Origin of the sequence: Halomonas sp. PR-M31 (assembly GCF_001039575.1) — a bacterium.
Classification (GTDB): Bacteria; Pseudomonadota; Gammaproteobacteria; order Pseudomonadales; family Halomonadaceae; genus Modicisalibacter.
Genome location: NZ_JIBT01000063.1, coordinates 1 through 56,434, shown reverse-complemented (window position 1 = coordinate 56,434; position 56,434 = coordinate 1). Strand labels below are relative to the sequence as shown.

Genomic DNA, 56,434 nt, shown 5'->3' with positions numbered 1-56,434 from the left:
AGGCGTTGTGGATGCCGACTCATAATGGCCTCGCCTCCCTTAGTACCTGCTCTCGAAAGGCATCTGGCAATGCATTTGGTGTTAAGACATCGACACTCACACCCAAGGCTTTGCGAAGTTCGGCACGTATTGCCCCGATGTCCATCAAGGTTGTCTCTTCCGTAGGATCAACCAGCAAGTCCAGATCGCTATCGCGATGATCGGTTCCCTCTAGCACGGAGCCGAAAATTCGCACATTACGAACGCGATGACGAGCAGCGACTCTTGCGATCAGATCGCGGTGAATGTCGAGTGCCAGAGAAGGTTTCATTGGAATCTCCTATTCGGTAACCGCTTAGCATAGGTTGCCAATTGCAGTGATGCACAAATGCATCAATTAATGCAACAACGAATCACTTTATTGGGTAAACGATGCAGTAATGCATCACAAAGCCGCAAAACTTCTTCAATTTCAGCCTATTAAAATTTGGCACGTTTCATGCAGCGCATGCAGTAGCTTTACACACAATAGCGGTGTCAAGCCGCCTCGAGGGAGAAATGTGACATGAGCGACAAGCCGACTTTCAATCAGCCACTCGGTGGCAACGAGATGCCCCGCTTCGGTGGCTTGGCCAGCATGATGCGTCTACCGACTCAGGAGGGGGCTGCCGGTCTGGACGCGGCCTTCATCGGCATCCCTATGGACATCGGCACCTCCAATCGCCCCGGCACGCGGTTGGGGCCACGCCAGATTCGCGATGAGTCGCGCATGCTGCGCCCCTACAACATGGCGACCAAGGCCGCGCCCTTCGACAGCCTGCAGGTGGCGGATATCGGCGATGTGCCGATCAATACCTTCAACCTGCCCAAGAATCTCGACATCATTACCGATTTCTACAACGACGTACTCGCTCAGGACTGCGTGCCGCTGACCTTGGGAGGCGATCACACCCTGACCTGGCCGCTGTTGCGCGCCATCGCCAAGAAACACGGGCCGGTGGGGTTGATTCACGTCGATGCCCACGCGGATGTCAACGAGCACATGTTCGGCGAAAAAGTCGCCCATGGCTGCCCGTTTCGTCGCGCCCAGGAAGAAGGATTGCTGGACAGCAAGCGGGTGGTGCAGATCGGCCTGCGCGGTACCGGCTATGCCGCGGACGATTTCGACTGGTGTCGTGAGCAGGGCTTTCGCGTAGTGCAGGCCGAGGAGTGCTGGTACAAGTCCCTGGCACCCTTGATGGAAGAAGTGCGTGAACAGATGGGGGACAGGCCAGTTTATATCTCGTTTGATATCGACGGCCTGGACCCCTCCGTGGCGCCGGGCACCGGCACCGTCGAGATGGGGGGCCTTACCGCTCAGCAGGGCCTTGAGATCGTGCGCGGCGCCTGGGGGCTGAACGTGGTCGGCGGCGATCTGGTGGAGGTCTCTCCGCCTTATGATCAGAGCGGCAACACCGCGCTGATGGGGGCAACGCTACTCTATGAAATGCTGTGTGTGCTGCCGGGTGTTCAACGCCGCTGATCGATTTCTGCGGTGCCCGTATAACAACAATGGAGTACGTATATGGCTTCTCCGTCGGAAACGACCACCGGCCCCTACAACACCAATGGCGGCAAGCTCAGCCGTCGCGGGCTGCTCAAGTTCCTGATCCCGTCGCTGATCGGTATCGGCATGTTTCTGGTGCCCTTCACCGCCGGCGATGGCATCAACATCGGCATGGGCTATCTTGCTGATGGCTTGAAAGCCCTGCTTGGCGACGCCCTGCCGCCGCTGGCCGCGCTGATCCTGTGTCTTTCCGCTGCGCTGACTATTATCGTCAAGCTGGCCCAGCCGGCCTGGCTCGATCGGGGTCCGCTTAAGGAACTGTTCGACGTGGAGTGGCTGTGGCTGGCCCTGCGCCTGCTGGGCGCTCTTTTTGCGGTCATGACGCTGTTTCAGATCGGTCCGGGCTTCGTTATTGCCGCCAGCACCGGTGGCGTGATGCTCAACGACCTGGCGCCGGTGCTGCTGACGTTTTTCTTCTTCGCCGCCTTGCTGCTGCCGTTTCTGGTGGATTTCGGCTTCATGGAGTTCATCGGCAGTCTGGTGCGCAAACCGTTTCGTCTGATCTTCGGCCTGCCCGGGCGCAGCGCCATCGACGCCACCGCCTCCTGGATGGGCTCCGGCACCGTGGGCGTACTGATCACCACCCAGCAGTACGAGCAGGGCTACTACAACCAGCGCGAAGCCGCCGCCATCGCCACCAACTTCTCCATCGTCTCCATCGCCTTTGCCCTGCTGGTGGCGTCGTTCATCAAGATCAATCATCTGTTCATCGAGTTCTACCTCACGGTGCTGGTATCGGGGCTGATCGCCGCGGTGATCGTGCCCCGGTTGCCGCCGCTGTCGCGTAAGTCGAACCGCTATTACGAACCGGTCGGATGTCAGATTGCCGAGGAGAGCACCGGCGGTATGGGCATTGTGCGCTTCAGCTTGGGCCAGGCCGTGGCCCGCGCTGAAACCGCGCCGGGGCCGGGGCAACTAGTGCGGATTGCCCTGTTCAACGTTGCCGATATCTTCTTCGGCCTGCTGCCCCTGGTGGTGGCCATCGGCACCGTGGCGCTGGTGCTGGCGGAGTACACGCCGCTATTCACTTGGCTCTCCTACCCCATGGTGCCGGTACTCGAGTGGCTGCGGATTCCCGAGGCCGAGGCCGCGGCGCCGGCAACTCTGGTAGGCTTTGCCGACATGTTCCTGCCGGCGGTGCTGGCCTCCAACATCGAGAGCGAACTGACCCGCTTCGTGATCGCCTGCCTGTCCCTGACGCAATTGATCTACATGTCGGAGATCGGCGCCCTACTGCTCAAGTCGAAGATTCCGATCAAGCTCTGGGAGCTGGTGGTGGTTTTCCTGCTGCGTACCGCCATCACCCTGCCCATCATCGCTTTGATCGCTCATGTGTTCGTGTTTTGAAAACGCAAAAACCCCCGCTTGATCGAGCGGGGGCTTGCATTACAGATTTTCTGTTTAGGGCGTTTTTCAAGCCGAGGTTTTCAGCAGTTGCACCATCGCTTTGTAGAGTCGCGGTCCGGCGGCCATCAGGTTGCCTTCGACGCTCACGCTGGGGACGCCGTCCGGGCCACCCATCAAGGCGCCTGCTTCCTTGAGCAGCAGCGTTCCCACCTGGCTATCCTGCTCTTCGAGCCCAAGCACCACCACCGCATCGGCACGGCCGGCAGTCATCTCGGCGATATCCAATAGCGGACAGCCCGTGGCAGTCAACGTATCGACCTGCGGGCCAAGACGCTGCACCAGATGCAAGTAGGTGGGTAGATGACGCTGGCGCAGTTCGCTATCCGGCAGGCCCATGGCTATGCGGATATTGCTCACCTGGTTTGCCTTGCTCACGCGAATACGCTTGCCATTGTGCTGAGCGCCACGGCCTCGGCTAGCCAGATATTCGTCGTCGCTGAAAGGGCAAATGATGATCGCATGTTCAGGCCGACCCTTAACCAGGCATACCAGGGACAAGGCGAAGTCTCTGCCTGCCACGCCAAGATTGGAATAGCCGTGGAAAGGCTCGATCTTCCAGAGAATGTCGCGGCCTTCGCCCTCGCCGTCGCGATGAGGGGTGAAGCGACCCACGACGCCATGTTGCGGATAGCCCCGGGCGAGCTGACGAACGATCAATGTCTCGGCATTGCGCCCGGTATCTTCGAGCAAGCCTTGAATATTGTAATCTTCGTGAGCGCCTTCGATACGCTCACGAACACGCAGGAATTGTTCGGCGGCACTGCGTGCAGCACGCAGCGCGAATTGGACCATCGGATGCATGATCGGGCCTTGAGGAGTCGATGACTGTTGAGGACTGTTAAAGAACGCCTGCATCCTAGCAAAAAGTCGTATTTTGAGCCATGAGAATCCGTCGGCATCGTCACCCAGTGCCGCCGTGATAAACTTCGCGGAATTCGCTTCGACTTCCCAATGGCCCCACAATGCTCGATCACCCCTTCTCTCTTGCCCAACTGCGCGTCGTCCTCATCGGTACCAGCCATCCCGGCAATATTGGAGGCGTGGCTCGGGCGATGAAGAACATGGGGCTCACGGATCTAGCTTTGGTCGCACCCCGCTGCGAGGTACGCACCAGCGAAGCTATTTCTCGTGCCTCGGGTGCAGACGCGCTAGTTGCCGCCGCTCCCATTCATACGTCACTCGATGACGCGGTGGCAGATGCCACCCTGGTCGTGGGCGCCAGCGCCCGTTCACGCACTCTGCCCTGGCCAATGCTCACGCCACGACAGTTGAGCGATACCCTGACAAGCGAGCTGTCGTCCCAGGAAGCGAGAGTGGCGCTGGTCTTCGGTCGCGAAGACAGCGGCCTGACCAACGAAGAACTTCAGCGCTGCCATCGTCACGTGAACATCCCCGCCAACCCGGACTTCAGCTCCCTGAACTTGGCCGCAGCGGTGCAGGTGCTGGCCTATGAGTGTCGTCAGGCCTGGCTTCAAGAGTCGCCATCAGACACTGGTGAAGTGCCTACTTCCTTCGGCGTCGAATGGGACAGCCCCTTGGCTAGCCATGCGGATATGGAGCGCTTTTTCACTCATTTGGAGCGCGCCCTGATCGCCGTCGAGTTTCACGATCCGGCCAAGCCTCGACAATTAATGGCCCGCTTGCGACGCCTGTATCTACGCGCCAGGCCGGATCAAATGGAAATCAGCATCCTGCGCGGCATCCTCACCGCCATGGAGAAAAAGGCCAATAACGCGCGCTGACACCCTCGCATCGATGCCGACTATCTCTTGCAGGGCTGTCAGCACACCCCAATAATGAAATGCTCAGGCATCGCGACAGCCCAATGCCGACTAGGCCCAAACAAGGATTGCTCATGTTCAGCCGTCTGCGAGAAGACATCAACAGCGTGTTCGCACGGGACCCGGCAGCCCGCAATGTGTTCGAAGTGCTGACCAACTACCCTGGGCTTCATGCGCTGCTTGCTCATCGTTTGAGCCATTGGCTGTGGCAGAAAAACCTAAAATGGTTGGCGCGCACCCTGTCGACGCTGTTTCGCTGGCTGACCGGTATCGAGATCCACCCAGGGGCGACCATTGGTCGACGCTTCTTCATCGATCATGGCCTGGGGGTGGTCATCGGTGAAACCGCCGAGGTCGGCAACGATGTCACTTTGTATCAAGGAGTTACCCTTGGTGGCACCAGCTGGAACAAGGGCAAACGTCACCCCACACTTGGAGACGGCGTGATCGTGGGAGCCGGCGCCAAAATTCTCGGTCCGTTCACCGTGGGTGCCGGCGCCAAGATAGGCTCCAACGCGGTGGTCACCAAGGCGGTGCCCGCAGGCGCCACGGTCGTCGGCATTCCGGGCAAGATCGTCAAGCGAGCCAAGCCGGACGTGGAGGAAGAACCTGTCTTTGATCCGGAACGTCGCGAAGCGATACGCCAAAAATTCGGCTTCGACGCTTACGGGGTGAGTCAGGACATGCCGGACCCGGTGGCCCATTCCATGCAGGCCATGCTCGATCACATGCACGCGGTGGACCAACGCATCGAAGTCATGTGCGCCACCTTGCGCAAGCTCGATGCCAGCTATCGCTCGGGACAGCTTCCTGAGCTGCGAAACGAGGATTTTGCCGGGGTTCTCGAGGAGGTCGACAGCGCCTGCCCGCCTATTCAGAAAAACGCTTCAAGGCAACAAACGTCGTCTGCGGATGAGAATGATGTTTCCGAATCCCAACGTTCTTCTACGACGCCCAACTCCTCATCAACCGTTCCTCGTCAGACCGAAAGTGGCCGCTGAGCAGCAAGACGGGAATTGTTGACCATTCTACTGGGTTTTCTCATAATGAGAGCCAACATAACGTCGAGGGGCATGTAACAGTGCTTTTTCGGCTGAATATTCTGACCGTTCACGGTCACTCATTTGATCGATTTTCGCGTCTGACACTTTATGCGCTTGACTACGAAAGGACGCTACGCCGTCACCGCCATGCTCGATCTGGCCCTGCATGCCGGCCAGCGCCCAGTCAGTCTGGCGGACATTTCCAGACGCCAGGATATTTCGCTGTCCTATCTCGAGCAGCTCTTTGCCCGGCTGCGTCGCGCAGCGCTCGTTACCAGCGTGCGCGGTCCCGGCGGCGGCTATCGATTGGCCGTGGCACCGGCCCAGGTCTCCGTGGCTCGGGTCATTGATGCAGTCGATGAATCCGTGGATGCGACCCGCTGTCAGGGGTTGGCGGATTGCCAGGCAGGCCATACCTGCCTGACCCATCATCTATGGTGCGAACTCTCCGACGAGATTCATGGTTTTCTCGACGGCGTGTCTCTGGCGGATTTGATCGATCGTCATGAAGTGCGCAGCATTGCCGCCCGACAGCGGCAACGACTCACGAGTGATACGATCGTCATCGACACACTTTAATTGTTCCAGGACGACGAATACCTTCATGGCCACTACTGCCTCCATCTATCTTGATTATGCCGCCACAACCCCGGTGGATCCTCGGGTCGCTGACATCATGGCGCGGCATCTGACCCTGGACGGTATCTTCGCCAACCCGGCTTCCCGCAGCCACATGCTGGGCTGGCAGGCAGAGCAGATCGTAGAGGGTGCGCGTCGTCAGGTGGCGGATCTTGTCAACGCCGATCCTCGAGAAATCGTTTGGACCTCCGGAGCCACGGAGGCGGACAACCTGGCTCTGATCGGGTTCATGCGCGCCAATCGTGGCCGTGGTCGTCATCTGGTGACGTCTGTCATCGAACACAAAGCGGTCATCGATACCGCAAGCGCCCTGGAAGCGGAAGGTTTCGACGTTACCTGGCTGACCCCAGAACCGGACGGGCGCATTTCGCCCACCAAGCTTGCCCAGGCAATGCGAAACGATACGGTGCTGGTGTCGCTGATGGCAGTCAACAACGAGCTTGGCACCATCAATGATCTGGCGGCGCTTGCTGAAATCGCTCACGCCCGCGGGGCCGCCTTCCATGTGGATGCGGCCCAGGCGGCAGGTCGTATCGAGCTGGATGTAGCGCGCCTGGGCATCGATCTGATGTCCTTGTCAGGGCACAAGGCCTATGGCCCCAAGGGTATCGGTGCGCTCTACGTGCGCCGCAGTCCGGAGATTCGCGTCGAGGCATTGATTCATGGCGGCGGTCATGAGCGCGGCATGCGCTCCGGCACGCTGCCGACTCATCAGATCGCTGGCATGGGCGAGGCTTTTGCCCTGGCCAAGAGTGAAGGAGAGGCGGATCAGGCTCGTATCGCCGATCTCGCCACCCGTTTTCTCGACGGTCTTGAAGATCTGGGCAACGTTCATCGCAATACCCAGGTCGATGTCTCCGTGCCCAATATCGTCAATCTTGCCTTTGAAGGTATCGATGGGGAGTCGTTGTTGATGGCCTTGAGAGGCATTGCGGTTTCTACCGGCTCGGCCTGCAACTCTGCAAGCGTCGAGCCGTCCTATGTATTGAAAGGTATCGGTGTGCCGCGAGCGCGGGCGCTGACGTCGCTGCGCTTCAGCTTCGGGCGCTTCACCACTGAAGCCGATATCGATGCCGCGCTGGTAGAGCTGCGGCACGCGCTGAGCGCAACGACCCATCATTAAGGAGGCTTTATGGCACAATTTTCGATTACACCCGCCGCCGCCCAACAGATCCGTCAGGCGCTGGATGAGCGCGGCCATGGCCTTGGCCTACGAGTGACCGTGAAGCCCAGCGGCTGCTCAGGCTATAGCTACGTTCTTGACTTCGCCGACCAGGAAGCGAGCAACGATGTCGCTTTTGAAGAACATGGGGCCAGGGTGTTCGTCGCGCCGGAAGCATTGACCATGCTCGACGGTAGTGAAGTCGACTATGTCTCGGAAGGACTTAACCGCTTCTTTCGCTTCAACAACCCCAACGTCAAGGATCAGTGCGGCTGTGGTGAGAGCTTTACCGTATAGGGCTGCCAGCATACAGCCACAGGCATTGATGTCTTGATGCGTTGTTGGCAGCAAGTCGCTATAATGGCGCGATTTTTCGATGATGAATATACTTTCATACATTGAATCATGTCCTTTGCGCGCCGCTCCTGCGGCGCGCAGCCGTCTCACACCTCGTTCACTTAATGGAGTTATCCGAAATGGCTGATCAACGCACTCTGTCCATCATCAAGCCCGACGCCGTCGCAAAGAATGTGATCGGTGAGATTTACAGCCGTTTCGAGAAGGCCGGTCTCAAGATCGTCGCCGCCAAGATGCAGCATCTTTCCCGAGAGCAGGCTGAGGGCTTTTATGCAGAGCACAAGGAGCGCGGATTCTTCAACGACCTGGTGGGCTTCATGACCTCCGGTCCGGTGATGATCCAGGTACTCGAGGGCGACGACGCCATCGCCAAAAACCGCGACCTGATGGGGGCTACTAATCCCAAGGAAGCCGCACCGGGCACCATTCGCGCCGATTTCGCCGAATCCATTGACGCCAATGCCGCCCATGGCTCCGACTCACCTGAATCCGCCGAGCGTGAAGTGTCCTACTTCTTCGGCAATGACGAGATCTGCCCGCGCGGGTGATCCGACGCCGCGGGGGCACGCTGCCCCCGCTCTCTGCTTCAAGACGTTTTCCACGACGTATCGATACCCTCATGACCGCACTCGCCTCCGCTTCTTCAAGCCCTACTCGCACCAACCTGCTCGGCCTTTCCCGAGAGCAGATGGAAGCTTTCTTTGTGTCCATCGGAGAGAAGAAGTTTCGCGCAACCCAGGTGATGAAATGGATTCACCATGAGGCTGCGACAGCTTTGACGCCATGACCAACCTGTCCAAGTCCCTGCGCACGCGCTTGGCTGAAGTGGCGCAGATACAAGGACCAAGCGTGGTCTACGAAGGCGCTTCGAAAGACGGCACGCGCAAATGGGTACTGGAGGTCGAAGGGGGCAGCTATGTGGAAACGGTGCTGATCCCATCGGAAAACGGCAATCGCCGCACGCTGTGCGTCTCTTCCCAGGTGGGCTGTACCCTGGATTGCAGCTTCTGTTCCACCGGCAAGCAGGGGTTTCAGCGCAATCTGAGCGCTGCCGAGATCATCGGCCAGGTGTGGGTGGCCTCGCGCAGCGCCGGGCCGCGCCAGGACAGTATCAGTCGTCCGGTGACCAATGTGGTGATGATGGGCATGGGCGAGCCCTTGCTCAATTACGATAACGTCGTGCCGGCGATGAAACTGATGCTCGACGACACTGCTTATGGGCTTTCCAAGCGTCGGGTTACCCTATCGACTTCAGGCGTCGTGCCCATGATCGACAAGCTCGGGGACGAGCTGGACGTGAGCCTGGCCATTTCCTTGCACGCGGCCAACGACGAATTGCGCAACGAGCTGGTGCCGCTCAACCGCAAGTACAATATTCGCGCCCTGCTGGATGCCTGTCAGCGCTATTTGGCGAAAGGCGCCGATCGACGCATGGTGACCATCGAGTACACCCTGATCAAGGACGTCAACGATCAGCGCCAGCACGCCGAGCAGCTTGCCGCGCTACTCAAGGAATTACCCTGCAAGATCAATCTGATTCCTTTCAACCCCTTCCCTCACTCCGGTTACGAGAAACCCTCGCGTAACCAGGCCATGCGCTTTCAGCAATGGCTGTATGAACTGGGCTATACGGCCCCGATCCGCATGACCCGGGGCGATGATATCGACGCGGCCTGTGGTCAATTGGTCGGGCGAGTCAAGGATAAAACCCGGCGTCATGAGCGCTATATTCAATCGATACAGATCGACGCCGATTAACCAAAATAAGGCAACCTTGACTTCAGGCGCTTACAACGCTTTGATGAGTACGTTTTATCTAATACTAACGTTAACCAACCTAGTCATTTTTCGGCGCTTGATGCAGCCTGGTCAGAGCCTGCTCATAGAGGGTCCCATGAGCCTATTTCGCTATCTTCCGATGCTCGGCAGGCCATGCGCCGTACTGTTCGCCTTGATATGGCTGTCGGGCTGCGCCGTGGAAACCGGGCCTGGCCTGAACAATGCGGCAACGGATGCCAAGCAGGCCCTCGAACTCAATACCACCATGGCCGTCGAGTACATGGAGCAGGGCAATCTGCCCCGCGCCCAGGCCAAGCTCGATCGGGCCCTCGAGATCGACTCCGACTCTCCTCGAGCACTGCAGGTCCAGGCAATGCTCTATCAACGCCAAGGTGAAAGCGCCATGGCGGATCGCTTTTTTCGTCGAGCACTGGCCATCGAACCCGGGTTCACTCAAGGGCGTAACAACTACGCAGCCTTTCTATATTCCCAGGGCCGCATTGAAGAGTCCTGCAGCCAGCTCGAACGCGCATCACAGGATATCAAGTACACCAACCGTGCCCAGCTACTCACCAATCTGGGCCTATGTCAGTGGGAGCTGGGTGACGCTACTGCCTCACGCACGAGCCTGACCCGTGCCCAGGCAGTGGATCCCCGCAGCGCCCGCAGCTACTTGGTGCTTGCGCGCATCGACTATGCCCAAGGCAATGACCAGCGGGCCTGGGAGCAGCTGCAATCCTTCATTCGTTTGGCCGGCACCACACCGGAAAGCCTCAAACTGGCACAGCAGCTCGCTATAGCTCGAGGCGACAGTGCCTCCGCTGCTTTCTATTCGCGCCAGCTCGATGCCCGAGACGACCCTTGACCCCCGAATCGAAGAGGAAGGCTCACTCATGAGCGACATACAAGAACGACAGCAAACCAGTTTCGAGCCAGCGCATTCCGGATCCGCCGGCAAGCTTTTAAAAAGCGAGCGTGAGCGTCAAGGACTCAGCCTCGAGGAAGTGGCCATACAGCTCAATCTGCGCCCGGCGGTTGTCGCCGGGCTGGAGGCGGACCGCTACGACGAAGTGCCCATTGCCGCTTATCGACGCGGTTATCTGCGCGCCTACGCCCGTCTGATGGGAATCGATGAGCGGGAAGTCGTGGATATCTACAACAGCCAGCACGGCCACAGCGACCATGAACGCAAGGTCACGCCGGTGCACAATGCCAAGCCGGCTTCCCGGGTCGGCCCTTGGGTCTTCAAGCTGGTAACGGTGCTCGTCGTTCTCGGTCTGATCGCCCTGACGCTGCTGTGGTGGCAAAGCCGTAACGGCAACGACATCTTCGACGGGCTAGGACTCGGGGAATCTGCCGAAATGGAGACCTTGAACGAAAACCCGGCGAGCGACGTTGATGGCGCAACCCCCGACAACGCCGCGGCTTCTGCTTCCAGCGAAAATGATACCGATCTTCCGCCACTACCGGCGGAAGACGAGGTACTGGGACTGGTTGACGAAAGCGCCACCACCGATGAAACCGTCGATACGCAAGAAGCATCCAACGATGACTCCGTAGCCGATGCTGATGCTGATGCTGATGCTGATGCCAGCATGATCGAGCCGGCCACCGCACCGGACATGTCCGATGACGACAATGATGTTCCAAACGGGCAGCCCGAAGAGCAAACCACCAACGACGTCACCAGCACCAGCGAAGAAAACACCGAAACACCACCGGCCACAGCACCTGACAGTCAACGTCTGGTTTTCGTGTTCAACGAAGAATCCTGGACCGAGGTTTTCGATGCGACCGAGCAGCGTATCCTGGTCGGTCTACAATCAGCAGGTACCGAGGCCACCGCAGAGGGTGAACCGCCCTTTCGTTTGACGATAGGCAATGCCAGCGGCGTCGAACTGCGGTATCGTGGCGAGGAAGTAGATCTCGGCACCCGGGCCGCCGGTACCAATGTCGCCCGTTTCACTTTGGGAGAATGAACCAGCCTTATGCACGCTCAATCTCCGATCAAGCGTCGCAAGTCGCGTCAAATTCATGTCGGCTCTGTCCCGGTAGGGGGCGATGCTCCTATCTCCGTGCAGAGCATGACCAATACCGACACCCTGGATGTGGACGCCACCGTGGCGCAGATCGAGCGCCTCGAAACTGCCGGCGCCGATATCGTCCGTGTCTCGGTACCCACCATGGACGCGGCCGAGACCTTCGGCCGCATCAAGCGTCGAGTCAACGTACCCCTGGTGGCGGATATTCATTTCGACTACAAGATCGCCCTGCGGGTTGCCGAACTCGGGGTGGATTGCCTGCGCATCAATCCGGGTAACATCGGCCGCGAGGATCGCGTACGTGCCGTCGTCAGCGCGGCTCGAGACAACGGCATCCCGATTCGTATCGGCGTGAATGCAGGCTCCTTGGAAAAAGACCTGCAAAAGAAGTATGGCGAACCGACACCGGCGGCACTGGTGGAGTCCGCTCTACGCCATATCGATCATCTCGAACGCCTCGATTTCCCGGACTTCAAGGTCAGCGTCAAGGCATCAGATGTATTCATGGCGGTGGCCGCCTATCGCGAATTGGCCGCAAGGATCGAACAACCTTTGCATCTGGGCATCACCGAAGCCGGCGGCCTGCGCTCCGGTACCGTCAAGTCCTCCATCGGTTTGGGCATGCTGCTGATGGATGGCATCGGCGACACCATTCGCGTGTCTCTTGCTGCGGACCCGGTAGAGGAGATCAAGGTCGGCTTCGACATGCTCAAGAGCTTGAAGCTGCGCGCCAAGGGCATCAACTTTATCGCCTGCCCCAGCTGTTCGCGCCAGAACTTCGACGTCATCGGCACCATGAATGAGCTCGAGTCGCGTCTCGAAGACGTCATGACGCCGCTGAACGTCTCGGTCATCGGCTGTGTGGTCAACGGTCCAGGTGAAGCCAAGGAAACCGATATCGGCCTAACCGGTGGCGATCCAGCCAACCTGGTCTATATCGACGGCAAGCCCGCGTCCAAGCTGCGTAACGATCATCTGGTCGACGATCTCGAGCGCCTGATCCGCGACAAGGTGCGCGAAAAAGAGGCGGCTCAAGAGGACGTGATTGCTCGTCAGGGCTAACGCACCGTTTCGGCGCGGCGCTGTAGCGGGTAAGATGGCCGACCGATCGATATGTTAGAGCCTGTTCCCAGGAGTATCCCTTGAGCAAAAACATCCAGGCCATTCGGGGCATGAACGACCTGTTGCCAGAACAATCGCCACTCTGGCAGTACTTCGAGGAACAGATCCGATCGTTGATGCGCCGCTATGGCTATCTCGAGATTCGCACCCCCATTCTGGAGCAGACCGCCCTGTTCGCTCGTTCCATCGGCGAGGTCACCGATATCGTCGAAAAGGAGATGTACACCTTCGAGGATCGTAACGGCGACAGCCTGACTCTGCGTCCGGAAGGCACTGCCAGTTGCGTGCGGGCCGCCATTGAAAACGGTCTGCTGCACAACCAGACTCAGCGTCTGTGGTATCAAGGGCCGATGTTTCGTCACGAACGCCCTCAGAAAGGGCGCTATCGTCAGTTTCACCAGGTCGGGGTCGAGACCTTCGGCATGGAAGGCCCGAACATCGATGCGGAGATCATCCTGCTCTCGGCACGGCTGTGGAAAGCAATCGGGCTGTTCGACCATGTGACCCTGGAGCTCAATTCTCTGGGCTCCCTGGCGGCCCGTCGCATCTATCGCGAGGCATTGACGGCCTATTTCGAGTCACACTTCGATCTTCTCGATGAGGATTCCCGCCGACGTCTTTCGAGCAACCCCCTGCGCATCCTCGACTCCAAGAATCCTGCCATGGCGGAGATGCTTGCTCAGGCGCCGCAGCTGCTCGAGTATCTTGACGATGAGTCCCGCGCGCATTTTGCAGCCCTCACGGATCTGCTCGATGCAGCAGGTATTGCCTATGTCATCAACCCTCGCCTGGTGCGCGGGCTCGACTATTATTCGCGCACCGTGTTCGAGTGGACCACCACGGCCCTTGGCAGCCAAGGCACCGTGTGTGCCGGCGGGCGCTACGACGGCCTGGTCGAACAGCTCGGCGGCAAGCCGACCCCGGCGGTGGGGTTTGCCATGGGCATCGAGCGCCTGATTCTGCTGCTCGAAACCCTGGATCTAGTTCCCGCAGAAAGTCAGCGCGGGCCGAACGCCTATCTGCTGGCCATGGGTGAGCGTGCCGAGCGCGAGGCACTGCTGCTAGGCGAAACGCTTCGCAATGCTCTCCCCCACCTGACGCTCCAGGTGCACTGCGGCGGCGGCAGTTTCAAGAGCCAGATCAAGAAAGCCGACAAGAGCGGCGCGCAATTGGCCCTGATACTGGGTGACGACGAACTCGATCAGGGCACCTTGGGTCTCAAGTTCCTGCGCGACGGGCGCGATCAGGAAACCCTGCCCCGAGATGCCATGATCGAACGCTTGAAAGAGTTGTTACGCTGAGCGAGTGATCCACACTCACCAAGGCTTTGAACGTAAAGGAGACCGCCCGTGGCGGAGCTACAAACCGAAGAAGAGCAGCTTGACGCCCTCAAGCGCTGGTGGAAGAACAATGGCACGTCATTGATCGCAGGCGTCGTGATCGCCATCGCCGGCGTGCTGGGCTGGGAGGCCTGGCAGAACTACCAGGCGAATCAGGCCGAGGCAGCTTCGCTGCGTTATCAGGAACTGTTGTCTCTTGCGAGTCAGGACGATCTGCCCGATGACGCTCAGAGCCGAGCTCAGGAGCTGGTTGGCGAGATCATCGACCATCATGACGGCACGGTTTATGCGGATCTTGCCGCGCTGCTGCGGGCACGCATGGCAGTCTCGAAGGATGACTACGAGTCGGGTAGTACCACCCTCGAAGCGCTGATCGCTTCTACCGATCGCGATTACCTCAAGGGATTGGCGCGACTGCGCCTGGCGCGGCTTCAACTTGCTCAGGGCGAGGCAGAGAAGGCGCTTGCCACTCTTGAATCCGGAGTGCCCGACTCTCTGAATGCACAACGTGCCGATACCCGAGGCGACATTCTCATCGCCCTGGATCGCGAAGACCAGGCCCGAGACGCTTATCAACAAGCGCTGCAACTCTCCCAAGAAGCCGGCCAGCCGGTCTATGGTGTACAGCTCAAACTCGACGACTTGGGGGCGAAGGACATTACGCTATGAAACTGACTCATTTGCTCGTACCTACCGTACTGGTCACTCTACTAGCCGGCTGTGCCGGCAAGGTCGAGCCGAAATACCCACCCAAGGAGCTTGAGTCCTTTGACTCCCGGGTCGAACTGAACAGCCTTTGGGATCAGGATATCGGAAGTGGTCTGGGTATCGCCCGCTACCCGATCACCCCCGCGCTGGACGACGGCCGCTTGTTTGCCGCGGATCAATCCGGCCTGGTACGTGCCATCGACGCCGCCAGCGGTGAAACGCTTTGGCAGGAAGAGCTGAACACGCCGGTTTCAAGCGGATTGACCGCCGTGGCTGGCCGTGTGTATATCGGTACTCGCAACGGTGAGGTGTTAGCACTGGATCAAGCGGATGGCACGGAACGTTGGCGCTCGCGGGTCTCCAGCGAAGTGCTTGCCCCGCCTCAGGCCAATCGTCGCCTGCTGGTCATTCAGAGCGTTGATGGAGCCATCACGGCGCTCGATCGCGAAACCGGTGCCGAGCGTTGGGTGTATACCGCCAATCAGCCGGCATTGACCCTGCGCGGTACCGGCACACCCCAGGTAATCGAACAGGTCACCTTTGCCGGGTTCGCCAATGGCCGCCTGGTGACCCTTGATAACCGTAGCGGCCAACCGCTGTGGGATCTGCGGGTTGCCGTTCCCCAAGGGCGCAGTGAAGTCGGCCGCTTGGTGGACCTGGACGGTCAACCCCTGTTGACTCGGGATGGCCGTCTCTACGTCACCAGCTACAACGGTCGCCTGCTGGCCCTGGAAGCCACCAGTGGCGAAATTCTATGGTCTCGGGAAGAGTCGAGCTATCTCACGCCATTGCTGGTGGGTGATACGCTGATCACCGTAAACGATGCAAGCCATGTATTGGCCCTGGATGCACTTTCTGGTCGTCTATTATGGGAATCCGATGCCCTGGAAGGCCGCTGGTTGACGTCCCCAGCCTTTGTCGGTGGAGACATTGCGTTAGGCGACTATGAAGGCTACGTGCATCTGCTCGCCCTCGATAGCGGCAGGTTCGCCGGCCGGCGTGATCTTGGCGGTGACGGTATCAGCTTACCGCTGCTCACTGACGATGGTCGGGTCTTCGCGCTGACCAACGACGGTGAGCTTAGCGCTTTCGACGTTAAATCGACCGAGGATTGAACGCGCCTATCATGAATCCCGTCATCGCCCTGGTGGGCCGCCCAAACGTGGGCAAGTCCACCCTCTTCAATCGTCTGACCCGCACCCGGGACGCCCTTGTGGCGGATTTCCCGGGGCTGACCCGGGATCGCAAGTACGGCAACGGCCAGCTGGGCGGCAAAACCTATACGGTCATCGATACCGGCGGCATCAGTGGCGATGAAGAAGGCATCGATGCAGCCATGGCGGAGCAGTCCCTGGTGGCCATCGATGAAGCAGACATCGTGCTGTTCCTGGTCGATGCTCGAGACGGGCTGAACGTCGCCGACGAAGCCATTGCCAACCATCTGCGGGTGAATCAGAAGAAGACCTGGCTGGTGGTCAACAAGACCGACGGGCTGGAAGAGCATTCGGCCATGGCGGACTTCTGGACTCTGGGTCTAGGCGATCCTCATGCCATCGCCGCGGCCCATGGGCGCAACGTCACGGCGCTGATCGATGAAGTGCTCGCCCCCTTCCCCGAGCGCGGCGAAGGCTATGCGACTCCTGCTACGGACAAGGGCATTCGCATTGGCGTGATCGGGCGGCCCAACGTGGGCAAGTCGACCCTGGTCAACCGACTGCTGGGCGAAGAACGGGTCGTAGTGTTCGACGAGGCCGGCACCACTCGGGACGCCATCGAGATCCCCTTCGAGCGTCGCGGGCGCCCCTACGTGCTGGTAGATACTGCCGGGGTCCGGCGGCGCAAGAACGTTAGCCTGATTGCCGAAAAGTTCTCCATCATCAAGACCCTGGAGGCGATCAAAGAGTGCCATGTTGCGATCGTGGTGCTTGATGCAAGAAGCGGGCTCGTGGAACAGGATTTGCACCTGCTCGACTACGTGCTGACCTCCGGCCGCGCCTGGTGCTAGCGGTCAACAAGTGGGACGGTCTCGAAAGCGAGCAGAAGGACAAGATGCGTACCGACATCAAGCGGCGCCTGGGTTTTGCCGACTATGCGGATCTGCATTTCATCTCGGCGCTGCACGGCACCGCCGTGGGCGATCTCTATCCGTCCATCGAACGTGCCTTCAAGGCGGCCAACGGCCATTGGTCCACCAATCGCCTGACCACCCTCCTGCAGGACGCGGTGAGCGAACATCAACCCCCTTTGGTACACGGCCGACGCATCAAGCTGCGCATGGCCCACCAGGGTGGCAGCAATCCGCCAATCATCGTCGTACACGGCAATCAGACGAACGCGCTGCCGGAAGCCTACAAGCGCTACTTGATCAATACCTTTCGCAAGGTATTGAAAATACGCGGTACGCCAATGCGCTTCGAATTCCGCTCTGGGGACAATCCTTTTGATAGCGACGCCAACGCAAGCGACCGTGAAAAAGCCAAGAAGCGGGAGCTGGCGAGAACCAAGGAAGCGCGCAAGAATCGTCGCTAGCTGTCTGCCCGACTGCTCATCTGACTGCCTACCCACTGACAGGCAAACTGCCAAGCAGCGCGACCGCTTCTCACGCCACGCAAAGTGGCATAACGCAATGCTTCCGCTTGAGCCTCGTCGCCCCACTGAACGTCTCGACCGAGATACCCGATCCAATGCCGGCACGCCTGAAGATAGGTGTCCTGATCGAAGGCATGAAAAGAAAGCCACAGGCCGAAACGATCGGAAAGCGAGATCCGCTCCTCCACCGCATCGCCGTAATGAAGCTCGTCGCCGACCAGATGCGTCTGGGTGTTGTCCTCCATAGACTCTGGAAGCAGATGACGACGGTTGGAGGTGGCATACAACAGCACATTTTTCGGCGGACCGGTCAGGGTGCCATCAAGCACGCTCTTGAGGGCCTTGTAGCCATCGTCGCTACCCTCAAAAGAAAGATCGTCGCAATAGACGATGAAGTGCTGCGTCGTATTGCGCAGCTGCTGTACCAGAGCAGGCAGACCCACCAGATCATGCCGATCCACTTGGATGAGTCGTAAGCCTTCCGGCGCCAGAGCGTTGAGCAGTGCCCGCACCAGGGAGGACTTGCCGCTGCCCCGGGCACCCCAAAGCAGCGCATGATTGGCCGGCAGGCCTTGCAGAAAGGCACGGGTATTGGTCAGTAGCGCACGCTTTTGCCGCTCGATACCGATCAAATCATCCAGGCCTAGGCTGTCCCGGAGTTCGACGGGTAGCAGCTGGCCACCCAGCGGATGACGCTGCCACAGGGCGGCCACGTCTTGCGCCCAGTCCAATTCTGGCGGCCGGGGGGGCAGCCAAGCCTCGACCCGATCGAGTAGCAGATTCAAACGTTGACTCAGTTCGTCATCCATGAATACAGGGCTCCTTGTTGACAATGGTTGACGCCGGAAGACATACAGGTATCTTGAAGCTCAACACCACCCCGGTCCAGACGGATGATATTCAGGAGTCAGGAAAACCGCATGAAATGGATCAACCGTAGCGCGTTGGGAGCACTGCTCATCTCACTCGTGGCCTGCAGCCAATCTCCCACCGGACGTTCCCAGCTGACGCTGTTTTCCGATGAGCAGCTCGATGAAATGGGCGAGCAGAGCTTTGCCCAGTACGAGAAAGAACTGCCGGTGGTCCAAGGGCAAGCCAATACCTATGTACAGTGCGTGGCACAAGCAATTACCAGGGAGTTGGAGTCCGGCGGTCAGTGGGAAGTCAAGGTATTCAAAGATGACTCTGCTAACGCCTTCGCTCTGCCCGGCGGCCATATCGGCGTCAATACTGGGCTTCTCAATGTGGCGAAGAACCAGAATCAACTGGCGGCGGTCATCGGTCACGAGGTGGCCCACGTGCTGGCAAGCCATGCCAACGAACGGGTCTCCCAGCAGGCAGCGACTCAAACCGGTCTTTCCGTCTTTCAGGCCGCGGCTGGACTCAATAGTGCCGGCGGCCAACAGCTGATGGGGCTCCTTGGTATGGGCGCTCAGTACGGCATCTTGATGCCCTTCTCCCGCCGCCAGGAGAGCGAAGCGGATGTGCTGGGGCTGGATCTGATGGCCCGGGCCGGATTCGATCCTCGCGCCAGCATCGATCTATGGCAGAACATGTCCGCCAGCAGCAACGGCCAGCCGCCGGTATGGATGTCGACCCACCCCAGCCACGGCCAGCGTATCGATCTTTTGCAGGCGCAAATGAATGATGCCATGGGCTACTACGAGCAGGCCCAGGCGGCAGGCAAGGTTCCCAACTGCCGGAGTCCGGGGTGATGGCGCGATGGGGGGCGCTGCTGCTTATCCTGCCGCTTTTCATACTCATGGGCGTCTATTTCTGGGAGCTTGGCGACATCCGTGAATGCCAGCTCTCCGGCGGTCACTGGGATGCCATTGCCTCGGCCTGCCGCGAACAGCCCCAGCCTTTCACTCCCTTCATCGAGCGGCATTCGCTATTGGTGAACGGGGGGATGCTGCTCTCGGTGCTGGGACTTGTGATGTGTTTTATTGGGTTTTACACCCGACGCTAGCTTGGGCGAAGCTGCTTGCGCAGGGCAGCAGTGTCCGGTCGCACGTTGCGCCATAGAAAGAAGGACTCCGCCGCCTGTTCGATGAGCATGCCCAGACCGTCCGCGGTGCGGGCGTCATGTTCAGCGGACCAACGCAGGAACGTCGTGGGCTCATCCGCGTACATCATGTCGTAGGCCAGGGCGTCGTCGGCGAACACATCCTCGGGAAGCGGCGGACACTCGCCGCCAAGGCTCGCGCTGGTGCCGTTGACGACAAGATCGAAGGTCCCCACTATTTCATCGAAGCCGCCGCCGGTGGTCTCCCCCAGTTCAGAAAACTCCTTGGCTAGCTGACGTGCCTTCTCCGGAGTGCGGTTAGCGATCATCAGGGTCGCCGGTCGTGCCGCCAGCAGGGGCTCGAGTATGCCGCGTACCGCCCCACCTGCTCCGAGCACTAGAATACGCGCCTTCTCCAGCGGGGCGGCCTGAGCCTGAAGATCCCGCACCAGCCCGACACCATCGGTGTTGTCACCAAAGATCTCATCGTTTCGACCCAGCACCAGGGTATTCACCGCGCCGGCAAGCCGTGCTCGAGGGCTAAGCACATCGCCCAACCGATAGGCGTCTTCCTTGAAGGGCACGGTCACGTTGGCGCCGCGACCCCCGGAGGCAACGAAATTGTGCCAGGCGCCAGCGAAATCCTTACGCGGCGCCTCGATCGCCTCATAGGACATTTCTTCGCCGGTCTGTTCGGCGAAGGCCGCATGAATTCTGGGTGACAGTGAGTGGCCGATAGGGTGGCCGAATACGCAGTAGCGATCGCTCATAAAAAACTCCAGCGTGGATATTCGATGACTTAGCCGGCGCTTTGCGGCTCCTGGTTCAACCAGTCTTGGGGCTGCAGATACCTCCGGTAAAGTACCTCCTCCCGACTACCGGGTTCCGGCATCCAGCCATAGTGCCATTCCGCCACCGGGGGCATGGACATGAGAATCGACTCGGTGCGCCCACCGCTTTGCAGGCCAAACAGAGTGCCCCGGTCCCAGACCAGATTGAACTCCACGTAGCGCCCACGCCGATAGAGCTGGAAGCCGCGCTCTCGCTCGCCGTAGGCGTCATCGCGCCGGCGCGTCAGGATCGGCAAGTAGGCGTCGAGAAAGCTATCCCCTACGGCACGCTGGAAGGCGAAGCAGCGCTCGAATCCCCACTCGTTGAGATCGTCGAAGAACAGGCCGCCCACCCCCCGGGTTTCGTCCCGATGCTTTAAATAGAAATACTCATCGCACCAGCGCTTGTAGCGTGGATAGACATCGTCACCGAAAGGCGCGCAGGCATCAAACGCCGTCTGATGCCAGTGCACCACGTCCTCTTCGACCGGGTAGAAAGGGGTCAGATCGTACCCGCCGCCGAACCACCATACCGGCGACTCGCCTTCCTTTTCGGCAATGAAGAAGCGCACATTGCCGTGGCTGGTGGGCACGTTAGGATTTAGCGGATGCAGCACCCAGGACACGCCAACCGCGTGAAAGCTGCGCCCGGCCAGTTCGGGTCGCGCCGCGGTGGCCGAGGGTGGCAGCGTCGCGCCAAACACGTGGGAGAAATTGACGCCACCTTTCTCGAAAACCGCGCCGTTCTCGATGACCCGGGAACGACCGCCGCCCCCTTCCGAACGCTCCCAGGCGTCTTCACGAAAGACCGCACCATGATCTTCTTCGGCCAAGGCCTGGCAAAGCCGATCCTGCAGATCCAGCAGATAGCGTTTGACGTCCTCGAGGTTGGCGTGGGCCACAGACAACTCCTTGAATTTGGTGCTTTTCGATAGTCAGTCACGCAGTATTTTGCCACTGCGCAAATCACGAATGATACTGGGCCGAGCATAGCCGCCAAGCGCCCCCTCGACCACATGAACGGCGGGGCCGAAATAGTCACGAACGGTGGCGCTATCGAGCGCAGGAGGCTCGCAAGCAGGGTTGGCGGAGGTAGAGACAAGAGGACCGCCGAAGGCAGCACAGAGAGCGGTGACCAGAGGATGATCGCTGACCCGCAGCGCCACGCTCGCATGTTCGCCCCGCAGCAGCGGCTGTGAGCGGCCATTGTCCGGCACCAGCCAGGTGACATGGCCCGGCCAGCCGGCGCCCAGGCGTTGGCGATCGCTCGCGTTCAGTTCATTCAGCCAGGGATCGAGCTGATGGATGTCACCGGCAATCAGGATCAGCCCCTTGGAAGGATCGCGCTGCTTGAGATCGATCAGCGTCTGCAGCGCGGCGGGATTGTCCGGATCGCAGCCAAGCCCCCACACCGCTTCGGTGGGATAGGCAATGATGCCGCCTTCTTGCAAGGTGTTGACGGCAGCTTCCAGGGCCTCGCGATCGATCATTCCAGGTGCTCCGGCTCGGCAAACGGAGCGCGAATTCTAACATGACCACCAGCGCCCAGCAGCCACCGCGTGGCAAAGCCTAGCGGGGCAGCCTCACCCATCCCCCCGGCGCCTGGGCCGCCCAGCCGTCGAGTTCCAATTCCAGCAGGCGCTGCTGGCAATAAGGAAAATCCCGCCCGGACAGTTCAATCAGGGTATCCAGCGGTGTTGGAGAGTCGCTGAGCAGCGCCAACAATGCGTCGCCGTTGACAGGTGTCACCACGGGCCGGGTATCGTCAGAGGACGAAACGGGCGTCGCGCTAGACGCCAGGCTCCACTGGCCCAGCTCGGCAAGAATGTCCTCGACGCAGGTGACCAGAGTCGCACCTTGTCGCAGCAAATCGAGACAGCCTCGAGCCTGAGGGTTATGGATTGACCCCGGCAGGGTGAATACCTCCCGGTTCTGTTCCATGGCCAAGCGTGCACTGATCAGCGAGCCGCTTTTTTGCGCCGCCTCGATGACCAGTACGCCCAAGGTAAGACCGGTAACGATGCGATTGCGGCGAGGGAAGAATGCCGGATTGGCCTTCAGTTTCGGCGCGTGCTCGCTGAGCAGCAACCCCTGCTGATCCAGCATACGCCGGTAAAGATCCGCGTGCCGGGACGGATAGACGACGTCGATACCGCAGCCCAGCACCCCGATGCTGCGTCCTTCTGCCTGCAATGCCGCGTGATGGGCGCGACCATCAACCCCCAGGGCCATGCCGCTGACCACGCAAAAGCCTCGCTCCGCCAGCTCTTTGGCAAAGCGCGCTGTGTTGCCAAGTCCCTCCCGGGTAGGTTTTCGCGTGCCCACGATGGCAATGCCCGGCGGTTCCAGCGCCGTCAAATCGCCCTTCGCCCAGAGCAACGGCGGAGGATCCGGCAACTCATCGAGCAATTCAGGCCAGAGGCCGTGATCGGGTGTCAGCAAATGGTGTGAAGGATGTGCCGCCTCCCAGGCCAGCGCCTGGTCCAGCTTGACCTGCAACGGACTTCGAGCAGGATGCTCGAGCCACAGGCGTAGTGCGTCCCGAGCGGGAGCAGGAAGCAATGCCAGCCAACCTTGGGGCCATTGCGGCTGGTGTTCGCGCAGCAGCGCCAGCCGTCGCGGTCCCATCCCGGGCAGCAAGGAGAGCACCAACCAATCCGAAACCGTCATGTTGTCAGTGCAGCCCTAGACGCGCGACCAGAGCGTCATCCGCCGGTGCATGAACGCGATCACCCACCGCCAGACTGCGACTGGCCTGCATGACCAGGGCATAGCTGATACGTTCGTAGGTGTAGAACACCATCAATAGGCCGGCGTCCTCCCCGGGCAAGCGCAATGTCTGCTCGGTGACCGGATCGACCACCGTCTCACCGAGCTGTTCGACCGCCAGCACGTCTCCGGGCGTGAGTCCATCACGGCGTCCTAGATCCAGCGCCACTACATCCAGGCGACCGATATAGCGCACGCCGCCGGGCACCGCCAGGATCTGCCCCTCACTCGTATAAGGCGCGGCGCTGGGTTGGAACTCCGACGTCGCCGGCAGTCTTTCCAAGGGCAGCACCTTGTCCCCCGGGCGAATCTCCTGGCGCGACGACGTTACCTCCAGCAGCGTGATGTCGTTTTCCTGACGCAGAAACCGCGTTTCGCCCAGGGTTTCCATTTCAAGCCCCAAAAACTCGCCGGTATCCGGGTCCAGGTAGCGCTGCCCAGGACGATAGAGCCCATAGTACCGTCCTGCCGGCAATTCACCGCGCACATAAAGCCGATCGCCGGCGCCACTGAGAATGCGGCGATCGTCCCCAGCCAGCACATAGGGCACGCTATCGACGTCATCGGGGCTAACGATCCGATTACCCTCCAGGAAGCTGCGCACGATATCCCAGGGCAAGGGTGCGATGGCGTCCCGCGCTGAAATGGAACGCACCTGGGGCGAGAGCCGCAGCACGTCTTCATCGTCACGCTCAAGGCCAAGATAAGGCCGCCCGTCACGGTAATAGAGATAGACGCTATCCCCGGGATAGATCAGATGAGGATTGGCGATCTGAGCATTGACTTCCCACAGCTCGGGCCATTGCCAAGGATACTTGAGAAATCGCCCAGAAATATCCCACAGGGTATCGCCCTTGACGACTTCGTAGCGCTGGGGCGCATCGCTGCGGATATCTTCTTTCAACGCGGCCTGTGTCGGCGACAAGAGCGCCATGCAGGCTGCACCCAGCGACCACCCAGACAGGCGTCGATGCCACTTGGCCTTGTTCTTTGTCTTTTGCATATCCTGCGCTCTGCTATGTGTTCCGCGTTTCAGAACTTTTGGTTTTCGTGCGGTCCAAGAACGCGATGCTTCCTCAAACCGAACAGCACATGAAAGACATATCGGCCAAGTTTCCCGATAGTTTGATACTATTGCGTTCATGAGCGACTAGACGGTTCTGCTGGTGAATGAATCGTCTTACAATGAGCCTATATTTTCGTACCACCGGATAACGGTATTTCCAACGCCATGGCCAAGTTAGAGATTCTCGAATTTCCCGATGAGCGACTGCGCACAAAGGCAACGCCGGTCGACGTCGTCGACGGCGAAATATCGACCCTGGTCGACGACATGCTCGAAACCATGTACGCCGCCAACGGCATTGGGCTGGCAGCGACTCAGGTGGATGTGCACCGGCGTGTGATCGTCATGGATGTCAGCGAAGATCGCACCCAGCCGCTGGTCCTGATCAACCCCGAGTACACGCCGATCGGCGATGAACGTGAGCCCATGCAGGAAGGCTGTCTCTCTATCCCTGAGTACTATGCGGATGTACCGCGTGCCTTGCGGGTTCATCTCAAGGCGCTGGATCGTGATGGCAAGCCTTACGAGCTTGAGGCGGACGGCTTGCTTGCTCACTGCATTCAGCACGAACAGGATCATCTCGAAGGCGTGCTGTTCGTGGATTATCTTTCGCCTCTGAAACGCGAACGGATAATGAAGAAGATGCAAAAGCGTCATCGGCAAATGCAGGACGCTTGATCCTTTTTCCTGTCTCTCCTTCAGCCTCATTGTTCTCCTTTAGTTTTAAAGGCCGGTCGATCCGGCCTTTGACGTTTTAGTCCTTCCCTTGCTCCGTTATCATTAGGCATCTGCTTCTTCATCACGGACGATTCTGATGTCGCGTTCCCTGCGAGTGATATTCGCCGGCACCCCGGACTTCGCTGCCGCCAGTCTGCAAGCGCTGGTTGGCAGCGTTCATGAAATTATCGCTGTTTATACCCAGCCCGATCGTCCCGCCGGTCGAGGGCGCAAGCTGACGCCCAGCCCGGTCAAGGCGCTGGCCCTTGAGCATGATATCCCCGTGTATCAACCCGTTTCTTTGAAAGAGACCGATGCCCAGCAAGCCTTGGCCGCTCTCGAGGCGGACGTCATGGTGGTGGCAGCCTACGGTCTGATCCTGCCTCAAACGGTACTCGATACGCCTCGCCTGGGTTGTCTCAACGTGCATGCCTCGCTACTACCTCGCTGGCGCGGAGCCGCCCCGATTCAGCGCGCCATCGACGCCGGTGACAGCGAATCCGGCATCACCATCATGCAGATGGATGCCGGGCTCGACACCGGCGCCATGCTTTTGACTCGCAACACGCCCATCGAAGCGACCACCACCGGCGGTGAGCTGCATGATCGCCTGGCACAGCTCGGGGGCGAGGCGATCGTCACCGCCCTGGATGACTTAATGGCCGGCAAGCTCATACCGACGCCACAGCCTGCGGAAGGCGCAACCTATGCTCATAAGCTATCCAAGGCTGAAGCGCAGCTCGACTTCACCTGCTCTGCCCAGGCGCTGGCCCGACGCATTCGAGCGTTCAACCCCTGGCCGGTCGCCTGGACGACTCTGAATGATCAGCCGTTACGGCTCTGGCTGGCCGAACCGGAAGAAGGCAATCCGGACGCTTCACACCAGACGAGCCAATCCGGCACATTATTGACGTCAGCGCCGGATGCGCTGCGTATCGCCTGCGGCCCAAAGGGGACCCAGGTATTGCGAGTGACCCGGGCACAGCTGCCCGGCGGCAAGGCGCTGACCGCGCAAGAACTGCTCAATGCCAAAGCCGAGCGTTTTGCGCCGGGATCGCGCCTTGGCAATACTGCTCAGGAGACGCATGAATGAATGATGCCCCCAGCGGTCAGGGCGTTCGCGCCGTTGCCGCGCGCGCTGGTGCCAGTCCTCACCGGCAAGGGGTCCCTTGCAAGCCTCGACGACGGCGCGGTGCCGGCCCGGGATCGCGCCTTCCTGCGTGCCCTGAGCTATGGGGTATGTCGCACCCTGCCTCGGCTCGAGGCGCTGGCCAATGAGCTTCTGCGCAGTCCTTTCAAGGCCAGGGACGTGGATGTGCAGGCACTGCTGTTGCTGGGTATCTATCAGCTGCTTTATCTGCGTGTTCCAGCCCATGCGGCGGTGGGTGAAACCGCCGGTGCCGCGCGTCTGCTGAATAAAGAGTGGGCGACTCGGGTGCTCAATGGCTGTTTGCGCCGCTTGCAGCGCGAAACAGACGAGCTGCAGGCCAAGGTAGATCGCGATCCCAGCACTGTCTGGCTGCATCCTGCCTGGCTGCTCAAGACGCTGCGTCAGGCCTGGCCCGAGGACTGGCAAACGATTGCCGAAGCCAACAACCACCCCGGTCCCATGACCCTGCGAATCAACCGTCGTCTTGGCAGTCGCGATGAGTATCTGACGCGCCTGGAAGCCATCGACAAGAGCGCCACCCGCTGTGAACACGCACCGAACGGTGTAACCCTGGCAGAGCCCTGCGATATCAATGAACTGCCTGGGTTTGCCGAAGGCGAGGCGAGCGTACAGGACGAAGCCGCACAGCTGGCTGCAGAGCTTTTGGCTCCCGCACTGAACGATCGGCCCGACGCAGGGTGCTGGATGCCTGCTGCGCTCCAGGAGGCAAGACCGCTCATCTGCTTGAATCCTTCGATATCAACCTGACTGCCCTGGACAACGACGCAGTGCGTCTGGGCCGGGTCAATGCAACCCTCAAGCGGCTGAATCTCAAGGCGCGGCTCAAGCACGCGGATGCCAGTACCCTGGATTGGTGGGATGGCGCTCCCTTCGATGCCATCCTGCTCGACGCGCCCTGCTCCGGTAGCGGCGTCATCCGACGTCATCCGGATATCAAACGGCTACGCCGTCCCTCGGACATACGCGACCTGGCGAGCCTGCAGGGGCGCATGCTGAATACGCTGTGGCAAACCCTGGCCCCCGGGGGCACGCTGGTTTATGCCACCTGTTCGGTCATACCGGAAGAGAACGCGGATGCCATCGATGCGTTTCTTGAGCGCACCGATGACGCCAAGGCAACCACACCTGGCGACGTCAGCTGGGGGCGAGCAGCGGGGGTAGGTCGCCAGCTGTTGCCGGTTGTCGGTGGTCATGACGGCTTCTTCTACGCACGCCTAGTCAAGATGGCGTAAGGCGAGCTCAAGGAAACCACCTATCATTGTAATGGTGCACAAGGCACTGCATGGTTAGCCCGCATTCTGACATCTCTTCATATCGGCACAGGAGCCGTTTCATGCCCAGCCACATCTACAAGAAGATTGAACTCACCGGCTCATCCCCCAAGGGAATCGAGGATGCCGTCGAGCAGGCCTTGGCCAAGGCCAATGAATCCCTGCACGACATGCGCTGGTTCGAGGTGACCGAAACCCGAGGTCATATCGAACACGGTCGCATTGCCCATTGGCAGGTAACCGTCAAGGTCGGTATCACCCTGGACTGATGTTCCTCTCCTCGGACCCGGTTTGCCGGGTCCGAACCCTGTCTTTCACCTGCCTCGCTGGTTTATGCTAGCGCCTCACAAAAGACTCATCCCGGGCGGATCCATCATCGATGAAGATTATCATCCTGGGCGCCGGCCAAGTTGGCGGCACCCTGGCCGAGCATCTGGCGCATGAAGAAAACGACATCACCGTCGTCGATACGGATACGGTACGCCTGCGCGAGTTGCACAACCGCCTGGATATTCGCACCGTGACCGGCTCCGCCTCCTACCCGATGGTGCTGCGCCAGGCGGGCTGCGAGGACGCGGACATGCTGATTGCGGTGACCAATTCCGACGAAGTCAACATGATCGCCTGTCAGGTGGCCCATACGCTGTTTCGCACCCCAACCAAGATTGCCCGGGTACGCGCCGCTGCCTACCTGACCCGCAAGGGGCTGTTTTCCAACGAAGCGATACCGGTGGATGTGCTGATCAGCCCGGAGCAGGTGGTCACCGACCACATCCGGCGTCTGATCGTCTATCCCGGGGCGCTGCAGGTGCTCGAGTTCGCCGGCGGCCAAGCCCAGCTGGTCGCGGTCAAGGCTTATTATGGCGGCCCGCTGGTGGGTCAGGAGCTGGGGTTCCTGCGCCGCCACATGCCCAATGTCGATACCCGGGTCGCCGCTATCTACCGCCAGAATCGCCCGATCATTCCCCGGGGCGACACGGTCATCGAGGCGGATGACGAGGTATTCTTCATTGCTGCCCGGCGGGATATTCGCGCGGTCATGAGCGAGCTTCGCAAGATCGAGCGGGACTTTCGTCGCATCATCATCGCCGGAGGCGGTAACATCGGCCAGCGCCTGGCGGAGCAGCTCGAGCACAGCCATCAGATCAAGATCATTGAGCGGGATCTGGAACGCTGCAGTCTTCTTTCCGAACGCCTTGATCGCACCGTGGTGCTACATGGCAGCGCCACCAGCAAACGTCTGCTGATCGAGGAAAACATCGAGGATTGCGATATCTTCTGCGCGCTTACCAACGATGACGAGGTCAACATCATGTCGTCGATGCTGGCCAAGCGCCTGGGGGCCAAGAAGGTGCTGACCCTGATCAACAACGCCGCCTACGTGGACTTGGTCCAAGGGGGCGAGATCGATATTGCCATCTCGCCCCAGCAGTCCACCATTGGCGGCCTGCTGACCCATGTGCGTCGCGGCGACATCGTCAACGTTCACTCCCTGCGACGCGGGGCGGCAGAGGCGATCGAGGCCATTGCTCACGGCGACTCCCGTTCATCGAAAGTCATTGGGCGAACCATCGATGAGATCGACCTGCCTGCAGGCACCACCATCGGCGCCGTGGTCCGAGGCAAGGAAGTGTTGATCGCTCACGACGATGTGGTAATCGAAGCCGGGGATCACGTCATCTTGTTCGTGATCGACAAGCGTCGTATTCGCGATGTGGAGCGCCTGTTCCAGGTTGGTCTGTCCTTCTTCTAAGAGTCGGTATGAAAAAAATGTCTTACGCAGCAGGAACCGCTGACTCATGAGCCTACGCGTTACGCTGCGCATTCTCGGGCTTCTGCTGATGGTATTCAGCCTGACCCTGGTCCCGCCCATTCTGATTTCGCTGCTATTCAACGACACGGTGTGGGATGCCTTTGTCATTGCCATGGCCATCACCTTCGTCACTGGTGCGGTGCTTTATGCCCCCAATCATAGCGCCCGCAAGGAGCTGCGCACCCGGGACGGATTTTTGATCACGGTAATGTTCTGGAGCGTACTGGGGCTGTTCGGCTCTTTGCCCTTGATGTTTGCAAGCGACCCGGCGCTGTCCTGGACCGATGCGATTTTCGAGTCTTTCTCCGGGCTGACCACCACCGGCGCCACGGTGATCACCGGCATCGACCTGTTGCCGGATTCCATTCGCTATTACCGCCAGCAGCTGCAGTGGCTGGGCGGCATGGGGATCGTGGTACTGGCGGTTGCCATTCTGCCGACCCTGGGTATCGGCGGCATGCAGCTCTATCGCACCGAGATTCCCGGCCCGCTCAAGGACTCCAAGCTGACCCCGCGCATCACCGAGACCGCCAAAGCACTGTGGTACATCTATGCCGCACTGACCCTGACCTGCTTTCTGGCCTACTGGATGGCAGGTATGAACTGGTTCGACGCCATCGGCCACAGCTTCTCGACGGTGGCCATCGGCGGCTTTTCAACCTATGACGCCAGCATCGGCTATTTCGACAGCGCCGCCATCGAGCTGATCTGCGTCGTCTTCATGATCCTCTCTTCGATCAGCTTCGGGCTGCATTTCGCCGTATGGCGAGAAAAGCGGTTGGGCCAGTACCTGCAGGACCCGGAATTTCGCTTCTTTCTTCTGTTTCTGGCCCTGCTCAGCATTACAACCATCGTCACACTGCTGGTCAGCGGCACCTACAGCGACATGACCGGGGTGCGTCACGGTCTGTTCGAGACCGTCTCTATCGCCAGCACCGCGGGTTTTGGCGTTGCGGACTTCTCGATCTGGCCTGGCGCCCTGCCCTTCATGCTATTCATCGCTGCCTTTGTCGGCGCCTGCTCAGGCTCTGCCGGGGGCGGCATGAAGGTGATCCGTATTCTGCTGATTTTAAAACAAGGCATGCGGGAAGTGCTGCGTTTGATTCATCCCAGCGCGGTCATCTCGATCAAGGTGGGCAAGATGCGCGTGACGGACAGCGTCTCCCAGGCGGTATGGGGATTTTTCTCCGTCTATGTGATGCTGTTTTTCCTCATGCTGGTGGGCATGCTGGCGACGGGGCTCGATCAGGTCACCGCCTGGTCCGCAGTGGGCTCTGCTCTCAACAACCTAGGCCCTGGCCTCGGCGGGGTCGCCAATCACTATGGCAACATCCCGGCTGCCGCCAAGTGGATACTAGTGATCGCCATGGTATTAGGGCGCCTTGAGATTTTCACCGTACTCGTGCTGTTTACCCCGGCCTTCTGGCGCCGCTGAGTCGGCGCAGAAGAAGATAACCATAGATCGGCAGATTGATGGCCAGCACAGCGATGCCCAGCCACAGCTGAATTGCCGGGGTCAGCCCCGCTGGATAGATGACAGCGATCAGATAATGCTCGATGAAACCGCCGGCATAGCCGGACTCTCCAGCAGCACGTAGCAAGGCGTTCTCTAGTGGGGTCAACGGGCAGATCCAGCCATTGAGTTCGAGAGCCGCCGCCCAGGCTACTGTCGGCAAGTGCCACCAGGCCAGGCGTGGCCAGCGCAGCACGGCAAGCCCTCCCAGCACCACGAAAAGAATGAACGCCAGATGCAGGATCAGAACCGCCTCGGCGGCAATGTGATAGCCCACGGATTTCTCCTTATCACTTAAGCGACACCGTTACCAAAATATCAGGATGATACTGTGCTTGGACTGCCCTGCTCCCTTCATGGATAATTAGCGGCCTGATTGATTCCGTTGCAAGCGAGCGTTCATGACCGATACCCAGGCTATCACTACCGAGGACGCCATCCGTGGCCCTCGCCGCGTCGTCGAAAACGGTGATACCCGCTACACCCTGCTGGGTACCGCCCATGTTTCCCGGGCCAGCGCCGAGGAAGTCCGTGCCCTGATCCGCTCTGGAGAGTTCGATGCCGTAGCAATCGAGCTGTGCGAGTCCCGCTATCAGAGCCTGACCAACCCCAACGCCTTGGCGGATCAGGACTTGTTCCAGATCTTTCGCCAAGGCAAGGCCGGCATGGTGGCGGCGAGTCTTGCTTTAGGTGCTTTCCAGCAGCGCGTGGCAGAGCAATCCGGCATCGAACCCGGGGCCGAGATGCGCGCCGCGGTCAATGAAAGCCGCGATGCGGATCTACCCCTGCTGCTGATCGATCGGGAAGTAGGCACTACCTTGAAGCGCGTTTATGCCAACGTGCCCTGGTGGCAGCGCATGGGGTTGATCACCGGCCTGTTCGGCAGCCTGCTGTCTCGTCAGCAGGTTTCCAGCGAAGACATCGAACGGCTCAAGCAAGGCGACGTGCTTGAATCCACCTTCAATGAGTTCGCCGAACAATCCGAGGCGCTCTACACCCCTCTGATTGCCGAACGAGATCGCTATATGGCCCTGCGCCTGTTGGAAGAGAATCCGCAGGATCGCTATCGCAATGTGCTGGTGGTGATTGGCGCCGGGCACCTCAAGGGCCTTTCGGAGCACCTCGAACAACCGCTGCCGCAGGCTCCTGCTACCGAGCGGGAACAACTGGAAGCGACACCGCAGCGTGGACGCTGGTGGAAGGCGATTCCCTGGCTGATCACGGCGCTAGTACTAATAGGTTTTGCCATCGGATTTTCTCGGGACAGCGAGCTTGGCTGGCAGCTGATCGGCGAGTGGTTCCTGATCAATGGCGTGCTTTCCGGCCTTGGTGCCGCCATTGCCCTGGCTCACCCGCTCACCGTGGTAGCGACCTTCTTCGCCGCCCCGCTGACCTCGCTCAACCCTACCATTGGCGCCGGCTTCGTGGCCGCCGGGGTGGAGCTTGCGCTGCGTAAGCCCAAGGTACGAGACTTCGCCCAGCTGCGCCACGACGTGGCCGATGTAAAAGGCTGGTGGCGCAATCGCGTTTCCCGCACGCTGCTGGTGTTCATACTGGCCACCGTGGGCTCTGCCGCCGGCACCTGGATTGCCGGGCTACGAATTGCCGGCAAGCTGTTTGGTTGAATCATTGCCCAAGCGGGCTGTCCTAAAGGGCGGAACCGAGCCCACCCGATTCGGTTTTCGCCTCTTAAAACCAATGGAGAAAGAACGTGAAGAAATCCAGAATTCGCGACAACGCGCTAAAGGCGTCGTTGCGCACACCGATGTTTCGCATGCAGCAGCAAACACCCAAGAAGGGCAAGGGCAGCTATTCTCGCAAGGGTCGGCGGCCCTGCCACCAGCCTATTGCCAAGCGGCCTGATCAGGTTGTTTCGCAATAGGGCTGCATTTTTAGCCTGTATTTTTCGAAAAGTTCAGATAGCTTGGACAACCCTGCACCATGTCGCTCGACACTACACGCATCAATCAATCCATGACCCACTTCGACGGCCAGGATGCGATCTGGCTGTTCGGCTACGGTTCGCTGATCTGGAAGGCGGGCTTTCCCTATCTGGAGCGGCGCCCGGCCTACATTCATGGTTGGGTGCGGCGTTTCTGGCAAGGCTCTCATGATCATCGCGGCACACCGGAAGCGCCGGGGCGGGTCGCCACCTTGGTGCGCCAGGCAGGCGCGATCTGTCACGGCATGGCCTATCGCATTACCCCCGAGACTCTGGGGCCTCTCGATGTCCGTGAAAAGAACGGCTATCTGCGCCTGGTAACCGAACTGCACTTCGAGAAGAGCGAGCGTATTGAAGGACTGGTCTATATCGCCACCGAAGACAACGCCGCCTTTCTCGGCGATGCTTCATATCATCATATCGCGCAGCAAATTGCAGGAGCCAAGGGGCCGAGCGGCCCCAATCGCGACTACCTGCTGAATCTGGCGGCGGCGCTACGTGAGCTGGATGTCGAGGACCCACACGTATTCGAGCTGGAACGATTGCTGCCTCCCCTAAAGCCGACAAAAGAGTAGACTGACTCGAGTCACACTCAATTTCATTACCACAGCAAGACGAGAAAGATGATGAGCAGCAAGATCAGCGTAGCGTCTCCCTTGGTCATTCTCCATGGCGACGAAATGGCCCAGGTGGCTTTCGAGAAGATCCTTGAGATGTTCGTGACTTCGCGTCTGGACATGGAACTGGTCGATATCGATCTGTCTGCGGAAAATCGTCTGGCGACCAACGGTAAAGCCGTCATGAACGCCATCGAAGCGCTCAAGCAGCACGGCGTGGGCATCAAGAACGCCGGCATGACCGTCAACCGGGATCAGCTGACGGCTCTGCTGGAAAAGCATCCGAACATCGTCAAGAACGCCCTGCATCCACTGGCCACCAAGTCACCCAACGGCGCCATTCGCAAGGGTATTGGCGGCAACATCACTCGGGAAGACATTCAGTTTCGCAATCTGGAGTTCGACAAACCCGAGTGGATCGGCCGAGACATCGAGGTCGACACCATGATCAGCGGCGGCATCAAGGAGAGCTACAACGAGCTCTCCAGCGCCACCGGTATCGTCAAGCTGATGTTCGTCGGTGCCAGCGGCGACCCGGTCGAGTTGCACCGCCGGGAGGTCAACAAGGGAGATCCCTGGCTGCTGGCCACCAACGATATCGACGATATCAAGGCTGGGCCCATCGCTTCTTCAAGCGGGCGATCGATGAAAAGCGCGATATCTATCTCGGCCTCAAGGATACAGTCATCGCCGGCTACGACGGCGCCATGCGTACGGTCATCGAAGAGATCTACCGGCAGGAGTATCAGCAGCAGGTCGAATCCCTAGGGCTTGCCTATCATTATGAGCTGATCGACGCTCAGGCGGCACGTATCGTAGCCAACCCGCCCGAGCGGGCCCTATGGGGCGTGCCGGACAACACCACTGGGCGCAAGCTCTTCAAGCTGGTCGAGCAGCTCAAGCGCTACGGCATCCCTAAGCGCGAGGCCCAGGTGTCGCTGTCTCGCATGAGCGCAGGGGGCGGTGATCAATACGGCAGCTACAACATGCCCGCCGCAGAAGACGGCATCCTCAAGGTGATCGTCGACGGCGAGGAAAAGCATGCCCGGCGGGTGAAGGAAGGCGACCCGATTCTGCTGATGTCCAACGATGCCCAGGCCATCAAGGACTGGGTACTGCAGGTATTCCGGGATGCCTCGCGCAAGAAGAAGGAGGTCTACTTTGGCCTCAAGCGCGAATACATGAATTACGATGAGGTGTTCAGCACCGTCATCACCGATGTGCGCTACGAGCTAGCCCAGGCTGGTACTGCGCCACCCTCCTTTATGATCATGCGGCCCTCAAGCCAGCTGATCAAGATGATCACCGACCCACCCCGCAACGCTCTCTACCCGGCCCAGAATCTGGATGGCGACATCTTTTCGGACATCTCCGCCGCCCTGGGCGGGAGTCTTGCCACAGCAAGCTCCATCATCGAAAGCAAGAACGGCACCATGCTGTTCGAGGCGCCTCACGGCACCGCCCACGATCTTTACCTGAAATACCAGGAAACGGACGGCAAGGAAGCGCACTTCAACTCCTCGGCGCTGCTGTTCGCCGTGGCCAACGCCCTGGAAACCCTGGGCGAGCGGGAAGGCAACGACCCTCTTGTCAACTACGCCACGCAACTGAAAGAAGCGCTGATCGATACCGTCGATGCCGGCATCATCACCGGCGATTTGAAAGGCAAGACTGCCAATCCGGACAAGGAGCAGATAGTGGATATGCAAGGCTTTCTCGATGCGGTGGAAAAGCAACTGGCGAGATAATTCAAGATAGCGCCGAACCGGTAGCAGGTGATTCGATCAAATCAGTGGATTAAAATTGGCGAATCAATAAAGTGTCATTGGCCGTTGCGGCTTGTAAGCCAGACGGCCAGGCGCTCTTTGATATCGAGTAGGCGAGATTCGGGTAGTTCTCTTAAAAAGCCATGTTGTAAATTGGTATACGGAAAAGGCATCAGTGCGATCTGTCCGGCACGTTTCATGACCAGCGTTCCTTCAGATCGTCTTCCGAGTAAAGGTCAGACTCGTCGCTGATACCACGCATGGCCTGATCCACGCTCATGATCTGAAACTGATGTTCTGACCATTCTCCGTGGTCATCCTTCAGCGTAGCAGCGCGACCATGCTGTTGTTCCAGAAACGTGACAAAGTCCAGCACTTCTTGTTGTCGAAACGCCGGCAGACGACTCACTTTGGCCATCAATTCTTCAAGTTGCATAAGCGCTTACCCATCATTGACGACTTCTCGCAAGCATAGCACACCTACTTTTTTTGCAACGCGCCTTCAGCCGCTTTCAGAAAGCCGATCCAGATCCGAGACAACATCCTGCCTGGGATCTGCATCGCGTATCACGAACTGCGCATTGCCTTGTCGATCGAAGGCGAAAACGGCACTGGAGTGGGTGACATCGTAATTGCCGTTTTCGTCTTTTTCGTCGTATTTGTAGGTAATGCGATATTGGTTGGTAAGTGAATCGATGTCGGCCTTGTCGCCGGTGAGCCCAACAAACTGCGGGCCAAACGCGTTGGTGTAGCGCTTCATGATCTTCGGGGTATCCCGGGATGGATCGACGGAGACAAACAGTATCTGTATGTCGTCCCGCGCTTTCTCATCGAGCTGCCTGGTGATCGATGCAAGCTCGGCAAGGGTGGTGGGGCAGATGTCGGGGCAATGGGTATAGCCAAAATACAACAGCGTGGGTTTTCCAAGAAAGGCGTCTTCGCTCACCTGCTCGCCGTTCTCATCGACGAGATTGAAATCAAGCGGCGGCATGATCTCGGATACGTCGTTGGTTCGCCAGTCGCGACCATCGCATCCTGCTAGCCACAGCGATACTAGTACCGGCAACAACCCTCTATGCATGGATGTCTCCTGCGTGGCTTTTTTACATCGACGCCGGGGACACGACTTCAAAGTCCACGGACAAACGCCGATCATCTTCGAACTCAAGCTCGACGCTTACCTCATCTCCAACGGATAACGGCTGCTTTGGCTGCATGAGCATGAGGTGATACCCCTTCGGCGCAAACTCGAGACTCTTGCCCGGTGCCACCTCGAGCTGGGATATCGACTCCATGCCAGCCATCCCGTCTTCGTTGGTGCTGCGATGCATCTCGACCATACCGAAAGCATCGCTTTGCGCCCCTACTAGAACCACAGACTTGTCGCTGGTGTTGTCGAGCGTGAAATAGCCTGCCGCCGGCAGATCGCCGGGCAAGGCGCGTAATCGAGCATCCTTCACCTCCAACTCCGCGGCATAGCCACTGCTCATCGACAACAGCGCCAACAGTACGCCTATAAGCAGCGCATAAAAGCCTCGATACTTGATGTTTCGCTTTTCGCTAGGCATCGGTTTCATTCTCCATTTAGAGAAATGCTGAAGGGCAGGATGCAGGTCGTGCCTATCCGACGCTAGCAGATTCGCTCGCCGAGCAGACTCTTGAAATATGCAGCATTTGGGAGGTGGAGCCAATCGAGAATGACTGGCATTAACAAAAAGCAGACAAACCGCAATTCGACGTATAGCGCCGCGAATTGACATCAAGAATGACCGTCTCGTTGACCTTGTCATAGAAAAACGAAGCGTAGCCCTGATTGGATGAGGCCACCTTGTACAGACCACAGACGCCGTAGCCGTGATTGACCTGCTGCAAAAACTTGAGCTCTATCGCATTCGAGGATTCGAGCGCCGTCGCAAGTGCCTGCTGGATACGATTGTCGGCACGACTTTCGGACACTGCCTGACCGCCGAAGATGGCACCGGCGAGCACCAATATCAGCGCTATCGGAACGACGATATTCAAAATGAGTCCGCGGGTAGGTTTCATGAAACCATGATAATGGGTCTTGTGTTTGGGGTACAAGCAAACCGCTTGAAGAATGCCGCAAGGCTTTTTGTATTCAATAAACGAAATAAAAAATATAGAAACGATGCCGGCAAAGAGACCAAATGCTGACGTTACTGCCGACTTATTGAAGAATAATCTTTATTTATTTCGTTTAAATTAAAAAAACATTGTTGGCACCGCCTCCTAGCCCTGTATCGGGACATCGACACCATGGCCACGATCATTCCCGCTCTCAGCACCATTTCCAGAATGACCGGTGGCGAACGGCGCTTCGGCCAGCGGCTGGAAAGCTTGCTGGAAGAGGACTATCTGGTCTGGTACGACATTCCTCTCGGGCGTCAACGTCGCTATCCCGACTTCATCATCCTGCACCCTGGCCGCGGCCTGCTCTTTCTCGAAGTCAAGGATTGGAAGCTCGATACTCTCAGGTCGATCACTCCGGAAAGCGTCGTACTTGATACCAATAGCGGTCGAAAAACAGTCAGCAACCCGCTGACCCAAGCTCGCCAGTGCTCCTTTGCCGCCATCGACCAGTTGAAGCGTGATCCACAGCTGATCCAGGCTGACGAACGCTACCAGGGTAAGCTGTGCTTTCCCTACGGGTACGGCGTCGTATTTCCCAACATCACCCGCCGCCAATGGGATCAAGTCGTTCCCGAGGAAGAGCAGGAGCGCATTCTTCCCGCGCATCGCCTGATCTGCAAGGACGAGATGCTTACCACCGTGGACCCGGAAGCGTTTCAGCAGCGCCTCTGGGACATGTTCGACTATCGCTTCGGCGAGCAGCTGAGCGTTCCGCAGATCGACAGGATTCGCTGGCAGCTCTTCCCTGAAGTGCGCATCGACTCCCCCACCAAGGATCTTTTTGATGACGAGCATTCGAAGGATGAGACGGGTGAGATGGATGAAGAGAAGCCAACCAATCTGATTCCCGACATCATGCGGGTCATGGACATCCAGCAGGAACAGCTGGCCAGAAGCATGGGTGATGGTCACCGGGTGATCCATGGCGTCGCCGGGTCCGGCAAGACGCTGATCCTCGGCTATCGCTGCCTGTATCTGGCCCAAGCGATTCAAAAGCCGATCCTAGTGCTGTGCTTCAATATTACTCTGGCAGCCCGCTTGCGCTGCTTCATCGCAGAAAAGGATATCGAGGACAAGGTAAGAGTCCACCATTTTCACGAATGGTGCGGCTTGCAGCTGAAGACCTACAACGTGGATCTACTGCCTGGAACACGACCTGTTTACGAGCGCCAGGTGGAAAGCGTCATCCAGGCGGTTGATCAATCACGAATCCCCCGAGCACAGTACGGCGCACTGATGATCGACGAAGGACACGACTTCGAGCAAGAATGGTTCAAGCTGGTCGTGCAGATGATCGATCCGAGCATCAACTCCCTTCTGCTGCTTTACGATGACGCCCAGTCCATCTATCAGAAAAGCTCGATCAAATTCCCGCTTTCCGCCGCCGGCATCCAAGCCCGCGGCCGTACCACGATTCTCAAGCTCAACTATCGCAACACCCGGGAAATCCTTACCTTCGCCTACGACTTTGCCAAGGACTTCATAAAAGCGCAGGACGCGGACGAAGACCACATTCCGCTTATTGCGCCTGAAGTGGCCGGCGTAAGTGGCCCTCCCCCCGCCTTTCGCCATTTCAAAACCCTCCAAGACGAAGCGCATTTTTTGGTGCGCTGCATCACGCAATGGCAGGCCCAAGGGTGCGAGCTCAACACCATCGCCATCGTCTACACCCAAAACGCCCAAGGGCAGCGGTACCACGACGCCCTCAAGGCTGCCGGAATACCCAGCTGCTGCCTACAGAGCACCGCGGACAAGCGTGCCTATGATCCACAGGTAAACCAGGTAGTACTACTCAGCCGCCAGAGCAGCAAGGGGCTGGAATTCGACACCGTGATTCTCTGCGGACTAGGAGCACTGAAAGACAACGAAGAGAACCTGGCCCAGGAAGGGCGCCTTTTGTACGTAGGCATGACGCGAGCGCGGCGAAGGCTACTCGTTACCGGCAGCGGGAATAATTGGTTTGTCAGCCGGTTTTGTGAAATGACGGCGGATTAAAGGGGTCAGCGTATCTTCGCCTTGATAAGTGCCACGCTTCGCTCGTCGCTGATGCTAGTCTTGAACTTGAAAAGGTAAAACGACTGTACGTCAAGTAAAAGAGACCGGAGTAACGGCCCGGCCAAACTCAAGCCAGTCAACGGCGCAAACCCATGTTACGTATATTGCTGTGGCTGTTACTAGGTTATGCAATGCTGGTAGTGGCGGCCTGTGCCTTTCAGGATCGGCTGCTGTATCTGCCCCAGGCGCGTGAGCATGTGGCCACGCCGGCGGACATCGGCTTGACCTGGGAATCGGTCAAACTGCGCACCGACGATGAGGTGACGCTGGATGCCTGGTGGGTACCAGCCGAGTCTCCACGTGGCAACCTGCTGTTCTTCCATGGCAATGCCGGCAACATCTCGCACCGCTTGGCGTCGATCCAGCAATTCCACCGGCTCGGGCTTTCGGTATTGATCGTCGACTATCGCGGCTACGGCAAGAGCGAAGGACGTCCCTCCGAGTCGGGTACCGCCCTTGATGCCCGCGCCGCCTGGCGCTGGCTGGACGAGACACATGGCATCGAGCCGGGAAAGATCGTGATTTTCGGCCGCTCGCTGGGGGCGGCAGTCGCTGCGGAGTTGGCCAAGGAGCTGAAGCGGGAAGCCAGACCCGCGGCACTGATCCTGGAGTCGCCTTTCACCTCGGTGCCGGCGTTGGCCCAACGGCTCTATCCTTTCCTGCCGGCTCGCTGGCTGACCCGCTTCGAATATGACGTCATTGCCTACGTCAAGGAGATCGAGACACCGGTACTAGTGATCCACAGTCTTGACGACGACATCATTCCGTTCGCCGAGGGCGAAGCCGTCCATGCGGCGGCCCCTGAGCCCAAGCGCTTGCTGGTCATCGGCGGCAGCCACAACACCGGGTTCCTTGAGAGCGAATCGATTTATCTGGAGGGGATCGATGCCTTTTTGAGTGAGCGGACGGGGTTGCCACGGCTGCGCTGAACGTCACTTGGGATTGCCAGGCCCACCAAGACAACATGTATTCAATAGCTTACGGGACGTCCGTGGCGTTACCCTGCAGCACAATGCATAACTATGCGGGGCCCGTACCCGCAAAACTTCTGCAGGGCAGTCCCAGCCTTTGTATCATCCTGTGCCAGCACGCTCGCCCACCCTGCTTTTCTGGCTGACGGAGCCCTCAATCCTTTTTTATCTTTAATTTTTGTGCACCTAAAGTACACTAAAATCGTTTTTGTTAAATAGCCGTGCGGCAATTTCTTTGAAATTATTATAATGTGTTACCTATGAGTGCACATAAAGCAGAAAAATTAAAGAATACTCTCGAAGCTGTCCCTCCCGGCTTCATGGTTGATTCTGACTGGCTGAAACGCCATGAAGTCAGCCGCTTCCTCGCGCGCAAATATGTTGATCGCGGCTGGCTGATGCGCGTGACCCGCGGCGTTTTCCTGCGCCCGGCACCGGGTGCAGGAAAACCCGACACCATCGACTGGAAGACCTGCTTGCTCTCTATGCAGCACATCATGGGCTACGATGTTCACATCGGTGGCATGGCGGCGCTCGCGCTGCAAGGCTACAGCCATTATTTGCCGCTGGGCGGGAACGCGCCGGTTTGGGTCTATGGCGAAGGCACACCAAACTGGCTGGTCAGGCTACCGCTGAACGCACCTCTGGAAACACGTACCACGACCCTCTTCTCCGATCCGGCCCTCGGCCTTGCCAAGGACGGCTCCAACGCCGCAAGCACCCTGCCTTGGGACTGGCAACTGAGGATGTCATCACCCGAACGGGCGGTCCTGGAAGTCATGGACGAGCTGCCCGGCCATGAGAGCTTCCACAATCTCGATATGGTGTTTGAAAGCCTGACGACCCTGCGCCCGCGCACCCTGTCAGCGTTGTTGCACAGTTGCAGGAAGATCAAGGTTACGCGGCTGTTCTTCGTCTTTGCCGACCACCATAACCACCCGTGGCGCAAGCGCCTCGATCCGCAGGAATTCAATCTCGGAAGCGGCGACCGCGCTCTGGTCAAAGGCGGCAGGATACACCCGCGCTACCGCATCATGGTGCCGGAAGAATTTGCGATAACGGAGACAGCCGATGGCGCGTGAAGTTTACGAGGCACAGGTCGCCCTGCTCGTACGCCTCCTTCCCTATGTCGCCGAAGAAGGCATCTTCGCCCTAAAAGGCGGCACGGCCATCAACCTCTTCTACCGCGACCTCCCACGTCTTTCGGTTGATATCGACTTGACCTATTTGCCGGTCAAAGACCGTGCCGAAAGCCTTGCCGAGATCAATGAAGCGATGGACCGAATTGCCACTGCCATCGAGCGCCCGCAGGCCGCTGATCTCCCCGCGGTGCGCTGGAAACTTATCAACCTGAACAAGCTGATCGGGCAGAATGCGGAAAAACACATAGCCCAGCGTAAAGAACTGGAAGCGCTGTTCTGAGCTCACTCGGCAACAGCGCCAAAATCATGAGTAATGGTTAACGCTTTAGTAGTTGCAGGACCCAGAATGCTCGAGGCGTGATCTGGCAGTAACAGTATTCATAATGGCCTTGCGAAGATCAATGGAGGGAGACTTTTCACCTTGGCAATACGGACACCAGATCTAGAAGGAAAATATACCGAAGCGGAGAAATGATGGATCTGGTTGGTGGGCCCAGCAGGACTCGAACCTGCGATCAAGGGATTATGAGTGCAATTTTGTAACATTTCGGACCGCGCCTGCAATGCGGTTGTACTTTAAAATCAATTAGTTAACAGTTTCCATCATTCACGCTAGCCACACAGATTCCCTGCAATCAGCAACCAATTCGCAACCAGACTTGCAACCCATAAACCTGGCAGATTGAATCGGGTATTGTCCAACTGATGGGGTCCGCCTCAGCCATCAATGCGACTCCTGGTCTTGGCGATACTGTTCACTCGCCTGCTGTGGCGGTGCATCGTCACCAACCAATACGGGTTTGCCGTCCTCCCAAATTACAGCGTACTGGCCGAGACGGCGCTTCCGCTCCAGAGTTTCCGCCACGGCAGTGCGAAGACTATCGAGCATCTTCTGAGTATCTGGTGTCGGTTGGGTCATAGCTGTGCCTCCTTGACGAGAACGTTGTAATGGCGGTCATCGAGAATATTGCGCGTCTGGTCTGCCTGCTCGAAGACCGGCTCAGGTGTGCCCCCGGCGTTCATGAAGCAGCGCGCCCGGGTGACACTGGGGGCGTAGAGCGTCAGCAGATTATTAAGGCTGCGCGGGAACCGACGTTGGATATCCTTCAACGGGATATTGTGGCCGCCGTGAGAGACGCGCTCTGCGACGCGCAAGCGAGACATCTCTACCGAGGGCAGCGCCAGATAGACCAGCTCGACTCGCCAGCCGTTGAAGAGTAGCCGTTTCACCAAGCTCAGATATCCCCTTCCCGATAGAGTCGTCTCGAAGGCGAAGTCCTCTCCATCATCTATGGCGTCTTCGATCTCGCGCAGGAAAATCCGGCTAGCCGCTAGCAATTCACGCTCCGGAGCCAACGGCGACAGCCCGGCGGCGATCAAGTCGGCATTGATGAATCGCGCGCACTTGGCCACCTGGGGTAGGTAGTGAAGGGCAAACGTCGTCTTGCCGGCACCGTTGGGGCCGGCAACGATCCAGCAGGTCGGTGCCGTCGACTCAGTACTCATCGTATTAGCCTCCTACGCACGGGAGAGGCAAGTTTACCCTGAGCAGTATATCTACGAGCACAGCGGAGCACCTCGCCCTTGTTGGTCTAGAGAAGTGGGAGTTTATCAGTCTCCATCCGGTGAACCCATCTTCTACTGAACTGCGACTTTGATGACGGTAGGTGTCCACCTATTGCTTAGCGGGCACCTATCATGAGTGAGTTAAATGTGTTGGAGCTATCTCAAAGTACTCAAGACTTCAAGAACTCGATGAGGGTGGCTCCAGCTCGACTGCTGCACCCAGCATCGCCCACGGCCCCGCCCAGCAAGCATCCTCGAAAGCGCTCTCTCCTCTACGTTACGTTCGCTATCCATCGTTCCCTGCATTACCTGATCTCATTATTTTTCCAGGACCCGTACGAGCGTCGCCCTAAGCGGGTTAATCTTGCCTTGCCCGCACTTGCTGGCGAATCAAATAAAAGAGTCCCGATTCCAGGGTTGCCACGCTATAAGGCAATTCATGCCGTGCCAAAAACTCCTGGAGACAGTAGATAAAGAGCGCATAGCCTTTCGGATTCCTTGCAAACCCCAGCCCCTCACTGATCACCTCATCAAGTACGGCATACCGCTTTGGGTCCAGCATCCGCAAGTGCTTGCTGGCAAAGGAGACACCCAGACCTTTGATAGCAATGCCCGGCGCGATGAGACTGACAGCAACGTCTGTCGCTGCGGCGATCGCCAGCCAGTCGTCCATAGCCCGGCTCATGTCGGGCAGTCGGTAATGCCGGGGCAGGTTGCCCCAGACCCGAGGACCCTTGCCCCAGTCGCAGACAGCCTAGCATATCCAAATCCATCGGTTGTCGTTATGTCATTCGACGATCAAGCAGCTTTCCTGAACAGCCTGAGCAGTACCTTGGCCCGCGAGGCACCGACGTATTCCACTTTCGGGTCCGAGGCCCAGGTTCCGCTGCCAATGTCCATCAGCAGCACGACGCTGGCATCCAACCCCTTGACCGCCGAGACGTTGTACATCCGCGCTGCGTACTGGGGATGGGTCTCGGCCAGAGTCGTCAGCACCTCGCTTTTTTCCACTCGAAAAGGCGTCAGCAGCAGTATCTGCTCGGGCGTGAAGCCCTCCCCCTCCAGGCTGTCTAGGGTGACCCGCGCCAGTTCGCACTGCTGTTCCGGGGTCTTCCAGCGCAACGTTTCGACGCCTCGCTCGCTGCTGGGCAGATGATCGCCAGGCTCCGCTGCCGCAGCGTGGTGCTGGCGGAGCCAAGTAGCGATCTCCAGGGCGTTGCGGTAGTTGCGATGCAGCATGAAGGGATAGGGCACCATGCCCGTGAACACCTCTACGGGTAGCTGATAGTCCCGACCGTAGAGGTTCTGGGCGGGGTCGGCGAACAGCGTGACCTGGGCCTCGCTGGCCAGTAGCTCGTTCAGCGCCAGCCACCAGTAAGACTCATAGTCCTGGGCCTCATCTACCACGAGGGCATCGAAGGTATCGGGACGGCGATGCAGGGCCTCCACCAGCAGGTCCGGCGCTGTTTCGTTGTAGAACGTGCCCTTCTCCCCAGGCGCCATCGGTATTTGCCAGCCAAGACCTGCGGCCTTGGCGCGCTGCTCGCACAGCTCGTGAAAGGTCAACGCCTCGATGCGCAGCGCATCATCTTCGAACAGCGCCTGTCGGTGCGCCTCGGCCAGGGCAGTGTTGAAGCACAGCAGCAGCACGCGCTTGCCTTCTCGGGCCAGCTGTTCGGCCCGCAGCCGTGCCAGGATGCTCTTGCCGGTTCCCGCGCCGCCATGGATCGCCATGCGTGGTATGTATTCGAGCAGGCGCAGCACCCACTGCTGTTCGTTGCCAAGACGAAACAGGCTGGCCTCCACGTCTCGGGCCTGTTCGACGACGCTGCCCACCAGGGCGCAGGCCGGACGCAACAGGTGATGCTCGATCAGCTTGGCCTGCTGCTTGGTCAGCGGCAGGTCGTTGGTAGCATGCGGGCCGGCCAGCGGTGCATTGGTAAAGCGCCTGGCCAGGTCATCGGCAGTCAGCGCTTCCAGATCGCTCTTGAGCAGCAGATGGTCGCGGTTGAGGGCCAGCACGGGCATTTCCCCGCGCCACTCACCCACGTCGGGAAATACCAGCACCGGCGCCACGGGCAGGCGCAGATCGCCCACCACCTTGCCCATGGCCTGCAGCAGGCTGCCGGTCTGTTTCTTGAGCTGCTCGAGCGGTGTGGTGATCAGGCGGTGGGTGCCATGATTACCCTGGCTGTACCAGTGGCCATCTGCTTCCAGCCATACGCCGCCGCCCTTGACCTCCCATAGCTGAAAGCCGTAATACGGATGAAACAACAGGAAATCGATCTCGCCTACCCAGGTGCCTTTTGCATTGCGGGTCTGGGTGGCCAGGCTATGCATGACGGTCAAGCCAGGAAAATCCAGGGCGCGCAGGCGCCGATAGACCTTGGCTTCGGCGCGGGAAGGAAGAGTGTCGAGCTCTTCGTCGCTGCGATGCGGGTAGATTGTGGCCATGGATCAATAACGCCCAATGGTGAATGGATTGTCTGGCTCACTCACTGACCCAGACGAAATTTTTGCGGAAAAGAGTACGTTCGCCATTGAAGCGATAGGCACACAGCTTGCCCTCGCTGGCGCTCTGGGTATGGCCTGCCGCAATGCTGTAATCCAGGCAGGCGATATAGCGATTGAGCGGTTTGGGTTCGCCGGTCAGCCAGTAATGACCCACGAACAGCGGCTTGTCGCCGGCGTAGCCGGGCAATACGTCTTCGGGAACCGGGCAGGTAGGAATGGCCTCGAGCTGGTCGGCGGGCACCATGGCCAGATCACGATAGCTCAGCTGCTTCAGCGTCCACCATTGGGTGCGAATATGATGGCGTGGGTTGCCGTCCTTATCATGGAACTCGTATCCCTTCGGCAACGGGATTTCCAGACCCTTAACAGCGGTTTCCAGCGCATCGAACGGGGCCGAGTCCTTGCGACATAGTGCCGGCCAGGCCTCGGGCAGAATGCGCTGCTGTTCGTCCATATAATCGCTCAGCACACCTAGTGACGGCGGATGCCAGCAGGCATGAATTACTCGTAGCTCATCCAGATCCAGATACAGCGGCAGGGTCTTGAACCAAGCGATATGCTCACGGTGAAGCGCACTGCCCTCTTCAACCTGGTCGAGATACGCCTGATGCTGGCGCTGGTTCTTTGGAGTATGCGGACGCAGATACTCACCGGAAGATTCGGGATCTTCCGTTGCCCAGGCCACGGCATTGAACTCGTGATTACCCATCACCGCCAGGGCCTGTCCGGCCTCGACCATGCCCTTGGCGATCGCCACGGTTTCCGCCTGCTCCGGACCTCGATCGACGAAATCGCCGAGAAAGATCACCTGGCGCTGCGGGTGTTGCCAGACGCCCTTCCGCTCGGTGTAGCCCAGCTTGCTCAAAAGATGCTTGAGGGGCGTGGCATAGCCGTGAATATCGCCGATCAGATCGTACATGATGCCTCTTGAATTTGAATTATTGGTTATTCGTATCCGCCGCAGGCAGCTGTGCGGTGATTTCCTTATGCCCAACTTGCATCGAGGCGCGGTTGGGCACCCCACCATGCCAATCACCCAGCACCCTACCGGAAGGATCGATCACGATGGCGGCGTCTTCGGTATAAAAGAACAGGAAGCGTTGGGCCGTGCCCCAGATTTTTACATCGCCGCCGGTTTGCGCCATGAATTGACATACGCGCCGCCGGGCCACTTCGATTTGTTCGTGCCATGGCCTGCGCCAGAATCCCTTGGGAAATGTCAGGCGTCGCTTTGGCTCGCAGAGTGCCAGAATGAAAATCGCCGTGACCGGGCGATCCGAACGCCGAAAGCCGGTGTCGATGAAAAGGTAGGGCTTGAAGGCCTCCCTCTCCTCTCTCAGCCATTGCTGCCGCGCGTCGATGGCCGGCAGATAGTCGTCCTCGGCCATGCCGAGCGCCTCGCACAGCGCACAGAGAAAGGCCCGACTACCGTAGCGAAAATCGAAGCCGCCGCTCGTCAGGCCCAGGTCGGGATCCGCCAATACCGTCTGGAGGCGTTGAATCGCAGCTTCCCGGGGCTTGGGGTAACCCATCCGCTGCAATAATTTTGGCGCAGGAATTGAGGCTGCCCGGCGCTGCAGCTCGGCACGCAACTGCTCCATTATTGTCTCCCGGCTGTCCGATCGCGTCAGATCGTAGAGCGTTGATTTGCAAGACGACGACACAATGCCGGCACATCGATACGCTCGGCAAGCGCTTCCCCGAACCATTCGTCGAAAGTGTCACGCAGCGCCTTCTCCAGCGACTGGCCTTGTTCACGTTTCGACACGATATCCTCGGCAATCGCGTCATACTCATCGAAGCAGCCATTCTCCTTGCAGCAGGTATCCATGGGATCGGCGTCGAACAAGGCACGGGACAGTTGCTCGGCAGTCAACGACATGACAAGTTCCCTCATACAGCGGTGGGTTGATCCAGGGTCGAGCACAGTAAACTCTGACTGGTGATCCCGGGTTTCAGTTTGAAGAACAGGTACTCACCCTCGATGATCTGCGGGGCGTAACATGCCATGAGCATAGCCCTGCCATGCGACAATTCGTGTCGCTTCCCGAGGAGATCTTGTCGGATACCCTCCCGGTAGGGAGAGACCAAGCCCGGCATCAACGCTCACTGCTAGTGAGTTGGCAGGCGTACCGTTACGCTCCCCTCACACCTTGGCCATTGAATGGAGCGTGCATGTCGGAAATTCGTGAGACCCTGTTTCGCTACCTGACCCTGCTGCAACTGATCCCACGCAGTCCTGGTCGCATATCGACGCCGGTCTTGCTGGAGAAGCTGCAAGAACGTGGATTCCAGATCGATACCCGATCGCTGCAGCGCGATCTGCGCGACAAGCTCGCCCTGCATTTCCCTCTGATCTGCGACGACGACAGCAAACCTTATCGCTGGTACTTCGACCGGGCGTTTCACTGCAACCTGCCAGCCCTCGATGTACCCAGCGCCTTGACCCTGGTGCTCGCCGAGGAGTACCTCCGTGGGCTGCTGCCGCCGGTCGTGATCGGCCAGCTTGCCCCTCAGTTCTCCGATGCCAGACGCTTGCTGGATGATATGGAGCGCAATGGGCTAAGCCAGTGGGCCAAACGCGTGCGGGCGATACCCAACGGCAAGGCCCTGTTGCCCGCACAGCTCGAGGAAAACACCTGGCAGAGCGTGGCCCAGGCGCTACTGGAGAAGAAGGCCTTGGACGTGACATACCTGTCGCGCAGCAGGGAAGTACGCAAGAGTTTTACGCTGCACCCGCAGGGCCTGGTGAGCCGCCACAGCGTGACCTACCTGCTGGCCACCGTGAACGACTATGACGATGTCCGTCAGTTCGCCCTGCAGCGAATTGAAGCCGTCGCTTTCAGCAATAATGCGTGGCGCGAGTCAGAGGGCTTCGACCTGGACGACTACATCGGCAGCGGTGCCTTCGGCTATCCACAGGGCTCGGACGATGTCCGACTGGTTGCGCATGTCGAACCCCAGGTCGCCTGGCTACTGACCGAGACGCCGCTGGCCGAACGGCAGACTTTAACGCCGATTCCTGACAGCGATTGGCAGCGGTTGGAGGCCGAGGTACCGGATGATCAACAGACGCTCTGGTGGTTGCGGGGAATGGGCGCTAGCATGGACGTCATCGAACCGCAGGTATGGCGTGACGACATTCGGACCAATGCCGAGAGGGTTTTGTCGCGCCTTGACAAGGCGCCGGCAGATGCATGATCGAGTGGAGCAGACACTGCTGATCTTGAAATGGCGCCGGTGCTCGGACTCGCACCGACACTGTTTCCAGCGGCGGATTTAAATCCGCTGCGCTTCTGCCTTTCTACGGCGCGTGAGTCAGGTCGTGAAATTGAATCCCAGTCGCCTTGATAACCGTGGTCAAGGTCTTGAGTGTGGGATTACCAGTGCGCGACAAGGCGCGGTACAGGCTTTCGCGTGACACCTTGGCCCGCTCAGCAATCGCGGCCATACCGCCTTGCGCTTCGACGACATGACGCAGCGCCATTAAAAATGCCGGCTCCCCGCCTTCTTCATCCAACTCGTTGAATGCAGTGCGCAAGTACTCGGCAGCCATGGTGGGGTCGCTACGCAACATCTCGATGACCGCTTCATCGTGGCTTTTCATTCCTTAGTCCTCCTTCGGTGGTCAACTAGAAACGCCTTGGCCTGCTCGATGTCGGCTTGCTGGCGCTTCTTGCTCCCGCCTATCAACAGCATGACTAGGCGTTGGCCTATCTTGGCGTAATAGACGCGATAGCCTGGGCCATAGTCGATTCGCAACTCCATTACGCCGTCGCCCACAGCTTTGGCATCGCCGACATTCCCAGCAGCCAGACGGTTGAGACGGGTCAGCACGCGCATGGCGGCGTGGCGATCCTTGCGTTTGGTGGCGTCCAGCCAGGCCTGGAAAGGGTCGTGGCCATCGGCGGTCAGGTAATGCGTCAGCTCTGTCATGAAAGGATATTGTAGCTTAAAAGCTACATAATAACAGGTTTGTCGCAGCGCACTTTCACTCTTGGCGTCACTTTCACTCTCGGTGAAAGTGGCGACATTTCGTGTCTTCGGTGCTTCTGTAGTGGCCAAGTACATTAAGCCACCGGCTCACTGTGCAGTGGCCAGCGTGCCGCCGCCATCATGAGCCTGATCCAGTACGCCAAGCTGTTGAACAACCACAAGTCTTACGCCTACCTGAAAGACGTGCTAGAACGGCTACCCACGCAGAATATCGGCCGCCTTGAACAGGTGCCGTTCCAGCTGGTTGAGGGTGAGGATCATGTACTGCGCGCCCTTACTTGTTGGGAGCCGACCGAGATTCAGCCAATAGACTCAACCAACTGGCATCAAGAAAAAAGTGAACACCATGTGTGGGGCTGGAACGACACCGTCTATTAGGCGATGGGGACGGCGGTGGCAGAGCAACAAAGGACGGCTACTGCGATGGAACGGAATAGCTGGTTTTTCCTGCGCTGCTTCCCATGTGCTTCCTAAGCGAAGACAGCCAAGAGAAATCTCAGAATAAATATTTATAACGTATTGATTTTAATGGTGGGCCCAGCAGGACTCGAACCTGCGACCAAGGGATTATGAGTTCGCTTTTAAAACAATAAGTTACTGATACAAAAGGAAAAGCAACCGTAATTGAGCGAAAGGTACAGTTCTTTGGAATCAGTAGGTTAGCGAAAGATGAGGATAGCAAACGAATCTGGTGTGTGTACCGCTCGTGTACCGTTTGAGATCTTCCTCTCTCCCGAATAGCATGCCTCAGGGGGAGCGAAAAACTGCTCGCCTCAAAGGCATGCTGATCTCTTACGGCTAAAAGAGGACACTCAGCCAGTGCAAATTTACGCCCGGCTCACGCGCCGGTTTGGAGCCGCGAAAGCGTCGGAAAACTGGTCGCCGTGCAGCCGATTGTTATACGCGATATGGACCATGATCTCGATGTCTGAATCCGACCAATAGCAGACATTGAAAATCTCAAATTCGACTTCATTGGATATCCTGTTAAGGCATTTTTTGAGAATAAGCTTGGTGAACTGCAACCCGGCATAAAATAGCAGGATTTGCAATTGAGAAAGCTAGCTTTTCAGGGCTATCATAACCTAAACGGATTGCTGTACTTAGTGCTTCTACTACTTCGGAAGATAGACTCTCCTGGTTATCGTACGGACTTATTTCAGTAACAATACGTGTCACCAAACCCATAATAAAAGAAAGGCCTCTTGGTAAAACTGTTCCGACCAACTCTCTAGCTCGTGGACAGGCTTTTGCGGTTGCATTATCTGAATCTGGATTGCCCCCCAAAGCACTCTCTACGTCTCTTAGTGGTGAGCCACTTAGCCACGCACATACCCCCGGAGATAGGGCATCTAGAACGTCATCAGAGAGCTCACCATTTTTATTTCGTCCAGTTGCCCCGAGAATTGACATTTTTACATCAAAGAGTAACAGTTCTTTAGCTTCTGGATCAGTCTTAAACCAATTGAATAGCCAAATAGCCCACTCATTAATTGACGTTGGTAAAGCTCCAATATTTTTAGTAATCGCGGACCTCAAACGTGAAAGTACAAGTGGTGGCAACCCACTTTGTGACGCTAGAATTGATAGAGACTGATCAATTTCATCGCTGTTTTTAAGCTTCACAAGATTTTCCAACTCAACTAATTGGGCATCAAATCTCTGCTCTTCATTATTCGTCCCAGATCGGAATGCAGCAAAAGAGGATTTAAGGTTGAAAAATGAGCTTTCATCGTTTTCAGAATCACTCAGGGTTGAGAGTCGATTAACTAAGTACATCACGTCACGGTCTAGGGTATTGCCATTGGAAATTTCATCTAAAACCCTAGATATTGGGTCTGAAATTTCTACACATCTGTCATCTTCTGGGATTAATGACTGCAATTTACTTACGACATCTCTGTTCAAGCTTCTATTTTCAGGAAAAATGAGAATCGGCTCGGGTACTAGCAATACAATTCCATTTGCAAGATGCCCAGCTCTACCTGCGCGTGCCGCAGCATTCAATAATTCATGCGCCTCCAAAAGTTGGCGACCATCCTTTTCAGCACGTTTATCTCCTGCCAAAATCGCCATTTGCGCAGGGAGATTAAGGCCTTGAGCTAACGTTGGGGTAGCAACAATAACCATTGCACCGTCTGCACGTTTATACATACGTTCAGACAGCTCTCTTTCAATGCGTAGCATCGATGCGTTATGGGGGACTGCGGCGCTTCCCTTGGTTAGCAATGAATGCTCAAGCCCTCCAAGCTCTAACTCTAACGCATCCCATCTGTGATTTTCATCTACCGTTGGGACAATGTTTTGACCAAGCGCAATAGAAATACTTTTAGCAGTAGATATGGCATGAGACTTTTGGTTAACAAATACAATAGTTTTGAGTCGACTACTGGCACTTGTCACGGCCAATGTTGAAGCAACGCTGTTTACATTAGGGGTGATGGCTAAGTTATTTTGATAAAGCTTTCCGCTAAGTAAAACTTTATCCTGCATTAGCTTTGTGAAAGTACAGATCGCATTATTGTTTTCCAAATCCAGCCAATTGTGCTGTAAGCCCCAAATGGCATAAGGATTTATGACCAACTCCCTGGATGAAGCAGATCTTAAATTTGCGGCACGGCTCCCGGCCTGCTTATCAAGACGCGCTTGCACATTTTTTGCGTTTACTTTTATGGATTGAACGTCATTCTCTGCGTAAATTACAACTCCGCGAGCCTGCCTGCTCGGCTTCCATAGCAGATCAACGCTAATACAACTTCTACCCGTTAATTGATTAATCCATTTTGCAAATTCTTCTCCGTTTTTCACCATCGCAGAGAGAAAAAGAGTATCCGCTTCTGGGGCAATTCTATTGAATGCAAGCAAGCAAAGCATACTATCTAACGATCTGCGTATCTTTCCCGATTGCGGGCTGAGCAAATGACATTCATCAAATACTAATAAGCCAACATCATCAAAGGATTCTGGAGAGAAAGAGAGCATTGCTAAGCATCTCTCAGGTGTCATTACCTCAATTTCAGGGAGAACTGCACCAACCTGGAAAAGCAAGTCAAAGTCACTTGATACTGTCGAACCTAAAATGTCTTGGGGGAACATCTCTTGCAGATCGACGGTAAGCTGCTCAACAAGCGCATGAGTTGGGGCAAGAAAAATTACCTTTTTCCCCTGCGATAAAGCACTAGCGATTTTTATTGAGGAAATAGTCGTTTTTCCGGCTCCTGTTGGTAAAACCATTACAGCAGACGTACCAATGTGGTGGAAACCCTCTGTGAGAGCCTTTCTGTGATTAGGCCAAATATAAGGGAATTTTTTTGCTCGTAACGCTATCCAATTATGCCAAAATTCAGTCCCAGAGCCCTGTGGGGGCTCTAGCTTAGTGAGCGCAGATTCAGATATCCCATCATATGTTGCAGTGAGTAATGATGCTAGGTGAGTAATCCCAGGAAACGTGAATTCTACTCCACATGCCAAGGCATCCCTCTTGATTGAAGCTGCTAGTGATTTGACATGCTCAAAAATCGCTTTGGGAGATTGGGTTTGGGCATCGTCCAAACCAATTCCTAAGATTATTTTTGATAGATCTTCTATGCCGAAGACTAGAGACTGAACCAGTGCGATAAAAGCAGAAAATTCGACATTACCTTCCTGCTCTACAACAAAACCTACTCTTTCATTGCTCCTATTAACAATATCTACTAGCCGACCTTTAGCCAAATCTACTATATGTCTGACTAATTCGGTAACAAGGTAATGCTGCCCCTCCTTTTCGATTTTCACCTTGGATGCGGCTTCAAGGGCATCTGCGTATTGTTCAGCCGCAAGAAATAGAAGGACAGCCGCAATTTCAGGTGCTAAACGATCCCTGCTGACATTTTCCCTCTCGGCAATCTCTTCTTCTAATAATTCCTCTCTCCTTGCTATCAATTGCTGAGCACTCGCAGCAACAAATGCAGAGGATCGCCTAATAGACGGATCGCTATTGATAGAAACTACTAGCTCATAGGTGTCCGCAATACGATCTAATGTCCAACCACCTTCCTGGCCTAATTGTTCTTCTCCACCAAGCCTCATAGAGACAATCTGCGCATAGTGACCGGTTAAGAGTTGCGGCAGGTCTTTAGGGGCTAAGTCAGGGAACTCGGGAGCAGATCGAAGGAGTGAAGCTGTTTCTGGATCAAACATTAATCCTGCTCCGCATCTAACTGTTTTATGTAAGCAATGATTTTTGTTGCCAACGCATCAAACCAATCCCTTAACTTACCATCTACAATGAGGCTTGCACCAATGCGTTGTTCCTGGTTTATATCCTTTATTTTGTTATACCCTTTAAACAGTGCCTTTTGGGCTTCCTCCGTATCGAAATCCTGAGTTAACGCAAAACCTGCTCGATATTGTCTGCTTGAGTTATCAATTACCTTGCGAACCATAGACATGGCCTGCACATTACTAACTCCACTCAACTGGATAAGGGTTGCAGCGGCAGCAATAAGTTCTGCATTTCTTGTGTTTCCGTGCCGATCTAAGAACCCAGGTATTACTTTCTGCGTAAATGTATCTCGAGGGTTGTCCGTGCACTTATCTTCAAAGATGGTGGATTTGAGTATTTCACTGCCATCTTCGTTAAGCTCTATCATGATCCCGTCTAAACCTTGAGATGTAGAGCTCGTGTGCGGGTCTTTAAGAAAGCTTTTTTCACCGGACACCTGTTTGGCAGCTATCCAAGAAATAATTTCAAATATCAAGCCATCCCTTTGAATTCTGGGATAGCCCATTCGTGGAGTTTGAGCCACTTCCTGAACAGTGAACTTTATCACTGCTTCCTCTTTGAGTGCCTCATTAGTAAATGCAGGTGCTGCTGGTAACAATTCATCAATAATATGAGCTGCCTGCGCAGCCTGCCCCATAACAACTATTGCTATAAGGCGAGCCAATTGATCTTCATTCTCAACTTTCCATTTTGACCCGACACAATCATCATCAATTGGAAAGCCAGTGATCTCAAGTGCAGCCCAGCTTTGATCTGGAGTCATTAAAAATAAGCCTTGTTTATCTAAAAAATTACTCGATATCAGGACGAGTCAAATGTCCGCTTTGGTGAGAAAACAGACTTACCAGCCCGAGCGTATAACAGGTATTAGACAGCGCGCTCGTTTATTGACTTGAACGAGCGCGCGCGTTCAACATTCTTATACCGCCACATCAAACCACTGATTTTTCGTTGTATTTTCGTTGACTTGGCTATATAACACCAATCAACGAGCATGCTGCCTTTTCCGACATATCGGTTTTGGATCGCTATCCGCCATGACAGACTCCTACCGTAAGTTTTTACTCAGCACGCGAGTCACGGTTCGACCTCCCCGCCAACAGCTTCAAAATCAACAGCGCAAACTGCCTCCCCGTCTCCTCGTCTTCCAGCAACGGCATGCTGAGTTTCTCGTGGTCGCTGAGGGCGTCGAGCACGGCGTCGGTGACCTTCTTCGGGAAAAGGCCGTGCATCACCTGGTCTTCGCTGTGGTTGCGCACCTGGGCCATCACGGCTTCGTCGCGCTCTATGCGGTCGGCGATGCCGTTGGCGAAGTGCAGCTTGTCGTCGTCGCTGACCTCGGCGCCGTAGAGGTCGTTAAGCCGGTCGATTATCTCGTTAAGGCGCTGCTTTTCGGGGTCGTGGGGCTTGCCTGAGCCAACCTCGCTGACCGGGATGAGACCGTAGTCGCCCTCGGCTTCTTCCAGGCGCAGGCGCTTCTCCTCGCGCTTGGTGAGGCGGTAGTGGGTCAGCTCCAGCTCGCTGACGTCGATGTTCTCCTCCTCCAGGAGGCGATCGGTGCGCAGCAGTGGATGGAGATGGCGGCCGAAGACACAGAGCTGCTCCAGCTCGGGATCGTCGAAGGTGACGATCTGACTGAGGAATTCGTAGGTGCGCACGAAGCTCTGCAGGTTCTTGCGGAACAGGTCGAGCTCGTCACGGGTGGTGCCTGCGTCCTTCAGTTCCTGCTCAGCACGCTTCAGGCCCTTGTCATCGACGTTCTGCTCGGCGGCCTGGCGAGCTTCCTTCCAGACCTGAAGCTGCTCCAGAGCCAGCTGATAGCGCTGCTTGAAGCGATCCTGAGCGGGGCGGCAGTGATAGCTGAGGCTCGACGCAGGTGCCTTGGGGTCGTAGAAGGCCTTGGCGAAGGCTTCCACCTCGGGCCAATGGTAGATACCGCTGGCGTCCAGGCCGTTCTGCAGGTCGTACACCACTTGCGGGTCGGAGACGCCGGCCAGCTCGGCCTTGCGGTAGTAGGGCGCGAAAGCGTCAAGGATCTCCTGCTCGTCGTTGTAGAAGTCGAGGATGAAGGTCTGCTTGCCAGGGAACAGCCGGTTGAGCCGCGAGAGGGTCTGTACGCAGTCCACATCACGCAGCTTCTTGTCCACGTACATGGCGCAAAGCTTGGGCTGGTCGAAGCCGGTCTGGAACTTGTTGGCGGCGATCATCACGTTGTAGTCGTCGGTGTCGAACGCCTCGGCCAGATCGCGGCCCTTGAGCCGGGGGTTAAGCAACTGGCTGGTCTCGGTGACCTCCTCGGGGATCTCCTCATCGGGCGGCACGCTGCCGGAGAAGGCCACCATGGGATGAACGTCACCATAGTTCCGCTCCTCGATATACCGACGCATGGCCAGTTGGTAGCGCACCGCCTCCTGGCGGCTGGCCGTGACCACCATGGCCTTGGCCTGGCCATCGAGCAAATGGCGGACATTGTCACGGTAATGCTCGACGATCACTTCCACGCGTTGGGCGATGTTGTAGGGGTGCAGCCGCACCCACTTGGCCAGGGTGCGCGAGGCCTTCTTGGAATCGACCTCCTGGTCCTCGCCATCGGGGTGAGCAAGCTTCCAGGCAGTGCTGTAGGTGACGTAGTTACGCAGCACATCGAGGATAAAGCCTTCCTCGATAGCCTGACGCATGGAGTAGAGATGGAACGGCTCAGGCTTGTTGTCGGCGCCGGCCGGCAGCTCGGGATCCGG

At 57.7% G+C, this 56,434-nt stretch carries 56 protein-coding genes and 6 pseudogenes (1 of these 62 cut by a window edge); 35 read left to right on the top strand and 27 right to left on the bottom strand.

Annotated elements, in window-relative coordinates; genetic code table 11:
* On the bottom strand, positions 1-23 hold the beginning of the coding sequence (locus CH74_RS15665; RefSeq protein ID WP_048308453.1) for a DUF86 domain-containing protein. 334 nt of this gene lie to the left of the window's left edge; the window shows 23 of its 357 coding nt (coding positions 1-23); it begins with the start codon at positions 21-23; its stop codon lies off the left edge, out of view.
* Positions 20-310, bottom strand: a complete 291-nt coding sequence (locus tag CH74_RS15660) for a nucleotidyltransferase family protein (RefSeq protein ID WP_048308452.1) — start codon at positions 308-310, stop codon at positions 20-22. The genes CH74_RS15665 and CH74_RS15660 overlap by 4 nt, the downstream gene beginning before the upstream one ends.
* Before the next feature lie 234 nt (positions 311-544).
* Here CH74_RS15660 and speB point away from each other — a divergent pair, with 234 nt between their 5' ends.
* Together speB and CH74_RS15650 are read left to right on the top strand one after the other, a co-directional pair.
* A complete protein-coding gene (gene speB, locus CH74_RS15655; RefSeq protein WP_048308451.1) occupies positions 545-1,501 on the top strand; it encodes an agmatinase in 957 nt (318 codons plus the stop codon).
* Positions 1,502-1,543: 42 nt separating this feature from the next.
* Positions 1,544-2,932, top strand: coding sequence for a YjiH family protein (locus tag CH74_RS15650; RefSeq protein ID WP_048308450.1), 1,389 nt, complete (start codon positions 1,544-1,546; stop codon positions 2,930-2,932).
* Between the two features lie 66 nt (positions 2,933-2,998).
* On the opposite strand, the gene CH74_RS15645 is transcribed toward CH74_RS15650, so the two are convergent.
* Positions 2,999-3,793, bottom strand: a complete 795-nt coding sequence (locus CH74_RS15645; protein ID WP_048308449.1) for an inositol monophosphatase family protein — start codon at positions 3,791-3,793, stop codon at positions 2,999-3,001.
* A gap of 161 nt (positions 3,794-3,954) precedes the next feature.
* On the opposite strand from CH74_RS15645, the gene CH74_RS15640 reads away from it, so the two are divergent.
* The 14 genes and pseudogenes from CH74_RS15640 to der all read left to right on the top strand — a co-directional run bounded on the left by CH74_RS15640 (position 3,955) and on the right by der (position 17,494).
* Positions 3,955-4,734 (top strand): RNA methyltransferase, encoded by a 780-nt coding sequence (locus CH74_RS15640; RefSeq protein WP_048308448.1) that lies wholly within the window; start codon positions 3,955-3,957, stop codon positions 4,732-4,734.
* 113 nt (positions 4,735-4,847) lie between these two features.
* Positions 4,848-5,774, top strand: coding sequence for a serine O-acetyltransferase (gene cysE / locus CH74_RS15635; RefSeq protein WP_048308447.1), 927 nt, complete (start codon positions 4,848-4,850; stop codon positions 5,772-5,774).
* Positions 5,775-5,924: 150 nt separating this feature from the next.
* Positions 5,925-6,395, top strand: a complete 471-nt coding sequence (gene iscR / locus CH74_RS15630; RefSeq protein ID WP_048308446.1) for a Fe-S cluster assembly transcriptional regulator IscR — start codon at positions 5,925-5,927, stop codon at positions 6,393-6,395.
* 25 nt (positions 6,396-6,420) lie between these two features.
* Positions 6,421-7,578 carry an aminotransferase class V-fold PLP-dependent enzyme gene (locus CH74_RS15625; protein WP_048308445.1) on the top strand — a complete coding sequence of 386 codons (1,158 nt, stop codon included), beginning with the start codon at positions 6,421-6,423 and terminating at the stop codon, positions 7,576-7,578.
* A gap of 9 nt (positions 7,579-7,587) precedes the next feature.
* Positions 7,588-7,914, top strand: a complete 327-nt coding sequence (locus CH74_RS15620; protein ID WP_048308444.1) for an iron-sulfur cluster assembly accessory protein — start codon at positions 7,588-7,590, stop codon at positions 7,912-7,914.
* Positions 7,915-8,093: 179 nt separating this feature from the next.
* Complete coding sequence (gene ndk, locus CH74_RS15615) at positions 8,094-8,522, top strand: nucleoside-diphosphate kinase (RefSeq protein ID WP_048308443.1); 429 nt, start codon at positions 8,094-8,096, stop codon at positions 8,520-8,522.
* A gap of 71 nt (positions 8,523-8,593) precedes the next feature.
* A pseudogene (gene rlmN, locus CH74_RS15610) lies at positions 8,594-9,732 on the top strand (23S rRNA (adenine(2503)-C(2))-methyltransferase RlmN).
* Positions 9,733-9,868: 136 nt separating this feature from the next.
* The gene (pilW, locus tag CH74_RS15605) at positions 9,869-10,618 is read left to right on the top strand and encodes a type IV pilus biogenesis/stability protein PilW (protein WP_048308442.1); all 750 of its coding nucleotides are present in this window, start codon (positions 9,869-9,871) and stop codon (positions 10,616-10,618) included.
* A gap of 28 nt (positions 10,619-10,646) precedes the next feature.
* Positions 10,647-11,732 carry a RodZ domain-containing protein gene (locus CH74_RS15600; RefSeq protein WP_048308441.1) on the top strand — a complete coding sequence of 362 codons (1,086 nt, stop codon included), beginning with the start codon at positions 10,647-10,649 and terminating at the stop codon, positions 11,730-11,732.
* Positions 11,733-11,741: 9 nt separating this feature from the next.
* Positions 11,742-12,857 carry a flavodoxin-dependent (E)-4-hydroxy-3-methylbut-2-enyl-diphosphate synthase gene (gene ispG, locus CH74_RS15595; RefSeq protein ID WP_048308440.1) on the top strand — a complete coding sequence of 372 codons (1,116 nt, stop codon included), beginning with the start codon at positions 11,742-11,744 and terminating at the stop codon, positions 12,855-12,857.
* Between the two features lie 80 nt (positions 12,858-12,937).
* On the top strand, positions 12,938-14,218 hold the full coding sequence (gene hisS / locus CH74_RS15590; RefSeq protein ID WP_082140457.1) for a histidine--tRNA ligase: 1,281 nt from the start codon (positions 12,938-12,940) through the stop codon (positions 14,216-14,218).
* A gap of 48 nt (positions 14,219-14,266) precedes the next feature.
* Positions 14,267-14,926 carry a tetratricopeptide repeat protein gene (locus tag CH74_RS15585; protein WP_048308439.1) on the top strand — a complete coding sequence of 220 codons (660 nt, stop codon included), beginning with the start codon at positions 14,267-14,269 and terminating at the stop codon, positions 14,924-14,926.
* Positions 14,923-16,080: an outer membrane protein assembly factor BamB gene (bamB, locus tag CH74_RS15580; RefSeq protein ID WP_048308438.1), complete on the top strand. Its 1,158-nt coding sequence runs from the start codon at positions 14,923-14,925 to the stop codon at positions 16,078-16,080. Before CH74_RS15585 ends, bamB begins: the two co-directional genes overlap by 4 nt.
* A gap of 11 nt (positions 16,081-16,091) precedes the next feature.
* Positions 16,092-17,494 (top strand): annotated as a pseudogene (der, locus tag CH74_RS15575) (ribosome biogenesis GTPase Der).
* Here the strand turns inward: der and CH74_RS15570 are convergent.
* Positions 17,491-18,363, bottom strand: coding sequence for an ATP-binding protein (locus CH74_RS15570; RefSeq protein ID WP_048308437.1), 873 nt, complete (start codon positions 18,361-18,363; stop codon positions 17,491-17,493). The pseudogene der and the gene CH74_RS15570 overlap by 4 nt on opposite strands.
* Before the next feature lie 111 nt (positions 18,364-18,474).
* Between CH74_RS15570 and CH74_RS15565 the strand changes: the two genes are divergently transcribed.
* Both CH74_RS15565 and CH74_RS15560 read left to right on the top strand, forming a co-directional pair.
* Positions 18,475-19,269 (top strand): M48 family metallopeptidase, encoded by a 795-nt coding sequence (locus CH74_RS15565; protein ID WP_048308436.1) that lies wholly within the window; start codon positions 18,475-18,477, stop codon positions 19,267-19,269.
* On the top strand, positions 19,269-19,523 hold the full coding sequence (locus CH74_RS15560; protein WP_048308435.1) for a hypothetical protein: 255 nt from the start codon (positions 19,269-19,271) through the stop codon (positions 19,521-19,523). The genes CH74_RS15565 and CH74_RS15560 overlap by 1 nt, the downstream gene beginning before the upstream one ends.
* On the opposite strand, the gene aroE is transcribed toward CH74_RS15560, so the two are convergent.
* The 5 genes from aroE to CH74_RS15535 form a co-directional block, all read right to left on the bottom strand.
* Positions 19,520-20,329, bottom strand: a complete 810-nt coding sequence (gene aroE / locus CH74_RS15555; protein WP_048308434.1) for a shikimate dehydrogenase — start codon at positions 20,327-20,329, stop codon at positions 19,520-19,522. The two genes, CH74_RS15560 and aroE, sit on opposite strands and share 4 nt — an antisense overlap.
* Before the next feature lie 29 nt (positions 20,330-20,358).
* Positions 20,359-21,291, bottom strand: a complete 933-nt coding sequence (gene hemF / locus CH74_RS15550; RefSeq protein WP_048308433.1) for an oxygen-dependent coproporphyrinogen oxidase — start codon at positions 21,289-21,291, stop codon at positions 20,359-20,361.
* A gap of 33 nt (positions 21,292-21,324) precedes the next feature.
* Positions 21,325-21,879, bottom strand: a complete 555-nt coding sequence (locus tag CH74_RS15545) for an L-threonylcarbamoyladenylate synthase (protein WP_048308432.1) — start codon at positions 21,877-21,879, stop codon at positions 21,325-21,327.
* A 79-nt stretch (positions 21,880-21,958) separates the two neighbouring features.
* Positions 21,959-23,059, bottom strand: a complete 1,101-nt coding sequence (dprA, locus tag CH74_RS15540) for a DNA-processing protein DprA (protein WP_048308431.1) — start codon at positions 23,057-23,059, stop codon at positions 21,959-21,961.
* Between the two features lie 4 nt (positions 23,060-23,063).
* Positions 23,064-24,161 carry a LysM peptidoglycan-binding domain-containing protein gene (locus tag CH74_RS15535; RefSeq protein ID WP_082140456.1) on the bottom strand — a complete coding sequence of 366 codons (1,098 nt, stop codon included), beginning with the start codon at positions 24,159-24,161 and terminating at the stop codon, positions 23,064-23,066.
* A 228-nt stretch (positions 24,162-24,389) separates the two neighbouring features.
* On the opposite strand from CH74_RS15535, the gene def reads away from it, so the two are divergent.
* From def to CH74_RS15505, 6 genes and pseudogenes are all read left to right on the top strand, one after another.
* Positions 24,390-24,902 (top strand): peptide deformylase, encoded by a 513-nt coding sequence (gene def / locus CH74_RS15530; protein WP_048308430.1) that lies wholly within the window; start codon positions 24,390-24,392, stop codon positions 24,900-24,902.
* Between the two features lie 136 nt (positions 24,903-25,038).
* Positions 25,039-26,034 (top strand): methionyl-tRNA formyltransferase, encoded by a 996-nt coding sequence (fmt, locus tag CH74_RS15525; protein ID WP_048308429.1) that lies wholly within the window; start codon positions 25,039-25,041, stop codon positions 26,032-26,034.
* Positions 26,035-27,344: pseudogene (rsmB, locus tag CH74_RS15520) on the top strand (16S rRNA (cytosine(967)-C(5))-methyltransferase RsmB).
* A 101-nt stretch (positions 27,345-27,445) separates the two neighbouring features.
* Positions 27,446-27,652, top strand: coding sequence for a dodecin (locus tag CH74_RS15515; protein WP_048308428.1), 207 nt, complete (start codon positions 27,446-27,448; stop codon positions 27,650-27,652).
* Positions 27,653-27,762: 110 nt separating this feature from the next.
* Positions 27,763-29,136, top strand: a complete 1,374-nt coding sequence (gene trkA, locus CH74_RS15510; RefSeq protein ID WP_048308427.1) for a Trk system potassium transporter TrkA — start codon at positions 27,763-27,765, stop codon at positions 29,134-29,136.
* A gap of 46 nt (positions 29,137-29,182) precedes the next feature.
* The gene (locus CH74_RS15505; protein WP_048308426.1) at positions 29,183-30,631 is read left to right on the top strand and encodes a TrkH family potassium uptake protein; all 1,449 of its coding nucleotides are present in this window, start codon (positions 29,183-29,185) and stop codon (positions 30,629-30,631) included.
* Here CH74_RS15505 and CH74_RS15500 read toward each other — a convergent pair.
* Complete coding sequence (locus tag CH74_RS15500) at positions 30,606-30,986, bottom strand: DUF2784 domain-containing protein (RefSeq protein ID WP_048308425.1); 381 nt, start codon at positions 30,984-30,986, stop codon at positions 30,606-30,608. The two genes, CH74_RS15505 and CH74_RS15500, sit on opposite strands and share 26 nt — an antisense overlap.
* 124 nt (positions 30,987-31,110) lie before the next feature.
* Between CH74_RS15500 and CH74_RS15495 the strand changes: the two genes are divergently transcribed.
* The 5 genes from CH74_RS15495 (at position 31,111) to CH74_RS19710 (ending at position 35,016) form a co-directional block, all read left to right on the top strand.
* On the top strand, positions 31,111-32,334 hold the full coding sequence (locus tag CH74_RS15495) for a TraB/GumN family protein (protein ID WP_048308424.1): 1,224 nt from the start codon (positions 31,111-31,113) through the stop codon (positions 32,332-32,334).
* Positions 32,335-32,420: 86 nt separating this feature from the next.
* Positions 32,421-32,591 carry an alternative ribosome rescue factor ArfA gene (arfA, locus tag CH74_RS18400; RefSeq protein ID WP_082140455.1) on the top strand — a complete coding sequence of 57 codons (171 nt, stop codon included), beginning with the start codon at positions 32,421-32,423 and terminating at the stop codon, positions 32,589-32,591.
* A gap of 59 nt (positions 32,592-32,650) precedes the next feature.
* Positions 32,651-33,226 carry a gamma-glutamylcyclotransferase gene (locus CH74_RS15490; protein WP_048308423.1) on the top strand — a complete coding sequence of 192 codons (576 nt, stop codon included), beginning with the start codon at positions 32,651-32,653 and terminating at the stop codon, positions 33,224-33,226.
* 51 nt (positions 33,227-33,277) lie between these two features.
* Entirely contained in the window at positions 33,278-34,036 is a 759-nt protein-coding gene (locus tag CH74_RS19715; RefSeq protein ID WP_253273094.1) for a hypothetical protein, read from the top strand.
* On the top strand, positions 33,976-35,016 hold the full coding sequence (locus tag CH74_RS19710; RefSeq protein ID WP_253273093.1) for an isocitrate/isopropylmalate family dehydrogenase: 1,041 nt from the start codon (positions 33,976-33,978) through the stop codon (positions 35,014-35,016). Before CH74_RS19715 ends, CH74_RS19710 begins: the two co-directional genes overlap by 61 nt.
* A gap of 74 nt (positions 35,017-35,090) precedes the next feature.
* Here the strand turns inward: CH74_RS19710 and CH74_RS18690 are convergent, their stop codons facing one another.
* From CH74_RS18690 to CH74_RS15465, 5 genes are all read right to left on the bottom strand, one after another.
* Positions 35,091-35,234: a hypothetical protein gene (locus CH74_RS18690; RefSeq protein WP_156181552.1), complete on the bottom strand. Its 144-nt coding sequence runs from the start codon at positions 35,232-35,234 to the stop codon at positions 35,091-35,093.
* Positions 35,231-35,470 carry a DUF2281 domain-containing protein gene (locus tag CH74_RS15480; RefSeq protein WP_048308422.1) on the bottom strand — a complete coding sequence of 80 codons (240 nt, stop codon included), beginning with the start codon at positions 35,468-35,470 and terminating at the stop codon, positions 35,231-35,233. The genes CH74_RS18690 and CH74_RS15480 overlap by 4 nt, the downstream gene beginning before the upstream one ends.
* A gap of 66 nt (positions 35,471-35,536) precedes the next feature.
* Positions 35,537-36,115 (bottom strand): SCO family protein, encoded by a 579-nt coding sequence (locus tag CH74_RS15475; protein WP_048308421.1) that lies wholly within the window; start codon positions 36,113-36,115, stop codon positions 35,537-35,539.
* A gap of 22 nt (positions 36,116-36,137) precedes the next feature.
* Positions 36,138-36,602 carry a copper chaperone PCu(A)C gene (locus tag CH74_RS15470; protein WP_048308420.1) on the bottom strand — a complete coding sequence of 155 codons (465 nt, stop codon included), beginning with the start codon at positions 36,600-36,602 and terminating at the stop codon, positions 36,138-36,140.
* A 139-nt stretch (positions 36,603-36,741) separates the two neighbouring features.
* Entirely contained in the window at positions 36,742-37,056 is a 315-nt protein-coding gene (locus tag CH74_RS15465) for a hypothetical protein (RefSeq protein ID WP_253273092.1), read from the bottom strand.
* 255 nt (positions 37,057-37,311) lie between these two features.
* Between CH74_RS15465 and CH74_RS15460 the strand changes: the two genes are divergently transcribed.
* The 4 genes and pseudogenes from CH74_RS15460 to CH74_RS15445 all read left to right on the top strand — a co-directional run.
* Positions 37,312-39,180 carry a 3'-5' exonuclease gene (locus CH74_RS15460; protein ID WP_048308419.1) on the top strand — a complete coding sequence of 623 codons (1,869 nt, stop codon included), beginning with the start codon at positions 37,312-37,314 and terminating at the stop codon, positions 39,178-39,180.
* Between the two features lie 152 nt (positions 39,181-39,332).
* The gene (locus tag CH74_RS15455; protein WP_048308418.1) at positions 39,333-40,169 is read left to right on the top strand and encodes an alpha/beta hydrolase; all 837 of its coding nucleotides are present in this window, start codon (positions 39,333-39,335) and stop codon (positions 40,167-40,169) included.
* Between the two features lie 302 nt (positions 40,170-40,471).
* Complete coding sequence (locus CH74_RS15450; RefSeq protein ID WP_048308417.1) at positions 40,472-41,293, top strand: type IV toxin-antitoxin system AbiEi family antitoxin domain-containing protein; 822 nt, start codon at positions 40,472-40,474, stop codon at positions 41,291-41,293.
* Positions 41,283-41,516: pseudogene (locus CH74_RS15445) on the top strand (nucleotidyl transferase AbiEii/AbiGii toxin family protein); the annotation flags it as partial. The gene CH74_RS15450 and the pseudogene CH74_RS15445, both read left to right, overlap by 11 nt.
* Before the next feature lie 561 nt (positions 41,517-42,077).
* On the opposite strand, the gene CH74_RS15440 reads toward CH74_RS15445, so the two are convergent.
* From CH74_RS15440 to CH74_RS15410, 7 genes are all read right to left on the bottom strand, one after another.
* On the bottom strand, positions 42,078-42,272 hold the full coding sequence (locus CH74_RS15440; protein ID WP_048308415.1) for a hypothetical protein: 195 nt from the start codon (positions 42,270-42,272) through the stop codon (positions 42,078-42,080).
* On the bottom strand, positions 42,269-42,859 hold the full coding sequence (locus CH74_RS15435) for a zeta toxin family protein (RefSeq protein WP_048308414.1): 591 nt from the start codon (positions 42,857-42,859) through the stop codon (positions 42,269-42,271). Before CH74_RS15435 ends, CH74_RS15440 begins: the two co-directional genes overlap by 4 nt.
* Before the next feature lie 418 nt (positions 42,860-43,277).
* A complete protein-coding gene (locus CH74_RS15430; protein ID WP_048308413.1) occupies positions 43,278-43,592 on the bottom strand; it encodes a hypothetical protein in 315 nt (104 codons plus the stop codon).
* A 125-nt stretch (positions 43,593-43,717) separates the two neighbouring features.
* Positions 43,718-45,373, bottom strand: a complete 1,656-nt coding sequence (locus CH74_RS15425; RefSeq protein WP_048308412.1) for a nuclease-related domain-containing DEAD/DEAH box helicase — start codon at positions 45,371-45,373, stop codon at positions 43,718-43,720.
* Positions 45,374-45,410: 37 nt separating this feature from the next.
* Positions 45,411-46,352 (bottom strand): metallophosphoesterase, encoded by a 942-nt coding sequence (locus CH74_RS15420; RefSeq protein ID WP_048308411.1) that lies wholly within the window; start codon positions 46,350-46,352, stop codon positions 45,411-45,413.
* A 19-nt stretch (positions 46,353-46,371) separates the two neighbouring features.
* Complete coding sequence (locus CH74_RS15415) at positions 46,372-47,034, bottom strand: hypothetical protein (protein WP_048308410.1); 663 nt, start codon at positions 47,032-47,034, stop codon at positions 46,372-46,374.
* A gap of 26 nt (positions 47,035-47,060) precedes the next feature.
* Positions 47,061-47,315, bottom strand: a complete 255-nt coding sequence (locus tag CH74_RS15410) for a hypothetical protein (RefSeq protein ID WP_156181550.1) — start codon at positions 47,313-47,315, stop codon at positions 47,061-47,063.
* Positions 47,316-47,608: 293 nt separating this feature from the next.
* Here CH74_RS15410 and CH74_RS15400 point away from each other — a divergent pair, with 293 nt between their 5' ends.
* The gene (locus CH74_RS15400; protein ID WP_048308407.1) at positions 47,609-48,634 is read left to right on the top strand and encodes a YafY family protein; all 1,026 of its coding nucleotides are present in this window, start codon (positions 47,609-47,611) and stop codon (positions 48,632-48,634) included.
* A 103-nt stretch (positions 48,635-48,737) separates the two neighbouring features.
* Here CH74_RS15400 and CH74_RS15395 read toward each other — a convergent pair whose 3' ends face one another.
* Both CH74_RS15395 and CH74_RS15390 read right to left on the bottom strand, forming a co-directional pair.
* Entirely contained in the window at positions 48,738-49,040 is a 303-nt protein-coding gene (locus CH74_RS15395; RefSeq protein ID WP_048308406.1) for an addiction module antidote protein, read from the bottom strand.
* On the bottom strand, positions 49,037-49,369 hold the full coding sequence (locus CH74_RS15390) for a type II toxin-antitoxin system RelE/ParE family toxin (protein ID WP_048308459.1): 333 nt from the start codon (positions 49,367-49,369) through the stop codon (positions 49,037-49,039). The genes CH74_RS15395 and CH74_RS15390 overlap by 4 nt, the downstream gene beginning before the upstream one ends.
* 144 nt (positions 49,370-49,513) lie before the next feature.
* Here CH74_RS15390 and CH74_RS18840 point away from each other — a divergent pair.
* Positions 49,514-49,660, top strand: a pseudogene (locus tag CH74_RS18840) (transposase domain-containing protein); the annotation flags it as partial.
* 756 nt (positions 49,661-50,416) lie between these two features.
* Here the strand turns inward: CH74_RS18840 and CH74_RS15380 are convergent.
* The 3 genes and pseudogenes from CH74_RS15380 to CH74_RS18835 form a co-directional block, all read right to left on the bottom strand.
* Positions 50,417-53,611, bottom strand: a complete 3,195-nt coding sequence (locus CH74_RS15380) for a DEAD/DEAH box helicase (RefSeq protein WP_048308405.1) — start codon at positions 53,609-53,611, stop codon at positions 50,417-50,419.
* Positions 53,611-54,459 (bottom strand): hypothetical protein, encoded by an 849-nt coding sequence (locus CH74_RS15375; RefSeq protein WP_048308404.1) that lies wholly within the window; start codon positions 54,457-54,459, stop codon positions 53,611-53,613. The genes CH74_RS15380 and CH74_RS15375 overlap by 1 nt, the downstream gene beginning before the upstream one ends.
* A gap of 298 nt (positions 54,460-54,757) precedes the next feature.
* Positions 54,758-56,434, bottom strand: a pseudogene (locus CH74_RS18835) (type I restriction endonuclease subunit R); the annotation flags it as partial.

Coding starts and splice junctions, on each gene's coding strand:
- CH74_RS15660 (WP_048308452.1), bottom strand. CDS start 310: ATGAAACCTTCTCTGGCACTCGACATTCACCGCGATCTGATCGCAAGA.
- speB (WP_048308451.1), top strand. CDS start 545: ATGAGCGACAAGCCGACTTTCAATCAGCCACTCGGTGGCAACGAGATG.
- CH74_RS15650 (WP_048308450.1), top strand. CDS start 1,544: ATGGCTTCTCCGTCGGAAACGACCACCGGCCCCTACAACACCAATGGC.
- CH74_RS15645 (WP_048308449.1), bottom strand. CDS start 3,793: ATGCATCCGATGGTCCAATTCGCGCTGCGTGCTGCACGCAGTGCCGCC.
- CH74_RS15640 (WP_048308448.1), top strand. CDS start 3,955: ATGCTCGATCACCCCTTCTCTCTTGCCCAACTGCGCGTCGTCCTCATC.
- cysE (WP_048308447.1), top strand. CDS start 4,848: ATGTTCAGCCGTCTGCGAGAAGACATCAACAGCGTGTTCGCACGGGAC.
- iscR (WP_048308446.1), top strand. CDS start 5,925: ATGCGCTTGACTACGAAAGGACGCTACGCCGTCACCGCCATGCTCGAT.
- CH74_RS15625 (WP_048308445.1), top strand. CDS start 6,421: ATGGCCACTACTGCCTCCATCTATCTTGATTATGCCGCCACAACCCCG.
- CH74_RS15620 (WP_048308444.1), top strand. CDS start 7,588: ATGGCACAATTTTCGATTACACCCGCCGCCGCCCAACAGATCCGTCAG.
- ndk (WP_048308443.1), top strand. CDS start 8,094: ATGGCTGATCAACGCACTCTGTCCATCATCAAGCCCGACGCCGTCGCA.
- pilW (WP_048308442.1), top strand. CDS start 9,869: ATGAGCCTATTTCGCTATCTTCCGATGCTCGGCAGGCCATGCGCCGTA.
- CH74_RS15600 (WP_048308441.1), top strand. CDS start 10,647: ATGAGCGACATACAAGAACGACAGCAAACCAGTTTCGAGCCAGCGCAT.
- ispG (WP_048308440.1), top strand. CDS start 11,742: ATGCACGCTCAATCTCCGATCAAGCGTCGCAAGTCGCGTCAAATTCAT.
- bamB (WP_048308438.1), top strand. CDS start 14,923: ATGAAACTGACTCATTTGCTCGTACCTACCGTACTGGTCACTCTACTA.
- CH74_RS15570 (WP_048308437.1), bottom strand. CDS start 18,363: ATGGATGACGAACTGAGTCAACGTTTGAATCTGCTACTCGATCGGGTC.
- CH74_RS15565 (WP_048308436.1), top strand. CDS start 18,475: ATGAAATGGATCAACCGTAGCGCGTTGGGAGCACTGCTCATCTCACTC.
- CH74_RS15560 (WP_048308435.1), top strand. CDS start 19,269: ATGGCGCGATGGGGGGCGCTGCTGCTTATCCTGCCGCTTTTCATACTC.
- aroE (WP_048308434.1), bottom strand. CDS start 20,329: ATGAGCGATCGCTACTGCGTATTCGGCCACCCTATCGGCCACTCACTG.
- CH74_RS15545 (WP_048308432.1), bottom strand. CDS start 21,879: ATGATCGATCGCGAGGCCCTGGAAGCTGCCGTCAACACCTTGCAAGAA.
- dprA (WP_048308431.1), bottom strand. CDS start 23,059: ATGACGGTTTCGGATTGGTTGGTGCTCTCCTTGCTGCCCGGGATGGGA.
- CH74_RS15535 (WP_082140456.1), bottom strand. CDS start 24,161: ATGCAAAAGACAAAGAACAAGGCCAAGTGGCATCGACGCCTGTCTGGG.
- def (WP_048308430.1), top strand. CDS start 24,390: ATGGCCAAGTTAGAGATTCTCGAATTTCCCGATGAGCGACTGCGCACA.
- fmt (WP_048308429.1), top strand. CDS start 25,039: ATGTCGCGTTCCCTGCGAGTGATATTCGCCGGCACCCCGGACTTCGCT.
- CH74_RS15515 (WP_048308428.1), top strand. CDS start 27,446: ATGCCCAGCCACATCTACAAGAAGATTGAACTCACCGGCTCATCCCCC.
- trkA (WP_048308427.1), top strand. CDS start 27,763: ATGAAGATTATCATCCTGGGCGCCGGCCAAGTTGGCGGCACCCTGGCC.
- CH74_RS15505 (WP_048308426.1), top strand. CDS start 29,183: ATGAGCCTACGCGTTACGCTGCGCATTCTCGGGCTTCTGCTGATGGTA.
- CH74_RS15495 (WP_048308424.1), top strand. CDS start 31,111: ATGACCGATACCCAGGCTATCACTACCGAGGACGCCATCCGTGGCCCT.
- CH74_RS15490 (WP_048308423.1), top strand. CDS start 32,651: ATGTCGCTCGACACTACACGCATCAATCAATCCATGACCCACTTCGAC.
- CH74_RS19715 (WP_253273094.1), top strand. CDS start 33,278: ATGAGCAGCAAGATCAGCGTAGCGTCTCCCTTGGTCATTCTCCATGGC.
- CH74_RS19710 (WP_253273093.1), top strand. CDS start 33,976: ATGCGTACGGTCATCGAAGAGATCTACCGGCAGGAGTATCAGCAGCAG.
- CH74_RS18690 (WP_156181552.1), bottom strand. CDS start 35,234: ATGAAACGTGCCGGACAGATCGCACTGATGCCTTTTCCGTATACCAAT.
- CH74_RS15480 (WP_048308422.1), bottom strand. CDS start 35,470: ATGCAACTTGAAGAATTGATGGCCAAAGTGAGTCGTCTGCCGGCGTTT.
- CH74_RS15475 (WP_048308421.1), bottom strand. CDS start 36,115: ATGCATAGAGGGTTGTTGCCGGTACTAGTATCGCTGTGGCTAGCAGGA.
- CH74_RS15470 (WP_048308420.1), bottom strand. CDS start 36,602: ATGCCTAGCGAAAAGCGAAACATCAAGTATCGAGGCTTTTATGCGCTG.
- CH74_RS15460 (WP_048308419.1), top strand. CDS start 37,312: ATGGCCACGATCATTCCCGCTCTCAGCACCATTTCCAGAATGACCGGT.
- CH74_RS15455 (WP_048308418.1), top strand. CDS start 39,333: ATGTTACGTATATTGCTGTGGCTGTTACTAGGTTATGCAATGCTGGTA.
- CH74_RS15450 (WP_048308417.1), top strand. CDS start 40,472: ATGAGTGCACATAAAGCAGAAAAATTAAAGAATACTCTCGAAGCTGTC.
- CH74_RS15440 (WP_048308415.1), bottom strand. CDS start 42,272: ATGACCCAACCGACACCAGATACTCAGAAGATGCTCGATAGTCTTCGC.
- CH74_RS15435 (WP_048308414.1), bottom strand. CDS start 42,859: ATGAGTACTGAGTCGACGGCACCGACCTGCTGGATCGTTGCCGGCCCC.
- CH74_RS15430 (WP_048308413.1), bottom strand. CDS start 43,592: ATGGACGACTGGCTGGCGATCGCCGCAGCGACAGACGTTGCTGTCAGT.
- CH74_RS15425 (WP_048308412.1), bottom strand. CDS start 45,373: ATGGCCACAATCTACCCGCATCGCAGCGACGAAGAGCTCGACACTCTT.
- CH74_RS15420 (WP_048308411.1), bottom strand. CDS start 46,352: ATGTACGATCTGATCGGCGATATTCACGGCTATGCCACGCCCCTCAAG.
- CH74_RS15415 (WP_048308410.1), bottom strand. CDS start 47,034: ATGGAGCAGTTGCGTGCCGAGCTGCAGCGCCGGGCAGCCTCAATTCCT.
- CH74_RS15410 (WP_156181550.1), bottom strand. CDS start 47,315: ATGTCGTTGACTGCCGAGCAACTGTCCCGTGCCTTGTTCGACGCCGAT.
- CH74_RS15400 (WP_048308407.1), top strand. CDS start 47,609: ATGTCGGAAATTCGTGAGACCCTGTTTCGCTACCTGACCCTGCTGCAA.
- CH74_RS15395 (WP_048308406.1), bottom strand. CDS start 49,040: ATGAAAAGCCACGATGAAGCGGTCATCGAGATGTTGCGTAGCGACCCC.
- CH74_RS15390 (WP_048308459.1), bottom strand. CDS start 49,369: ATGACAGAGCTGACGCATTACCTGACCGCCGATGGCCACGACCCTTTC.
- CH74_RS15380 (WP_048308405.1), bottom strand. CDS start 53,611: ATGTTTGATCCAGAAACAGCTTCACTCCTTCGATCTGCTCCCGAGTTC.
- CH74_RS15375 (WP_048308404.1), bottom strand. CDS start 54,459: ATGACTCCAGATCAAAGCTGGGCTGCACTTGAGATCACTGGCTTTCCA.